General features: G+C 71.6%; 46 protein-coding genes and 3 pseudogenes (2 of these 49 only partly in view). 22 read left to right on the forward strand and 27 right to left on the reverse strand.

Going from position 1 to position 57671, the window contains the following annotated elements; all coding sequences use genetic code 11:
- The 6 genes and pseudogenes from DMA15_RS02770 to DMA15_RS02795 form a co-directional block, all read left to right on the forward strand.
- On the forward strand, nt 1-847 hold the 3' portion of the coding sequence (locus DMA15_RS02770) for a cytochrome ubiquinol oxidase subunit I (RefSeq protein ID WP_125511064.1). The gene continues 431 nt to the left of window position 1, outside the view; the window shows 847 of its 1278 coding nt (coding positions 432-1278); its start codon lies beyond the left edge, outside the window; it ends in the stop codon at nt 845-847.
- A gap of 53 nt (nt 848-900) precedes the next feature.
- Nucleotides 901-1914: a cytochrome d ubiquinol oxidase subunit II gene (gene cydB, locus DMA15_RS02775; protein WP_125517223.1), complete on the forward strand. Its 1014-nt coding sequence runs from the start codon at nt 901-903 to the stop codon at nt 1912-1914.
- 42 nt (nt 1915-1956) lie between these two features.
- Nucleotides 1957-3675 (forward strand): thiol reductant ABC exporter subunit CydD, encoded by a 1719-nt coding sequence (gene cydD, locus DMA15_RS02780; protein WP_125511065.1) that lies wholly within the window; start codon nt 1957-1959, stop codon nt 3673-3675.
- Nucleotides 3672-5390 (forward strand): thiol reductant ABC exporter subunit CydC, encoded by a 1719-nt coding sequence (cydC, locus tag DMA15_RS02785; protein ID WP_125511066.1) that lies wholly within the window; start codon nt 3672-3674, stop codon nt 5388-5390. Before cydD ends, cydC begins: the two co-directional genes overlap by 4 nt.
- A 121-nt stretch (nt 5391-5511) precedes the next feature.
- A complete protein-coding gene (locus tag DMA15_RS02790; protein WP_125511067.1) occupies nt 5512-6750 on the forward strand; it encodes an aromatic ring-hydroxylating dioxygenase subunit alpha in 1239 nt (412 codons plus the stop codon).
- Nucleotides 6751-6859: 109 nt separating this feature from the next.
- Nucleotides 6860-7333 (forward strand): annotated as a pseudogene (locus DMA15_RS02795) (5-amino-6-(5-phosphoribosylamino)uracil reductase); the annotation flags it as partial.
- 44 nt (nt 7334-7377) lie between these two features.
- Here DMA15_RS02795 and DMA15_RS02800 read toward each other — a convergent pair.
- On the reverse strand, nt 7378-7911 hold the full coding sequence (locus tag DMA15_RS02800; RefSeq protein WP_125511069.1) for a GNAT family N-acetyltransferase: 534 nt from the start codon (nt 7909-7911) through the stop codon (nt 7378-7380).
- Nucleotides 7912-8052: 141 nt separating this feature from the next.
- On the opposite strand from DMA15_RS02800, the gene DMA15_RS02805 reads away from it, so the two are divergent.
- On the forward strand, nt 8053-8262 hold the full coding sequence (locus tag DMA15_RS02805) for a hypothetical protein (RefSeq protein ID WP_346428902.1): 210 nt from the start codon (nt 8053-8055) through the stop codon (nt 8260-8262).
- On the opposite strand, the gene DMA15_RS02810 is transcribed toward DMA15_RS02805, so the two are convergent.
- The 3 genes from DMA15_RS02810 to DMA15_RS02820 form a co-directional block, all read right to left on the reverse strand.
- The gene (locus DMA15_RS02810; protein ID WP_125511070.1) at nt 8228-10621 is read right to left on the reverse strand and encodes an excinuclease ABC subunit UvrA; all 2394 of its coding nucleotides are present in this window, start codon (nt 10619-10621) and stop codon (nt 8228-8230) included. The two genes, DMA15_RS02805 and DMA15_RS02810, sit on opposite strands and share 35 nt — an antisense overlap.
- Before the next feature lie 119 nt (nt 10622-10740).
- Nucleotides 10741-11271 carry a pyridoxamine 5'-phosphate oxidase family protein gene (locus DMA15_RS02815; protein WP_125511071.1) on the reverse strand — a complete coding sequence of 177 codons (531 nt, stop codon included), beginning with the start codon at nt 11269-11271 and terminating at the stop codon, nt 10741-10743.
- A 126-nt stretch (nt 11272-11397) separates the two neighbouring features.
- Nucleotides 11398-11871, reverse strand: a complete 474-nt coding sequence (locus DMA15_RS02820) for a carboxymuconolactone decarboxylase family protein (RefSeq protein WP_125511072.1) — start codon at nt 11869-11871, stop codon at nt 11398-11400.
- A 232-nt stretch (nt 11872-12103) separates the two neighbouring features.
- Here DMA15_RS02820 and DMA15_RS02825 point away from each other — a divergent pair, with 232 nt between their 5' ends.
- From DMA15_RS02825 to DMA15_RS02835, 3 genes are all read left to right on the forward strand, one after another.
- A complete protein-coding gene (locus DMA15_RS02825) occupies nt 12104-12886 on the forward strand; it encodes an inositol monophosphatase family protein (RefSeq protein ID WP_125511073.1) in 783 nt (260 codons plus the stop codon).
- Nucleotides 12887-12938: 52 nt separating this feature from the next.
- Nucleotides 12939-13493: a GNAT family N-acetyltransferase gene (locus DMA15_RS02830; RefSeq protein ID WP_240659658.1), complete on the forward strand. Its 555-nt coding sequence runs from the start codon at nt 12939-12941 to the stop codon at nt 13491-13493.
- 94 nt (nt 13494-13587) lie between these two features.
- Nucleotides 13588-14151 carry a hypothetical protein gene (locus tag DMA15_RS02835; RefSeq protein ID WP_240659659.1) on the forward strand — a complete coding sequence of 188 codons (564 nt, stop codon included), beginning with the start codon at nt 13588-13590 and terminating at the stop codon, nt 14149-14151.
- A gap of 26 nt (nt 14152-14177) precedes the next feature.
- On the opposite strand, the gene DMA15_RS02840 is transcribed toward DMA15_RS02835, so the two are convergent.
- The gene (locus DMA15_RS02840) at nt 14178-15065 is read right to left on the reverse strand and encodes a SigB/SigF/SigG family RNA polymerase sigma factor (RefSeq protein ID WP_125511074.1); all 888 of its coding nucleotides are present in this window, start codon (nt 15063-15065) and stop codon (nt 14178-14180) included.
- A gap of 32 nt (nt 15066-15097) precedes the next feature.
- Complete coding sequence (locus tag DMA15_RS02845; RefSeq protein WP_240659660.1) at nt 15098-16276, reverse strand: VOC family protein; 1179 nt, start codon at nt 16274-16276, stop codon at nt 15098-15100.
- Between the two features lie 199 nt (nt 16277-16475).
- On the opposite strand from DMA15_RS02845, the gene DMA15_RS02850 reads away from it, so the two are divergent.
- The 3 genes from DMA15_RS02850 to DMA15_RS02860 all read left to right on the forward strand — a co-directional run bounded on the left by DMA15_RS02850 (nt 16476) and on the right by DMA15_RS02860 (nt 18899).
- Nucleotides 16476-17675 carry a PP2C family protein-serine/threonine phosphatase gene (locus DMA15_RS02850; protein WP_125511075.1) on the forward strand — a complete coding sequence of 400 codons (1200 nt, stop codon included), beginning with the start codon at nt 16476-16478 and terminating at the stop codon, nt 17673-17675.
- 123 nt (nt 17676-17798) lie between these two features.
- Nucleotides 17799-18350 (forward strand): DUF5709 domain-containing protein, encoded by a 552-nt coding sequence (locus DMA15_RS02855; RefSeq protein ID WP_125511076.1) that lies wholly within the window; start codon nt 17799-17801, stop codon nt 18348-18350.
- Between the two features lie 141 nt (nt 18351-18491).
- Nucleotides 18492-18899, forward strand: coding sequence for a hypothetical protein (locus tag DMA15_RS02860; RefSeq protein ID WP_125511077.1), 408 nt, complete (start codon nt 18492-18494; stop codon nt 18897-18899).
- Nucleotides 18900-18947: 48 nt separating this feature from the next.
- On the opposite strand, the gene glgB is transcribed toward DMA15_RS02860, so the two are convergent.
- From glgB to DMA15_RS02875, 4 genes and pseudogenes are all read right to left on the reverse strand, one after another.
- A complete protein-coding gene (gene glgB, locus DMA15_RS02865) occupies nt 18948-21371 on the reverse strand; it encodes a 1,4-alpha-glucan branching enzyme (RefSeq protein WP_125511078.1) in 2424 nt (807 codons plus the stop codon).
- Between the two features lie 856 nt (nt 21372-22227).
- A pseudogene (locus tag DMA15_RS37270) lies at nt 22228-22551 on the reverse strand (maltokinase); the annotation flags it as partial.
- A gap of 13 nt (nt 22552-22564) precedes the next feature.
- Nucleotides 22565-24292: a maltose alpha-D-glucosyltransferase gene (treS, locus tag DMA15_RS02870; protein WP_125511079.1), complete on the reverse strand. Its 1728-nt coding sequence runs from the start codon at nt 24290-24292 to the stop codon at nt 22565-22567.
- Entirely contained in the window at nt 24289-26646 is a 2358-nt protein-coding gene (locus DMA15_RS02875; RefSeq protein ID WP_164551672.1) for a maltotransferase domain-containing protein, read from the reverse strand. Before DMA15_RS02875 ends, treS begins: the two co-directional genes overlap by 4 nt.
- 250 nt (nt 26647-26896) lie before the next feature.
- Between DMA15_RS02875 and DMA15_RS02880 the strand changes: the two genes are divergently transcribed.
- From DMA15_RS02880 to DMA15_RS02895, 3 genes are all read left to right on the forward strand, one after another.
- Nucleotides 26897-27502 carry a pep a2 gene (locus DMA15_RS02880; protein ID WP_240659661.1) on the forward strand — a complete coding sequence of 202 codons (606 nt, stop codon included), beginning with the start codon at nt 26897-26899 and terminating at the stop codon, nt 27500-27502.
- A 140-nt stretch (nt 27503-27642) separates the two neighbouring features.
- On the forward strand, nt 27643-29790 hold the full coding sequence (glgX, locus tag DMA15_RS02885; RefSeq protein WP_164551673.1) for a glycogen debranching protein GlgX: 2148 nt from the start codon (nt 27643-27645) through the stop codon (nt 29788-29790).
- 138 nt (nt 29791-29928) lie between these two features.
- Complete coding sequence (locus tag DMA15_RS02895; RefSeq protein WP_240659662.1) at nt 29929-30888, forward strand: VOC family protein; 960 nt, start codon at nt 29929-29931, stop codon at nt 30886-30888.
- 82 nt (nt 30889-30970) lie between these two features.
- Here the strand turns inward: DMA15_RS02895 and DMA15_RS02900 are convergent, their stop codons facing one another.
- The 5 genes from DMA15_RS02900 to DMA15_RS02920 form a co-directional block, all read right to left on the reverse strand.
- Entirely contained in the window at nt 30971-32602 is a 1632-nt protein-coding gene (locus tag DMA15_RS02900) for an NAD(P)/FAD-dependent oxidoreductase (protein WP_125511082.1), read from the reverse strand.
- A 67-nt stretch (nt 32603-32669) separates the two neighbouring features.
- On the reverse strand, nt 32670-33143 hold the full coding sequence (locus DMA15_RS02905; RefSeq protein WP_125511083.1) for an SRPBCC family protein: 474 nt from the start codon (nt 33141-33143) through the stop codon (nt 32670-32672).
- Nucleotides 33144-33265: 122 nt separating this feature from the next.
- Nucleotides 33266-34459: an aromatic acid exporter family protein gene (locus DMA15_RS02910; RefSeq protein WP_125511084.1), complete on the reverse strand. Its 1194-nt coding sequence runs from the start codon at nt 34457-34459 to the stop codon at nt 33266-33268.
- Nucleotides 34460-34516: 57 nt separating this feature from the next.
- Nucleotides 34517-35413, reverse strand: coding sequence for an SDR family oxidoreductase (locus DMA15_RS02915; RefSeq protein ID WP_125511085.1), 897 nt, complete (start codon nt 35411-35413; stop codon nt 34517-34519).
- A gap of 159 nt (nt 35414-35572) precedes the next feature.
- Complete coding sequence (locus DMA15_RS02920) at nt 35573-37078, reverse strand: SulP family inorganic anion transporter (protein ID WP_125511086.1); 1506 nt, start codon at nt 37076-37078, stop codon at nt 35573-35575.
- Nucleotides 37079-37490: 412 nt separating this feature from the next.
- Between DMA15_RS02920 and DMA15_RS02925 the strand changes: the two genes are divergently transcribed.
- The 5 genes and pseudogenes from DMA15_RS02925 to DMA15_RS36975 all read left to right on the forward strand — a co-directional run bounded on the left by DMA15_RS02925 (nt 37491) and on the right by DMA15_RS36975 (nt 41812).
- Entirely contained in the window at nt 37491-38132 is a 642-nt protein-coding gene (locus tag DMA15_RS02925; RefSeq protein WP_125511087.1) for a carbonic anhydrase, read from the forward strand.
- 54 nt (nt 38133-38186) lie between these two features.
- Nucleotides 38187-39767, forward strand: coding sequence for a SulP family inorganic anion transporter (locus DMA15_RS02930; protein ID WP_125511088.1), 1581 nt, complete (start codon nt 38187-38189; stop codon nt 39765-39767).
- 63 nt (nt 39768-39830) lie between these two features.
- Nucleotides 39831-39998 carry a hypothetical protein gene (locus DMA15_RS36495; RefSeq protein ID WP_164551674.1) on the forward strand — a complete coding sequence of 56 codons (168 nt, stop codon included), beginning with the start codon at nt 39831-39833 and terminating at the stop codon, nt 39996-39998.
- Between the two features lie 95 nt (nt 39999-40093).
- Nucleotides 40094-41305, forward strand: a pseudogene (locus tag DMA15_RS02935) (hypothetical protein); the annotation flags it as partial.
- A complete protein-coding gene (locus tag DMA15_RS36975; RefSeq protein ID WP_206302910.1) occupies nt 41297-41812 on the forward strand; it encodes a hypothetical protein in 516 nt (171 codons plus the stop codon). The pseudogene DMA15_RS02935 and the gene DMA15_RS36975, both read left to right, overlap by 9 nt.
- On the opposite strand, the gene DMA15_RS02940 is transcribed toward DMA15_RS36975, so the two are convergent.
- Together DMA15_RS02940 and DMA15_RS36980 are read right to left on the reverse strand one after the other, a co-directional pair.
- Nucleotides 41806-42939 carry a hypothetical protein gene (locus DMA15_RS02940; RefSeq protein WP_125511089.1) on the reverse strand — a complete coding sequence of 378 codons (1134 nt, stop codon included), beginning with the start codon at nt 42937-42939 and terminating at the stop codon, nt 41806-41808. The two genes, DMA15_RS36975 and DMA15_RS02940, sit on opposite strands and share 7 nt — an antisense overlap.
- A gap of 10 nt (nt 42940-42949) precedes the next feature.
- Nucleotides 42950-45595: a type II secretion system protein GspG gene (locus tag DMA15_RS36980; protein ID WP_206302641.1), complete on the reverse strand. Its 2646-nt coding sequence runs from the start codon at nt 45593-45595 to the stop codon at nt 42950-42952.
- A gap of 477 nt (nt 45596-46072) precedes the next feature.
- Between DMA15_RS36980 and DMA15_RS02950 the strand changes: the two genes are divergently transcribed.
- On the forward strand, nt 46073-47398 hold the full coding sequence (locus DMA15_RS02950; RefSeq protein WP_240659663.1) for a phytase: 1326 nt from the start codon (nt 46073-46075) through the stop codon (nt 47396-47398).
- Here the strand turns inward: DMA15_RS02950 and DMA15_RS02955 are convergent.
- The 10 genes from DMA15_RS02955 to DMA15_RS03000 all read right to left on the reverse strand — a co-directional run.
- Nucleotides 47392-47715: a hypothetical protein gene (locus tag DMA15_RS02955; RefSeq protein WP_125511091.1), complete on the reverse strand. Its 324-nt coding sequence runs from the start codon at nt 47713-47715 to the stop codon at nt 47392-47394. The genes DMA15_RS02950 and DMA15_RS02955 overlap by 7 nt on opposite strands.
- A gap of 40 nt (nt 47716-47755) precedes the next feature.
- A complete protein-coding gene (locus DMA15_RS02960) occupies nt 47756-49318 on the reverse strand; it encodes an FAD-dependent oxidoreductase (protein ID WP_125511092.1) in 1563 nt (520 codons plus the stop codon).
- An 11-nt stretch (nt 49319-49329) separates the two neighbouring features.
- Nucleotides 49330-50244 carry a diiron oxygenase gene (locus DMA15_RS02965; protein WP_125511093.1) on the reverse strand — a complete coding sequence of 305 codons (915 nt, stop codon included), beginning with the start codon at nt 50242-50244 and terminating at the stop codon, nt 49330-49332.
- A gap of 146 nt (nt 50245-50390) precedes the next feature.
- A complete protein-coding gene (locus DMA15_RS02970; RefSeq protein WP_164551675.1) occupies nt 50391-51602 on the reverse strand; it encodes an MFS transporter in 1212 nt (403 codons plus the stop codon).
- Entirely contained in the window at nt 51580-52140 is a 561-nt protein-coding gene (locus DMA15_RS02975) for a GNAT family N-acetyltransferase (protein ID WP_125511094.1), read from the reverse strand. The genes DMA15_RS02970 and DMA15_RS02975 overlap by 23 nt, the downstream gene beginning before the upstream one ends.
- A gap of 25 nt (nt 52141-52165) precedes the next feature.
- On the reverse strand, nt 52166-53344 hold the full coding sequence (locus DMA15_RS02980; RefSeq protein ID WP_125517236.1) for a type III PLP-dependent enzyme: 1179 nt from the start codon (nt 53342-53344) through the stop codon (nt 52166-52168).
- A gap of 8 nt (nt 53345-53352) precedes the next feature.
- Nucleotides 53353-54684, reverse strand: a complete 1332-nt coding sequence (locus tag DMA15_RS02985; RefSeq protein ID WP_125511095.1) for a DUF6271 family protein — start codon at nt 54682-54684, stop codon at nt 53353-53355.
- Complete coding sequence (locus DMA15_RS02990) at nt 54666-55715, reverse strand: phytanoyl-CoA dioxygenase family protein (RefSeq protein WP_125511096.1); 1050 nt, start codon at nt 55713-55715, stop codon at nt 54666-54668. The genes DMA15_RS02985 and DMA15_RS02990 overlap by 19 nt, the downstream gene beginning before the upstream one ends.
- Before the next feature lie 345 nt (nt 55716-56060).
- Entirely contained in the window at nt 56061-56870 is an 810-nt protein-coding gene (locus tag DMA15_RS02995) for an SDR family oxidoreductase (RefSeq protein ID WP_125511097.1), read from the reverse strand.
- Nucleotides 56871-57021: 151 nt separating this feature from the next.
- Nucleotides 57022-57671: the final stretch of an FG-GAP-like repeat-containing protein gene (locus tag DMA15_RS03000; RefSeq protein WP_125511098.1), read on the reverse strand. 829 nt of this gene lie beyond the right edge of the window; only the last 650 of its 1479 coding nucleotides appear in the window; its start codon lies off the right edge, out of view; it ends in the stop codon at nt 57022-57024.

The following is a 57671-nucleotide window of genomic DNA, read 5'->3' on the forward strand; positions in this document are numbered from 1 at the left end:
GTACTGGATCCTGGTCGCCAACGGCTTCATGCAGCACCCCGTCGGTTACGAAGTGCGGTATGGCGAGGCCTACTTGACCGACTTCGGGGCGCTGCTCGCGAACCCCAGCGCCCTGGTCGCTCTCGGCCATGTCGCGCTCGCCGCGCTGACGACGGGCGGTGTCTTCGTCGCCGGGATCAGCGCGTGGCACTTCCTCCGGGGCACCAAGGAGGCCGAGCTGTTCCGCGGTTCCCTGCGACTGGGGGTGTGGGTGAGCATGCTCGCCTCCTTCTTCGTGGTCGTCGTCGGGGAGATGCAGCGGCCCGTGATCGAGCGGACCCAGCCGATGAAGGACGCGGTCCTGGAGAACAGCGGCGTCGCCGAGGCGCAGGCGCGGCTCGTCGAGGAGCACGGGCCCGGTGACTACGTGCCCTGGCAGGACGCGATCCGGATCTCGATGGACGTGATGACGATCATCGGCAACACGGTGTCCACCCTCACGCTCATCGCCGTCGTCCTGCTGTGGAAGGACTGGCTCATCCGTCGGCGCGTCTTCAGCTACGTCCTGGTGGCGATGGTCCCCTTCCCCTTCATCGCAGGGGCGGGCGGCTGGGTCGTCCGCGAGGTGGGGCGCCAACCCTGGCTCGTGCACGGGGAGTTGAAGGTCGAGGACGCGGTCTCCTCGGTCGGCACCGCCTCGCTGGCCGTGTCCTGCACGGTGTTCATCGCGCTCTTCCTCGCGTTGGCGGTGACGAACTGGACCCTGATCACGCGCTTCGCCCTGCGCGGTCCCGAAGCCACTCAGCTCGGGGCCACCGAGCCGCTCCCCGAAAGACATACGGAGGCACCGGCCGAACTCACGTACTGACCGGGCTCACGCACCGAAATGAACTCCCCCACTCCCATGGAAAGTTGAGCGAGATGAGTCTGGAGACCCTCTGGCTGGCCCTCCTCGGCCTGCTCCTCGCCGGGTACTTCGTGCTCGGCGGTTACGACTACGGCGCACAGATGCTGCACCCCTTCCTCGGCGGCCGGACCAAGAGGACGAGCCGGAACGCCGCTCTCGACGCCATCGCGCCGTTCTTCCTGGGCAACGAGGTCTGGCTGGTCGCCTTCACCGGTGTCCTCTTCGGGGCCTTTCCGCACCTGGAGGGGAGCCTCCTGTCCGGGCTCTATCCGCTGGTCGTGGCGATCCTCGTCGGGCTTGTCCTCGGCAACGCGGCGATCCAGCTGCGCGGCCGAGCCGACAGCGCCCTCGGCCGCCGGTGGTGGGACGCCCTGATCGTGTTCGGCGGCGCGCTCCCCGCCGTGTGCTGGGGGCTCGTCCTGGGGCTGCTGCTCCATGGCGTCCCACGCCGGGCCGACGGGAGCTTCCACATCGGGGTCGGCGATGTGCTCACGCCGTTCGTGCTGGCCTGCGGCCTGACCACCGCGCTGCTCTTCACGACGCACGGAGCGGCCTTCGTGACCCTGCGCTCCACTCCCGAAGTGGCCCTCAAGGCCCGGCACTTGGGAGTCGCCCTTCTGCGGGCCGCCGGAGCGGTGGGGTGCCTGCCGCTGCTGCTCACGCTCTTCGGCGCGGGCGCCGCGTTGACCAATCGCGCGACATCGGCGGTCCTTGCCGCCCTGCTCGCGGCGGCACTCGGCTGCGCCTGGTGGTCCCTCACGCGGGGGCACCACGTCCGGGCGTTCGCGGCCACGTGCTGTGCGACCGTGCTGCCCGTAGTGCTCGTGGGGGCCGGTCACTACCCGTACGTCCTGGTCGACGCGGCCGGGGGCGGGATGACGATCGGGCACGCGGTCACGGACGGCGTCACGCTGAAGATCCTCACCGCGTTCGGGGTCGTGCTGATTCCGGTGATCCTCGCGTACCAGTCGTGGAGCTGGTGGGCCTTCCGGGGGCGTACGGGCGACCGCCACCCCAGCTACTTCTGACCGGCCACCACTGAGGCCCACCCGCGACGAGAGGCATCCACGATGAAGCCGGTCGAACGACGACTGCTGCGTGAACTCCCGGTGCTGAGACGCCATATGACGTACTCCGCCGCCCTGGCCCTGTTCGGCGCCGGACTCGTCGTCGCCCAGGCGGTGCTCCTGGCGACGCTCCTCGCGGACGGCTTCGCCGGGCGCGGGTCCGGCATCGTGCTGCCGACCGCCCTGGGAGGCGTCATGGCCCTGCGCGCCCTGCTGGTCTGGGCACGCGGGGGGCTCGCGCGGCGCGCCGCCGCCGACGCCAAGCACGCACTGCGAGACCGGATCGCCCGTCGGCTGCGGCACACCGGCCCCCTGGATCTGGCGGCCCGCCGCCACGGCGAGACGGCCACGCTGCTCACCCGCGGCCTCGACGCCCTGGACCCGTACGTCGTCGGCTACCTGCCCACGATGACGGCCACCGCGGTGGTGCCCCTGACGGTCGTCGCCTGGCTGGGGTGGACCGACTGGGCCTCGGCCCTCATCGTCGTCGTGACGCTGCCGCTGATCCCGGTGTTCGGCGCGCTGGTCGGCATGCACACTGCCCGGCGCACCGCCCGGCAGTGGAGACTGCTCGCACGCCTCGGCGGGCACTTCCTGGACGTGGTGGCGGGGCTGCCGACGCTGCGCGCGTTCGGGCGCGAGCGGCATCAGACCCGGGTGGTCGGCGAGATGGCGGACGCCCATCGGCGTGCCACCATGCGGACGCTGCGCGTGGCGTTCCTCTCCTCCTTCGTCCTGGAGACGGTCGCCACCCTCTCCGTGGCGTTGGTCGCCGTCCCGGTCGGACTGCGGCTGCTCGGGGGCGAGTTGGACCTTCGTACGGCTCTGATCGTGCTGTTCCTCGCCCCCGAGGCGTATCTGCCGCTGCGTGCCGCGGGCGCCGCCTTTCACGACAGCGCCGAGGGCATCGCGGTGGCCGAGCGGGTCTTCGCGATCCTCGACGAGCCCGGTGACCGGAGCGCCGATTCCGGCGACGGCACTCGGAGCGCCGCCTCTCAGGACACGCGCCCGCCCCATCCATCCCGACGGGCGCTCCTGTCCCTCGACGAGGTCACCGTCCACTACGCCGATCGCGCCGCACCCGCACTCCACCAGGTCTCCCTCTCCGTCCGCCGCGGCGAACACGTGGCCCTGATCGGCCCGAGCGGGGCGGGGAAGTCCACCCTGCTGGCACTCTTCCTCGGCTTCGTGGCCCCCGGGGTGGGCCGGGTCGTGGTCGGTGGCACGGATCTCGCGGATCTCGACGCCGACGAGTGGCGCGCCCAGGTGGCGTGGGTTCCGCAGCGCCCCCGCCTCTTCGCGGCATCCGTCGCGGACAACATCCGTCTCGGGCGGCCCGACGCGAGCGACGCCGAGGTACGGGAGGCGGCGCGTGCGGCCTCGGCCGACCTCTTCGTCGAGGCATTGCCCGAGGCGTACGACACGGTGCTCGGGGAGCGTGGCGCGGGCCTCTCCGCCGGTCAGCGCCAACGGATCGCGCTGGCACGCGCGTTCCTCAAGGACTCCCCTGTGCTGCTGCTCGACGAACCGACCGCCCACCTCGACCCCGAGAGCGAGGCCGCCGTCACGCGCGCCACGGTCGCCCTGATGCGAGGCCGGACCTCGCTCGTGGTCGCCCACCGCACGAGTCTGCTGCCCCACGCCGACCGGATCATCACGGTACGCGCGGGCCGCCTCACCCCTGCCCAACCGCCGCTCGCAACACAGCTGGTGACCTCATGACACCCCTCACGGCTGGGGCCACCACCCCGCAGCCCCCACGCCATCCCACACGCCGGCTCCTTCGGCACCTCCTGCCGTACTGGCGCAGGCTGCTGCCCGCCGCGCTCGCCGCGGCGGGCAGCGAACTGGCCGCCGCCGCGCTGATGGCGACCGCCGCCTGGCTGATCACGCGCGCCGCGCAACAGCCGCCGCTCGCCTCCGTGAGCCTCGCGATCGTCGCCGTACGCGCGCTGGCCCTGGGCCGGGGAGCGCTGCGCTACGCCGACCGGCTCCTCGGCCACGACGGCGTCCTGCGGGCCGTCGCGGGCTTCCGCACCCGGGTGTACGAGGCGCTGGTGCCGCTCGCCCCGGCGGGCACGCCCGCCTTCCGGGACGGCGATCTGCTGACCCGCCTCGTCGACGACGTCGACGCCGCGCAGGATCTGCTGCTCCGGGTCCTCATCCCGGGCGCGGCCGCCTGCGCGGTGGCCGCGGCCGCCACCGGGACGGCGGCGGTACTGCTGCCGCAGGCGGGCGTCCTGCTCGGCCTGCTGCTGGCCGTGGCGGGACTCCTCGTACCCGCCCTGGTGCTCGCGCTCTCCCGCCGGGCGGGCCATACGGAGCAGGCGGCGCGCGGCGAACTGGCCGCGCTCACCCTGGACTTGATTGAGGGCGCGGCCGACCTCGCCGCGTACGGCGCGCAGGACCGGGCGCACGGCCGGGTCCGTCACGCCTCCGCGCGGATCGCCGCGCTGGAGCGCCGCAAGGCACTGACCACCTCGCTCGCCTCGGCCGTGGTGCTGCTGTGCCAGGGAGGGGCGGTGGTCGGCGTCACCTGGCTCGCGCTGCGCGCGCACGCGGACGGTGTGCTGTCCGCCGTGCACCTGACCGTCCTCGCGGTCCTCGCGCTGGTCTCCTTCGAAGCCCTCGCGCCGCTTCCCGCCGCCGCCCGGCGCCTCTCCGAAGTGCGGGCCTCCGCGGGCAGGCTGGCGGTTCTCTTCGACAGGCCGCCGCCCGTCGTCGATCCGCCCCGCCCCGCCAGGCTCCCCGTCGGCGGACCGGTCGGCGTCGACATCCGCGGCCTGCGGGTCCGCCACCGCCCCGACGGGCCCTGGGCCCTGGACGGGGTGAGCCTTCGGGTGCCGCCCGGCCACCGGGTCGTGCTCCTCGGCGCCAGCGGCTCGGGGAAGTCGACGCTGATCGCGGCGCTGATGCGGTTCGTCCCGTACGAAGCGGGGAGCATCCGCGTCGGCGGGCGGGAATTGCGCGAGGTCTCGGGCGCCGACGCCCGCCGGGCGATCACCGGGATGACCCAGGACGCGCACGTCTTCCACGCCTCGATCCGCGCCAACCTCCTGCTGGCCCGCCCCGATGCCACCGACGCCGACCTGAGCGAAGCGGCCCGCGCAGCCCGGCTCCTGGAGTGGATCGAGTCGCTGCCCGACCGCTGGGAGACGCATCTCGGCGGGGACGGCTCCGCGATGTCGGGCGGCCAGCGCAGCCGCCTGCTCCTGGCCCGCGCGCTGCTCGCCGACCCGCCCGTCCTGGTCCTCGACGAACCCACCGAGGGACTGGATCCGCGGACGGCGGCCGCCGTGCTCACCGACATCCTCGACGCCACGCGCGGCCGCACCACACTCCTGGTCACCCATGAGCGGTCAGGTCTCGCCGCCGCCGACCAGGTCGTGACCCTGACGGGCGGGCCCCACCCGGCGCCCGAGGTGATTTGCCAGTAATCCAAAGGATGTACCGGAATGTCGTTCCCGGCGGCGATTCGCCGCCGGAGGCCGCCGCTCAGCATGGAAGGAGATCCCGTAGGAATCCCCGTAGGAGATCCCGGACGAAGGCGGTGGCACCATGCTGCGCGACGGACTTCCCCCCAGGCCCAACCCCTCACTCTCCCCCGAGGGGCCGCAGGCCCTGCTCGCCGAGCTGGCGCGGATCTCCGCGCTGCCCCTGGAGCGCGGCGAGACCCTGCCCGCCCGCGCCTATACCGACGAGGCCTTCCACCGGCTCGAACGCGACCGCGTCTTCCGCGGTGACTGGCTGTGCGTGGGCCACGTCGGCCAGGTCGCCCGCCCCGGCGACTACCTGCGCACCGAAGCGGCCGGTGAGCCCTTGGTCATCACGCGCGACGAGGACGGCGGCCTGCACGCGCTGTCCCGGGTGTGCAGGCACCGATTCATGGACATCCTGCCGCCCGAGACGGCTCCCGAGCAGGGTTCCCTGCAGCGCCTGATGTGTCCGTACCACACCTGGACGTACCGGCTGAACGGCGAGTACGCCGGACAGCTGGCCGGCGCCCCGATGATGAACAAGGTCGACTTCGACCGCGCGGCATGCCGGCTGCCCCGGTACCGCCTGGAGGTGTGGAACGGACTGCTCATGGTCTGCGCCGACCCCGAAGTGCCGCCGCTTGCCCCGCAGTTGACGGAGCTGGCCGACAGGCTCGCGCCGTACGGCCTCGCGGATCTCGCGGTCGCGTACACCGAGCGGTGGGAGGGCGTGCCCGCGAACTGGAAGGTGGCCTTCGAGAACGGCTCGGAGAACTACCACCACATGGGCACGCACGCCGGCACGCTCGACACCCTCGTCCCCGGCAAGGACACCGTCGTCGACGAGAGCGAAGGGCGCTGGTTCAGCATGTACACCCCGTTCGCGGCGGACGCGGACGCGGTGCGAGGAGAAGAGGGCGCGCCTCTGGTCGGCACGCTCATTCCCGGGCTCGGCACCCGGCAGCTGTCCGGCATGACGGTCGCGGGCGTCTTCCCGAACCTGGTGATGGCCCTGCTGCCCGACAGCGTCACGTTCGTGCGCTGGGTGCCGACCGGGCCGGTCACGCACGACGCGCTCGTGACGGTGCTGGTCCCCGAGGGGGCCAGGCGGGAGCCGGACTTCGAGGCGTACGTGGAGGCCTCGCGGCGGCAGTTCGAGGTGATCCAGAACGAGGACCTGATCGCCGTGCGGGGCGTGCAGCGCGGCCTGGCCACCGATCCCGCCCCGTCGGGCGGGCGCTTCTCCCATCTGGAGCGTCCGCTGTGGCAGTTCCAGCGGTATCTGGCGGAGCGCCTGACGGGGGCGGGGCGGGCCGCCTGACGGGAGCGTACACCGCTGACAGTGCTACCGAGGCTACGAACGGCGGCTGCGTGGTACTCCTCCCGTACGCCATCAAGGAGGCCAGCACCGCATGAACGAAGACCGCACCCCCTCAGCCTGTGGCCGGCCCGGCCCCGGTGACCAGCCCACCGTCGCCGACCGGGCCTGGCTGGCCATCGCCTGTCGGCTCGCCACGCACTGCCCGCCCTCGGACAGCGCGTTCAGCGTGGGCGCGGTCATCGTCGCCGACGACGGCACCGAGCTGGCCCGCGCGCACTCGCGCGAGAAGGACACGGACACCCACGCCGAGGAGAGCGTCCTCGCGAAGGTCGACGCCGGCGATCCGCGGCTGCCGGACGCGACGCTCTACAGCTCCCTGGAACCCTTCGCGGAGCCTGCCTCGCGCCCCCGTCCCCGCACCCGCGCACGGCTGGTCGGCGAATCCGGGGTCCGCCGCGTGGTCACCGCCTGCCGGGAGCCCGGCACGCAGAGCACCGAGTCCCTGGAGGCGGCGGGTGTCACCGTCCTCGAACTGCCCGAGTACGCCGACGCGGCGAAGTCACCCAACGCCCATCTGCTGTAGCCCGAGCGGAACCGCCCCCGCTCACCCTCGCGAGGGCCGCCGCCTCAGGCCTGGAACTGGGTGAGATCGATGGCGTGAACGCGCAGCGCGTGGCCGGAGACCGGATGCGTCGTCTCGCGCTCCAGCACCATGTCGAGCTTGCGGGCGACGTTCTCGGAGGCCTGGTCCTGCGCCCGGTGGACGCAGACGACGCGGTCGATCCCGCGGTCCTGGAGGGCGAACTCCAAGGTGGCCTGGGCCGCTTCGGACGCGTACCCCTGACCCCAGAACTGCGAGGCGAACCGCCAGCCGATGGCGATCTCGGACGACGCCTCCGGCAGGAAGTCGGGGACGAAGAGGCCCGTGAAGCCGGCCAGCTCACCCGAGGCGAGGAGCTCGACTGCGAAGAGCCCGAAGCCCTCGTCGTCCCACTCCTCCTCCCACCGCTCGATGTCCTCCGCCGTCTGCTCCAGGTCGCGTGGGCGGCCGTCGTCGATCCACTGCATGACCCGCGGGTCCGCATTGATCTCCGCCATCGGCGCGAGGTCGCCGTCGTGCCAGCGGCGGAGGAGGAGGCGGGGCGTGCGGATCTCTGTCATGGCCCCATCCTGCCCAAGGGGAGAGCCGCACCGGTAATCGGCGCCGCGCAGGAAAAGCCACGTGCGGGGGCCGGGCGCATGACTTCCGGGCCGCGCCGCGCCACTTTGTGAAGCGGATCACACTCGTGCGTACGTCGGAACGTGGCTTCCCGCTGGTTCCGGGAACGCGTCACCCGTTACGGCCCGCCGTACGCCACCGAGTACGTCGTCGACCGGAGCCTGCCGCCGTCGAGGCACGAGGGCGGCCGGATGACGTTCCCCGAGGCCGACGGCGGTACGTTCGGCGACATCCTCGCGGCCGCCGACGCCTCGCTGACTACCCGACGTACGCCGCGAGGTGCTCCCCGGTGAGGGTGGAGCGGGCGGCGACCAGGTCCTGGGGGGTGCCCTCGAAGACGATCCTGCCGCCGTCGTGGCCCGCTCCGGGACCGAGGTCGATGATCCAGTCGGCGTGCGCCATGACCGCCTGGTGGTGTTCGACGACGATGACCGACTTGCCGGAGTCGACGAGCCGGTCAAGGAGGCCGAGCAGCTGCTCGACGTCGGCGAGGTGGAGGCCGGTGGTCGGCTCGTCGAGGATGTAGACGCCGCCCTTGTCGCCCATGTGCGTCGCCAGCTTCAGGCGCTGCCGCTCGCCGCCGGACAGCGTGGTCAGCGGCTGGCCGAGGGTGAGGTAGCCGAGCCCGACGTCGGCGAGCCTGTCCAGGATCTTGTGGGCGGCGGGGGTGCGCGCCTCGCCGTCGGCGAAGAACTGCTCGGCCTCGGCCACCGACATGGCGAGCACCTCGCTGATGTCGCGGCCGCCGAGGCGGTATTCGAGCACCGACGCGTCGAACCGCTTGCCCTCGCAGTCCTCACAGGTCGTGGAGACCCCGGCCATCATCCCGAGGTCGGTGTAGATGACGCCCGCGCCGTTGCACGTGGGACACGCGCCCTCCGAGTTGGCGCTGAACAGCGCCGGCTTGACGCCGTTGGCCTTCGCGAACGCCTTGCGGATGGGGTCGAGCAGTCCGGTGTACGTCGCCGGGTTGCTGCGCCGCGAGCCCTTGATCGGGCTCTGGTCGACCGAGACGACCCCCGCGTCGGCGGGGACCGATCCGTGCACGAGGGAGCTCTTGCCGGACCCGGCGACACCGGTGATGACGGTGAGCACCCCGAGCGGGATGTCGACGTCGACCTTGCGCAGGTTGTTCGCCGTCGCGCCGCGGATCTCCAGCGCGCCCGAGGGCTCGCGTACGGTCTCCTTGACCGTGGCCCGGTCGTCGAGGTGGCGGCCGGTGATCGTGCCGGAGGTCCGCAGCCCCTCCAGGGTCCCCTCGAAGCAGACGGTGCCGCCCGCCCGGCCCGCGCCGGGGCCGAGGTCCACGACGTGGTCGGCGATCGCGATCATCTCCGGCTTGTGCTCCACGACGAGCACCGTGTTGCCCTTGTCCCGCAGGCGCAGCAGCAGGTCGTTCATGCGCTGGATGTCGTGGGGGTGCAGGCCCGCGGTGGGCTCGTCGAAGACGTAGGTGACGTCGGTGAGCGAGGAGCCGAGGTGGCGGATCATCTTGACGCGCTGCGCCTCGCCGCCCGACAGCGTGCCGGCCGGCCGGTCGAGGGCGAGATAGCCGAGGCCGATCTCCACGAACGAGTCGAGGGTCTGCCGCAGCGAGGTGAGCAGCGGGGCCACCGACGGCTCTTCGAGCTCCCGCACCCACTCGGCGAGGTCCCTGATCTCCATCGCGCAGAGGTCCGCGATGCTCTTCCGCCTGATCTTCGACGATCTGGCGCCCTCGCTGAGGCGGGTGCCGTCGCACTCGGGGCAGGTGGTGAAGGTGACCGCGCGCTCCACGAATGCCCGGATGTGCGGTTGCAGCGCCTCCTTGTCCTTGGAGAGGAACGACTTCTGGATCTTGGGGATCAGGCCCTCGTAGGTGAGGTTGATGCCGTTGACCTTGACCTTGACGGGCTCTCCGTAGAGGAAGTCCCGCAGCTCCTTCTTGGTGTACCGCCGGATCGGCTTGTCCGGGTCGACGAAGCCGGACTGGGCGTAGACCTGCACGGTCCACTGGCTGTCCGACTTCCAGCCGGGGATGGTGAACGCGCCCTCGGCGAGCGACTTGGAGTCGTCGTAGAGCTGGGTGAGGTCGATGTCGGAGACCGTCCCCCGGCCCTCGCAGCGCGTGCACATGCCGCCGGTGCGGTGGAAGGTCGCCTTGACGGTCTTGGTCTTGGCCTCGCCCCGTTCGACGGTGATCCCGCCGCTCGCCCGGACCGATGCGGTGTTGAAGGAGTACGCGCTCGGCGGGCCGATGTGCGGCTCGGCGAGCCTGCTGAAGAGGATGCGCAGCATCGCGTGGGCGTCGGTGGCGGTGCCGACCGTGGAGCGCGGGTCGGCGCCCATGCGGCTCTGGTCGACGCTGATGACGGTCGTCAGTCCGGCGAGTACGTCGACGTCGGGGCGGGCCATGGTCGGCATGAAGCCCTGCACGAAGGCGCTGTACGTCTCGTTGATCAGCCGCTGCGACTCGGCGGCGATCGTGTTGAACACCAGCGAGCTCTTGCCCGATCCGGAGACTCCGGTGAACACCGTCAGACGGCGTTTGGGGATCTCGATGCTGATGTCCTTGAGGTTGTTCTCCCGCGCGCCGTGCACGCGGATCAGGTCGTGGCTGTCGGCGGCGTGCGACGCGGGCGACCGCGGGTCCGTCCTCTTGGCCTTGCTCATCGTGTCTCCATACGTAGGGCGGCGCCGCCTGCGCGGCGTCCGTCGTCGTCGCCTGGCGCGATCCGGCCGGTGCGGGGCTGCTGGGGTGCTGGGGGGCTGAGGTGGTGACGGCCGGGGCGTCAGACCAGCCAGCGGCCGTCGCGCATCAGTTCGCGGCCGGACATCTCGTTCACCTCGCGCCAGGCCTGGACGCGGCGCGGGGTGACACGGAACCAGCGGTACTGCGGGCCCGACTCGCGCGGGTCGAATCCGCTGCGGGCGGCGAACCGGTCGCCGAGCTGCCGCGGCAGGGCGTCCATCGCCAGGACTTCCACGTCGCCCTCGATCATCGCCACGTCGCGGGTGCGGCCCAGCGCCAGCCGGGCGGTGCGGGTGGCGGCGAGGTTCTTCCCGGTGGGGCTGTCCGCGGGGGTGGCCAGGAGCAGGGCCTCGCCGTCCCAGTCGAAGGAGAGCGGCACGAGGTGGGGCACGCCGTCGGCCGAGGCGCTTGCCACCCATACGTCGACGTCGTGGGCGAGCCGGCGCTCGGTGTCGTGCCGGCGCTGGACGCGGGGGCGCGGCTCGGCGGGCTCGGCGCTCCCGGCCCGCTTCGGCTCCTGGAGCAGCGCGTGGGCGTTGCCGTCGGGGCCGACTGCTTCGTGGTTCTCCATGGCGGTCACGCTAGCCGTGGCCCGGCGGCCACGCTTCTCCATTACTGATCTCCGCATGAAAACGCCGCAGGGACCGGGCGAAAGCACCCGACCCCTGCGGCATACCCCCCTTTATCGCCTGCCGACCTATCCGAACTGGCCGACCTGGTAGTCACCGGCGGGCTGCTGGACCATGACGTTCAGCCGGTTGAAGGCGTTGATGAGGGCGATCAGGGAGACCAGCGCGGTGAGCTGCTCCTCGTCGTAGTGCTTGGCGGCGTCCGCCCAGACCTCGTCGCTGACACCACCGGCCGCGTCCGCGATGCGGGTGCCCTGTTCCGTCAGCTCCAGGGCGGCCCGCTCAGCGTCGGTGAAGACCTTGGCCTCCCGCCAAGCGGCGATCATGTTGAGGCGCAACGAGGTCTCCCCCGCGGCGGCCGCTTCCTTGGTGTGCATGTCGAGGCAGAATCCGCAGCCGTTGATCTGACTGGCGCGGATCTTCACGAGCTCCTGCGTGGCGGCCGGCAGCGTCGAGTCGGCGAGCACCTTGTTCGCCGAGGTGAAGTGCTTGAGGGCCTTGCCCGCGATCGGGCTGGTGAAGAAGTTCAGGCGTGCGTCCATGGCGGGTGCTCCTCTGCCGTTGTGATGGCTACACCCCTTTGACGAACCGACCGGCAGCGGATGTGACATCCCGCGGGGCCGTATCCGCGACAGTCATCGCCCAGCCCGGATCGACACCCGGTAGCCCGCAGTTGACGGCACGGCGGCCGGGGTGGCTGTGGGGCCGCTGGTCCGTTCTGCCGGGCGGTCAATTCTGCGGCGGTCCGCTTCGTACGCCGTTAACCTGCACACCGTGATCACACCAACCAGCACCCTCAGCGACTCCGATGTGGCCATCACCGCCGCCCGCGCCGGCGCGGATGTGGTGCGGGATCTCTATGGGCGGCGCCTGACCCGTATCGACAAGGGCGCGGGGGACTTCGCCACCGCCGCCGATGTGGCGGCCGAGAAGGCGATCCTCGATATCATTCGCGCCGCCCGCCCCGACGACGGGGTGCTCGGCGAGGAGGGCGGGCAGCAGGGTGCGGCCGGTGCCGCGCGGCAGTGGCGGGTGGACCCTCTGTGCGGCACGCTGAACTACGCCGTCGGCACCATGCTGGTGGCCGTCAATGTAGCGCTGCGGGACGGCGCGGCGGCGGTCGCCGACCCCTTCAGCGGCGAGGTCTTCTGCACCGACGGCGAGTCCGCCTGGGTGCGGGGCGAAGGCGGCGACGCGCGGCTGACGCCCACGTCCGCCACGCGGTTGGTGGACGTCAATCTGGACCCGCCGTTCCCGAGCGCCCCCGGGTTCCGGGCGGTCGGTCTGCTGGCCCACCCCCTGTTCGTCGAGCGTTTCCGCCCCCGGGTCGCCTCCTCGACGCTGGCGCTCGCCTGGGTCGCGGCCGGCAAGCGTGCCGCGTACGTCACCGACGGCGAAGGCCTGTCGGAGAGCGTCCACTTCGCCGCCGGGATCGCCGTGTGCCGGGCCGCCGGCTGCGTGGTCACCGGGATCGACGGCACTCCGATCGGCCCCGGGACGCGGGGACTTGTGGCCGCCGCGGACGCCGAGACGCATGAGCTGTTGATGTCGATGTGACCGAGCAACACGACCCCCCAACCGTTCCCCACCACACCATCGAGGTGACACCGTGAACGACGGATCCGCGCGGGCCTCGGCGCCCACCCAGAAGATCGTCACCTACCTGGAGATGAAGGACCCGGGTGACCTCTGCCCGGCGCCGGTCGTCCCCGGCCTCGGCCTGCGCCCTCTGGAGCGTGACTCGCCGCTGGTCCGGAGCGTGCAGGCACAGGTCGGCGAGCCCCACGGCTGGCGTGCGGCCTCCCGGACGGAGGAGGAGTGGGACGAGCACCAGGTGGCCCGGCCGCTGCGCCGGTACTGGCTGATCACCTTCGAGGACGAACCCGCCGGTGTCGCCTACGTCGAACCGCAGCCCGGCGGAGACGTGGAGATCACCGCGTTCGGGCTGCTGCCCCGGTACGTGGGCAGGGGGCTCGGCGGTTACGCGCTGACCCTCGCCCTGCGGCAAGCGTGGGCGACCGAGCCGGTCGGGGCGCCCGCCGTGCGCCGGGTGTGGCTCCACACGTGCACCGACGACCACCCCCACGCGCTCGGCAACTACCAAAAGCGCGGCCTGTGCCCCTACCGGACCGAAACTCAGCCCGCCCCCACAACTCCGGCCTGAGGCTGACCTTTACGGCAGCGCCTCCACCCCACGGCGGAAGCTGATCATGCGTCGGCCTGATCCCCGCGCGCCGGGGATCGAGAACCGTGGACGCATGGCAACCAGCGAAACGATTCACACCACGGATGCGGCCGAGGCGAGCGGGACGACCAAGGCGACCGAGCGGCCTGTGCCGCTCTGGGCGGAGCGCGTCGTCCGGCTCATCCCCCTCATCGGTCTGCCGGTATGTCTGTGGCGGTTGCCCATCGGGTTCGACTTCATGATGGGCATCGACGGCTCCCCCATGACGTGGGGGCGCTGGGCCAACGTGTCCTACGTGCTCGCACTCAGCCTGCTCTCCGAGACGTTCGCGCTGCTCTGCCGCGGTTTCGTGCGTCCGTGGGGCGAGGTCGTGCCGGGTTGGGTACCGATGTTCGGCGGCAAGCGCGTACCGCCCTTCATGGTGATCGTCCCCGGCACGCTCGGCGGGCTGCTCTTCACCGCGCTGCTGGTCGACTGGACGCTCTGCACCTTCCACCTCGCCGGCTTCTCGGACGGGCCCTACACCAACGTGTGGTGGCAGATCCTGGCGTCCACGGTCAGCGGCCTGATCGCTCTGTGGGGTCCGCTGGTGCTCGCCCTGACGTACGCCTACTACCAGCGCCGTTGCCGGAGTTGAGTTCCGCGACCGACCCGCCGGGCCCGTCACTCGTGGATGAGCAGGCCCGCCCGCAGTTCGGCCAGGGTCCGCGAGAGGAGCCGGGAGACATGCATCTGGGAGATGCCGAGGGCGGCGCCGATCTCGGCCTGGGTCATCTCCTGGCCGAACCGCATCTCGATGATGCGCCGCTCCCGCTCGTCGAGCTCCGCGAGCAGCGGCGCGAGGGCGTGGACGTGCTCGAAGACCTCGATGGCGGGGTCCGGCGCCCCCATGACGTCGGCGAGCGAACGGCCGCTCCTGTACGTCTCGCTCTCGTCGGCCGAACCGTGCGGGGCGTCCAGGGAGCCGGCCATGTAGCCGTTGGCGGCCACGATCGCCTCCAGCGCCTGCTCCTCGGTCACCTCCAGGTCGGCCGCCAGCTCCTTGACCGTGGGCTCGCGGCCGAGCGCGCAGGACAACCGCTCCTGGGACCTGGTCAGCCGGGTGCGCAGCTCCTGGAGTCTGCGGGGGACGTGCACGGCCCAGCTGGTGTCCCGGAAGTGGCGCTTGATCTCGCCGAGGATGCAGGGCACCGCGAACGACACGAACTCGAAGCCGCGGCTCACGTCGAACCGGTCGATCGCCTTGATCAGACCCACGGTGCCGACCTGGACGATGTCCTCCAGCTGGCCGTTGCCGCGGTTGCGGAACCGGCCCGCCACGTAGTGCACCAGGGAGAGGTTCATCTCGATGAGGGTGGTGCGGGTGTACGTGTGGTCGGGCGAGCCGTCCTCCAGCGTCCTGAGCCGGTCGAAGAAGAGCTTGGACAGCTCCCTGGCGTCCTTCGGCGCCACTTGGTGGGCTTCCTCGATCCACGGCAGAGGGGCGGCCTCGCCCTGTGTCCCCTCGGTCGGATCAGCGGCCAGTTCCGCGTCGATGGTGCGTACGAACATCCTCTGTTTCCCCAAGTCGTGACGTGCGCGGTTCAGCCGGCGAGGACCGTGAAGGGGACTCCCTCGCGGTCCCCCAGCACTGCCTCCCGTCGGGCACCGGCCCCGCACGGAGGCGCGATGACCCGGCCGCCCCAGCGCACGGCGGCGGCGGCCGCCGCGTCCACGTCGGCCACCCGGAACGACGTGTGCCAGCGGTAGCGGCCCTCGGTGCCCGGCGCCGCCCCCTCCGCGAGCGCGGCGACCGCGCGCGTCCCGTCCCGCACCACGATCTGGTCGTCGACGTACTCGACGGCGCAGCTCTCGCCGTTCTCGCCCGCCCAGCCCAGTACGCCGCCGTAGAAGAGGGCCGCGGCGAAGATGTCCCGGGTGTGCAGCTCAAGGCGGCCGACCGGGCCCTCCCCGACCGTCCACCGGCTGTCGGGGGCGTGGTGGCGCAGCCCGAACACCGCGCCCTCCGGGCCCGCGGCCACGGCGGCCCGCCCGGTGCGGGTGGCGAGCGGTCCGACCGCCACGGTGGCGCCGCGGTCGCGCAGCCGCCCGACGGCCGCGTCCACGTCGTCGACGGCGAAGTACGGCATCCAGCCCGCGTGGACACCCGATTCGCAGGTGGTCCGGCCGATCGTGCCCACGGGCGCCCCGGCCTTCAGCATCAGGGAGCGCGCCTTGCCGGGCTGGCCGAGCAGCGGCACGTGGCACCAGCCGAGGACCCGGCCGTAGAACTCCTCGGCGGCCCGGACGTCCCGCGCGGCCAGGCTCAGCCAGCAGGGCACACCGCGCGTCTCCCGCGTCGCCCCCGGCGGCGGGCTCCCGGCGGGCACGGAGGGGCGCCGCGAATCCGGCTCGGGCACGGAGGGGCGCCGTCCGTCCGGGTCGGGGAGGGAGGCGCGGCGCCCGTCCGAAGGTCCAGAGGCGGGGCCGGGCGCCGGCTGCCGCTCGTCCGACCGGGCGCTGGTGGCGGGCCATTGCCCGCCGGGCGAGACGAGGCGCAGCCTCCCGCGCTCCCGAACGGGCTCCCGGGCCGGCTCCCTGGCCGACTCCCGGGCGGGCTCCCTGGCGGGCTCCCGAACAGGCTCCCTGGCGGTCGCCGACTGCCGTGACAGCCTCCCGCCCGCCCACGCGGGCCGCCACGCCGCCCCCGCCCGGGCCGCCGTGTGCCGGGCGGGCCCCTCCCCGTCGGCTCCCCCCGCCCTGCGCCCGCTTCCGCTGCTCACACCGATGTCCCTTGGCACAGTCTTCTCCTCAGCCCGTTCCTGCCGTCCGTCGTGTGGTTCCGCAAACGGAAGGGCGCATACCGGGACCTTCTTCACTCGCCCGCGGGACCAAGGGCACCTCCCGGCCGGTCCCGAAGGCCCGGAACTCGGGCAGGATGCGGGCCCCGGTGTGAAACTGCCTGTGAGGCGGTGATCACAGATGTCGAGCGAACCGAGGGTCCTCGGTCCCGGGGAGCAGCTACTCGAACAGCTGCTCGCCTCGGCACATGCGGCGACCCCGATGGAGCTGCCCGCCCTGGTGCAGCGCTTCGCCGACGCCGCGGGGCTCGACCGGATCGACGTATACCTGGTGGATCTGCAACAGCGGCAGCTGGTGCCGCTGGCCGAGGGGCCGCCGACGCTCGGGGTGGACACCTCCGTAGCCGGTTCGGCCTACCGGGCCCACACGCTGCGCGTCGAGGAGTTGGCCCACGGCCGGATCACCACCTGGCTGCCGCTGATCGACGGGGTCGAGCGGCTCGGCGTCATCGGGGCCACGGCGTCGGTCATCGACGGGGTGCTGCTGCGGCGCTGCCGCACCCTCGCCTCCATCCTGGCCATGGTGATCACCTCGAAGCGCACCGCGAGCGACACCTTCGCGCGCCGGACGCGCTCCGAGACCATGAAGCTGCCCGCCGAGATGCTCCGGGCCTTTCTGCCGCCCCGCACGATCGGCAACTCCGACGTCATCTCGACCGCCGTCCTCGAACCGGCGTACGACATCGGCGGCGACGTCTTCGACCACTCCCTGACGCGTTCCACGCTGTACGTGACGATCCTCGACGCGATGGGCCACAACCTCATGTCGGGGCTGACGACCGCCGTGGCGATGGCCGGGTGCCGCAACGCCCGGCGGGCGGAGGCCGAGCTGACCGAGCTGGTCGACACCGTCCAGGAGGCGCTCGCCCGGTGGCTGCCCGAGCAGTTCTGCACGGGGATCCTCGCCGAGCTGGATCTGGCGGGCGGGGTCCTGCGGTGGTGCAACTGCGGCCATCCGCCGCCCCTGCTGATCCGGGACCACCGCGTGCTCGACCGTGCGCTCGAACGGCCCGCCCAGCCTCCCCTGGGGACGCCCGCGCTGCTCGCCGGCGTCGAGTGGCAGGTGCACGAGGAAGCGCTCCAGCCGGGCGACCGCGTCCTCATGTACACCGACGGCGTCACGGAGCTGCGGACCGGGGGCGGCGCCGAGTTCGGTCTGGAGCGGTTCACCGACAGCATCATCCGGGCCACGGCCGCGGGCGAGTCGGCCCCGGAGGCGCTGCGCCAGCTCATCCACTCCATCCTCGACCGGCAGGACAACCAGCTGCGGGACGACGCGACGCTGCTCCTGCTCGAATGGCGCCCGTCCGGCGCCCGGTGATGCCCGGCACGCCTCCACGCCGGGCCGGGCGGCCTCCCCACATGCCTGAACGTGTGTTCTGGATCAGGGTGGATACACGACATGACATCGGCACCACGCCGCGCATGAAGGAGTACGAACACCATGAACAACGGCGACAACGGTGACAACGGCGACAACGGCGGCGTCATGGGCGACGAGGTCTACCAGCCCGACGCGGCGGAGGTCCGCGAGGACGAGGGCATCCTCGACCCCGAGGACACGCTCAACGACCGCGCGTCGGACCCCTATGACGAGGGCTGGTCGCCTCCGGAGCGCCCTCTCGGGGTGAACCACACCGGGACCACCGCCGAGGAGCAGCAGGCGGGCGAGAGCCTGGAGGAACGCCTCTCCGAGGAGCTGCCCGACCCCGCGCTCGCGGTCCCCGACCCCGCCGAGGACGACGACGGCATCGGCGACACGACCGACACCGACGGCGAACCGATCGACGAGGCGGAGGTGGGAGACGCCCGCGCCGGACGCCTGTTCGCCCCGGACGAGGGCGCCATCGAGGACCCGGAGGACGTCGCCGAGCAGGACATGGTCGGCGAGGACATGGGGGTCGACGGCGGGGCGGCCTCCGCCGAGGAGGCGGCGGTGCACATCATCCCCGGGGAGGGCGAGGATCCCGCGGACTCCGGGGGCAGCGGCCGCTAACCCCTTCGGGCGAGCAAGCGTCGGCGCAGGTCCAGGTCAGGCGGGCGTTAGCGCGTACCCGCGCATGTCATTACCCATAAATTGGGATGAATCGTCTTAAATTACTGCGGTCCCCTCCTCACTGGCTCTCCTGGAGATCGCATGAACCCTGCCCTGACGCGAGCCGTCACTTTCAGCGCCGGTCTGCTGCTGTGCGCCGCCCCCCTCACGGTGGCGCACGCGCTCGACACCCCCTCCGACAACACCGGCAAGGGGGCGGCGCTCCAGACGGCGCCGCGGCCCACGCTCACCGCGAAGGCTTCGGTGAAGTCCATCAAGGCGTGGCACCAGTTCCGCGTCCACGGAAACTCCACGCGCATGCGCGCGGGCACCCGTGTGACGCTCCAGCAGCTCCAGGGCAAGAAGTGGGTCTCCCTGCCGATCCACATGAACACCGCCCGCAACCACACGTACAACCTGCGTGTGAAGCTCGGCATCAAGGGCCCCAACAAGATCCGCGTCGTCGGTGGCGGCGCCGTCTCGAACGTCGTCCAGGTCACCATCCGCTGACGCGCGCGGACCGGCACCGGCCCGCGCCGGCCGCCACCCCGCCTGCCGTCACTCCGGGCGCAGCCACACCGTGGCCAGCGGCGGCAGCGTGACGCGCAGGCGGGCCGGGCGGCCGTGGGCGCCCTCGGGCTCGGGCTTCAGCGGGTCCGGGTTGCGCACGTCCCCGCCGCCGTAGCGGGCCGCGTCGGTGTTGAGCACCTCCCGCCAGGCGTGCGGCTCCTCGGGGACGCCGAGCGGGTAGTCCTCGCGGATCACGGGCGCGAAGTTGCAGACCGCGAGCAGCGGGGTCCCGTCCGCGGCGTGGCGCAGGAACGCCAGGACGTTGTCCTGGGCCGCGTCCGTCACGATCCACGAGAATCCGGCCGGTTCGCTGTCCCGCTCCCACAGGGCGGGCGTCGCGCGGTACTGGTGGTTGAGGTCCCGCACCAGTTCCAGTACGCCGAAGTGGTCCGGCCGCGCCGGATACGAGGGGTCGAGCAGCCCCCAGTCCAGGCCGCCTTCCGCCGACCATTCGGCGCCCTGCGCGAACTCCTGGCCCATGAAGAGGAGTTGCTTGCCGGGGTGGGCCCACATGAAGCCCAGGTAGGCGCGGTGGTTGGCGCGCCGCTGCCACCAGTCGCCGGGCATCTTGGAGACCAACGACTGCTTCCCGTGGACCACTTCGTCGTGCGAGAGGGGCAGGACGTAGTTCTCGCTGTACGCGTACACCATCGAGAACGTCATCTCTTTGTGGTGGTACTCGCGGTACACCGGGTCGCGGCTGATGTACTCCAGCGAATCGTGCGACCAGCCCATGTTCCACTTCAGGCCGAAGCCGAGGCCGCCGAAACCGTCCCGCCCGTTCTCGTGCGTGGCGCGCGTGACCCCGTCCCACGCCGTGGACTCCTCGGCGATGGTGACCACTCCGGGAGAGCGGCGGTAGACCGTGGCGTTCATCTCCTGGAGGAACGTGACCGCGTCCAGGTTCTCCCGGCCGCCCGACTCGTTGGGCGCCCACTGCCCCTCGTCGCGTGAGTAGTCGAGGTAGAGCATCGAGGCCACGGCGTCCACCCGGAGCCCGTCGACGTGGAACTCCTCGCACCAGTAACTCGCGTTGGCGACGAGGAAGTTGCGTACTTCCTTGCGGCCGTAGTCGAAGGTGAGGGTGCCCCAGTCGGGGTGTTCGGCGCGCCGCGGGTCCTGCGGCTCGTACAGGTGCTCCCCGTCGAAGGCCGCGAGCGCCCAGTCGTCCTTGGGGAAGTGGGCGGGCACCCAGTCCAGGATCACGCCGATACCCGCCTGGTGCAGCGTGTCGACCAGGTGGCGGAAGTCGTCGGGCGTGCCCATGCGGGAGGTCGGGGCGTAGAAGCCGGTGACCTGGTAGCCCCAGGAGCCGCTGAAGGGGTGCTCGGCCACCGGCATCAGCTCCACGTGGGTGAAGCCCGCTTCGGTGACGTAGGCCGTGAGTTCATCGGCCAGCTGACGGTAGGTCAGTCCGGGGCGCCAGGAGGCGAGATGGACCTCGTAGACGGAGAAGGGCGCCTGGCAGACGGGCCGGTCGGCGCGGTGTGTCATCCACGCCTCGTCCCCCCATTCGTACGTCGATCGCGTGATGACGGAGGCGGTGGCCGGGGGCACCTCGGCGCGCCGTGCCATCGGGTCGGCGCGCAGGGTGTGCGAGCCGTCGGCGCGGACGATGTCGAACTTGTACAGCGTGCCCTCCTCCATCCCGGGGACGAAGAGCTCCCATACGCCGGTCGAGCCGAGCGAACGCATCGGGTAGGCGGAGGCGGTCCCGTCCCAGTGGCAGAAGTCCCCGCAGACCCGCACGCCTCGCGCATTCGGCGCCCACACCGTGAAACGGGTGCCGGAGACGCCCTGGTGGGTCATCGGGTGCGCGCCCAGCGCCTTCCACAGCTCCTCGTGCCGGCCCTCACCGATCAGGTGCAGGTCGAGTTCGCCGAGTGCGGGCAGGAAGCGGTAGGGGTCCTCGTACTCCGACGCGGAGGTCTGACCCTCGTACGTCACACGCAGCCGGTACTCGGGGATCGCGGTGAGGGGCAGCACCCCGGAGAAGAGGCCGTCGCCCATCGCGGTCAGCTCCACCGTCCGTTCGCCGGTGACGAGCGTGACCGCCCGGGCGTAGGGGCGCAGCACCCTGAAGGCGGTGCCGCCGGGCACCGGGTGGGCGCCGAGCAGCGCGTGCGGGTCGTGGTGCGTGCCCGCAAGGAGGCGCTGGCGGTCCTGGGCGTCGAGCGGGGCGGCGGGCAGGCCCGGGTCCGCGGCGCGGGCGGAACCCCGCGTTTCGGTGGTGGCTGTCGCTTTCATGGGGTCAGCTCTCCTCTGCGAGGCGGGCGATCGCCGCCATGGGGACGGGCAGCCAGTCGGGGCGGTGCCTGGCCTCGTAGAGCGCCTCGTACACCGCTCGGTCCGTCTCGTAGGCCCGCAGCAGCTCGGCCTCCGCACGCGGGTCCCACGTCGACTCCGCGGCATACCCCGCGCAGTAGGCCTCACGGCAGCGCTCCACCCACCGGGGGCGCCACGGGCGGCGGCTGTGGGCGGCGTAGTCGAAGGAGCGGAGCATGCCCGCGATGTCGCGTATGGGCGCCTGGGCCCGTCGGCGTTCGTCGAGCGGCCGGGCGGGCTCACCCTCGAAGTCGATGATGAACCACTCGTGCCCGGCCTTGAGCACCTGGCCGAGGTGGAGGTCGCCGTGGACACGCTGCGCCTCGCGGCCCGGGCCGCGGCCCGCGACGGCGCCGTAGGCGGTCCTCAGACGGGATACGTAGGGAACGAGCGCCGCCATCTGGCGGGCCGCGGTCTCCAGGCGTCCGGTCATGGCGGCGGCCAGCGGGCTGCCGCCGTAGGGGTCCGCGGGCTCGGAGCCGAAGGCCTGGGCCAGCGCGAGGTGCACCTCGGCGGTGGCGCGCCCCAGTTCGTAGGACTCGTCGGTGAAGTCCTCGCCGGTGGAGAGGGAGCGCAGCGCCAGGGTCCAGCCGTCCGTCGCCTCGGGCAGGAAGGGCTGGAGCACGCCGAGGGTCGCCGTGTGCGGCTCGGTGGTCCAGAACCAGGCCACGGGGGCGGGTACCCGGGCGCAGCCCCCGCGGGCCAGCGCCCAGGGGACCTCCAGGTCGGGGTTGATGCCGTACTGGATGCGGCGGAACAGCTTCAGGATGAACGCGTCCCCGTACACCAGCGAGGTGTTGGACTGCTCCCCGTCGAGGAGGCGCGGCGGTAGCCCCTCGGGTACGGCGGTGCGCGCGTCGCGTTCGAAGCGCAGGGGGCCCATCACGCCGGGGACCCGCAGGCGTTCGAGGAGCAACCCCGCCGACCAGGGGTCGAGGAGGGCGTCGTAGACGGTGAGTCCGGCGAGCGGGCCCGCGTCGGGGCGGCCGACGACCGCGTGGTGGAGGCGGGGCGGCAGGTGTTCGCGGACGCCGAGGATCAGTTGGTAGCAGTCTTCGGGCGGCCCGGCGGGTCCCGTGCGGATCAGCAGGTGCAGGCAGCCCGGGTGCAGCTCGGTCATGGACAGTACGGCGAGGTCCGTGACGGGCCTGCCCTTGCCCGCGAACCAGCGCTGCTCGGGCAGCCATGCGCGAAGTATCCCGGCCAACGAGGTCAGCAGCCGCGGCGGGCTGAGGCTGCCGGGCGACTGCGATGCGGTCTTCAGCATGCGACACGTCCCTTCAAAAGCGCACGGTGCGTGCGGCCGGACGTCGTGGCTGTTCGGTGAGGCGGAACCAGTAGAAGCCGTGGCCCGCCAGGGTGAGGAGGTAGGGCAGTTCGCCGATGGCCGGGAAGCGCACCCCGCCGATCAGCTCCACCGGGTGGCGTCCGTCGTAGGCCCGCAGGTTCAGCTCGGTCGGCTGGGCGAAGCGGGAGAAGTTGTGCACGCACAGTGCCAGGTCGTTCTCGTACTCGCGGAGGAAGGCGAGGACGGCGGGGTTGGAGGAGGGGAGTTCGGTGTAGGTGCCGAGGCCGAAGGCGGGGTTCTGTTTGCGGATCTCGATCATCCTGCGCGTCCAGTGCAGGAGGGAGGAGGGGGAGGACATGGAGGCTTCTACGTTGGTGACCTGGTAGCCGTAGACGGGGTCCATGATCGTGGGCAGGGAGAGTCGGCCCGGGTCGCAGGAGGAGAAGCCTGCGTTGCGGTCGGGTGTCCACTGCATGGGGGTGCGTACGGCGTCGCGGTCGCCGAGCCAGATGTTGTCGCCCATGCCGATCTCGTCGCCGTAGTAGAGGATCGGCGATCCTGGCAGGGAGAGCAGGAGTGCGGTGAACAGTTCGATCTGGTTGCGGTCGTTGTCCAGGAGGGGGGCGAGGCGGCGGCGGATGCCGATGTTGGCGCGCATGCGGGGGTCTTTGGCGTATTCGGCGTACATGTAGTCGCGTTCTTCGTCGGTGACCATCTCCAGGGTGAGTTCGTCGTGGTTGCGCAGGAAGATGCCCCATTGGCAGTTCTTGGGGATGGCGGGGGTCTTCGCGAGGATTTCGGAGACGGGGTAGCGGGATTCGCGGCGGACGGCCATGAAGATGCGGGGCATGACGGGGAAGTGGAACGCCATGTGGCATTCGTCGCCGCCGTTTTCGAAGGAGCCGAAGTAGTCGACGACGTCCTCGGGCCATTGGTTGGCCTCGGCGAGCAGGACGGTGTCGGGATAGAGGGCGTCGATCTCGGAGCGGACCCGCCTCAGGAACTCGTGTGTCTGGGGAAGGTTCTCGCAGTTGGTGCCCTCTTCGGCGTAGAGGTAGGGCACGGCGTCCAGACGGTATCCGTCGATGCCCAGGTCGAGCCAGAAGCGGAGGGCGGCGATGATCTCTTCCTGGACTGCCGGGTTCTCATAGTTGAGGTCGGGCTGGTGGGAGAAGAAGCGGTGCCAGTAGTACTGCTTGCGGACGGGGTCGAAGGTCCAGTTGGAGGCTTCGGTGTCGACGAAGATGATGCGGGCGTCGGCGTAGGCCTTGTCGTCGTCCGCCCAGACGTAGTAGTCGCCGTAGGGGCCGTCGGGGTCGGTGCGGGAGGCCTGGAACCACGGGTGCTGGTCGCTGGTGTGGTTCATGACGAAGTCGATGATGACCCGCATGCCGCGCTGGTGGGCGGAGTCGACGAATTCCACGAAGTCGGCGAGGTCGCCGAATTCGGGCAGGACCGCGGTGTAGTCGGAGACGTCGTAGCCCCCGTCGCGCAGGGGTGACTTGAAGAAGGGGGGCAGCCACAGGCAGTCCACGCCGAGCCATTGGAGGTAGTCGAGCTTGGCGGTGATGCCTTTCAGGTCGCCGACGCCGTCGCCGTTGCTGTCCTGGAAGGAGCGCACGAGTACTTCGTAGAACACGGCACGTTTGAACCAGTCGGGATGCCGGTCCTTGGTGGGCGTGTCCTCGAAAGTGTCCTGGACGGGCTCATTGACGATCATGATGTGGGTGACCCTCCGTTCTCCCCCGGCTCCGGCCGGACGAGCACATGGGCGCCGCCCGGGCCGAGACGCACGTAGTTGGAACTGCCCCACTGGTAGGTCTCACCGCTCAACTCGTCGTACACCGGCACCGTTTCGTGCCGGTCGAGGCCGAGGTGCGGCATGTCCAGACGGACCGTGCCCTCCTGGGTGTGGTGAGGGTCGAGGTTGGCGACCACCACGACCAGGTCGTGGCCCTCGCGCTTGCTGTAGACGATGAGCGCGTCGTTGTCGGCGTGGTGGAAACGGAGGTTCCGCAGCTGGTGCAGGGCGCGGTGGCGTCGCCGGAGGGTGTTGAGGGTGGTGATGAGAGGGGCGATGGTGCGGCCCTCGCGCTCGGCCGCCGCCCAGTCGCGCGGGCGCAGTTCGTACTTCTCCGAGTGCAGGTACTCCTCGCTGCCCGGGCCGGCCGGGGTGTTCTCGCACAGTTCGTAGCCCGCGTAGACGCCCCAGCTCGGGGAGAGCGTGGCGGCGAGCACCGCGCGCACCTCGAAGGCGGGGCGGCCGCCGTCCTGGAGGTATCCGGGAAGGATGTCGGGGGTGTTCACGAAGAGGTTGGGGCGCAGATAGTCGGCCGTCCCGACGGAGAGTTCGGTCAGGCATTCCGTCAGTTCCGGCTTGGTGTTGCGCCAGGTGAAGTACGTGTACGACTGCTGGAATCCAGCCTGCGCCAGCGCCCGCACGACGGCGGGGCGGGTGAAGGCCTCGGCGAGGAAGATGACGTCCGGGTCGGTGCCGTTGATCCGGGCGATCACCTCCTCCCAGAACACGACCGGCTTGGTGTGCGGATTGTCGACGCGGAAGATCCGCACCCCGTGCCCCATCCAGAACCGCAGCAGCCGCACCGTCTCCTCGATCAGCCCCGGCAAGTCCTGTTCGAAGGCGAGCGGATAGATGTCCTGGTACTTCTTCGGCGGGTTCTCCGCGTACGCGATGGAACCGTCGGCCCGGTGCCGGAACCACTCCGGATGCTTGTCCACCCACGGATGGTCAGGCGAACACTGCAACGCGAAGTCCAGCGCCACCTCAAGATTCAACTCCCCCGCCCGCCGCACGAAAGCGCGGAAATCCTCCAGGGTCCCGAGGTCGGCGTGGATGGCGTCATGGCCGCCCTCAGGCGAGCCGATCGCCCAGGGCACGCCGACATCCTGCGGTCCCGAGGAGAGCGAGTTGTCGGGGCCTTTGCGGAAGGTGGAGCCGATCGGGTGGATCGGGGGCAGGTACACCACGTCGAAGCCCATGTCCGCGATCGCGGGCAGCCGCTCGGCCGCCGTGCGGAACGTCCCCGACACCGGCGGCTCCCCCTCCCGCACGACAGCGCCCTCCGAGCGCGGGAAGAACTCGTACCAGGAGCCGAACAGAGCCCGGCGCCGCTCCACGAGCAGCGGCAAGGGGTGTGAGCGGGTGACCCGTTCGCGCAGCGGGTGGCGCGCGAGCACGGCGGCCACCTGCGGGGTGAGGGCCGCCGCGAGACGTCCGGCCGGCGGGCGCAGTTCGTCGCGCAGCGCGTCCGCGGCCGCCCGCAACGTCCGGCGTCCGGCGTCGTCCGGTACGCCGTCGGCGGCACGCTCGTACAGCAGCGCCCCTTCCTCAAGCGTCACTTCAGTGTCGAGACCGGCCGGGATCTTGACCTCGGCCGTGCGGCGCCACCCGATCACCGGGTCCGCCCACGCCTCCACGGCGTACGTCCAGCGGCCCTCCGTGTCCGGCGTCACCCGCGCGCCCCAGCGGTCGCTGCCCGGGGACAGCTCGCGCATCGGGGTCCAGGGGCCGGTTCGGCCGTCGGGTCCGAGCAGGACGACGTTGGCGCCGACCGACTCGTGGCCCTCGCCGAAGACCGTGGCCGTGACCTGGAAGGTCTCCCCGGGGACCGCCTTCACCGGGCGGCGGCCGCAGTCGAGCACGGGACGGACATCGAGGACGGGCACGGTGAGGGAGGCCGGGCCCCGCTGCTCCCGTGACGTCGTCGGATCCGACGACGTCACCGACGCGGCCGGGCCCGACTGCGACGCTCGGGTCATCGATATCTCCTCTGCCACGCTCGGGCGCACGGGGCGCGCACCACAGCCGCGCCGCGCGGACGCCCGGGTGCCGGGCGCCTGCTGACGGCGGACCGGCCGCAGATCCAGGTAGTGCTCGGCCGCGTCGGCGGCGACCCGAGCCGTGCACTCACCCATCAGTACGCACAGCGTGTACGCGGTGTTCTCGAAGTGCATCCGCACGGTGCGGTCGGCCGGGTCCGCGAGCAACAAGCGCTCCCACGCCCGGTATTGGTCCAGATGCCGTGCGACCTCAGCCTTCGTAGGCAACAGCATCACGCCGGTCACCTTCTCGTTCTCCGGAGGTGCGCACGGCACACCTGACTTCCCACCCATGGTGCACGCGTGACCACGCAGCGTCCTGTTGGATCTTCAACGACCGGCTCTGACCTGCTCGTGTTGCACGAATGGAGCAGTGCTCTCACCCTGAGACTGACTCAGAAGCGATCAGTGTTCACGCTTCGTGCTCGGGGCTCGGCTCACAGAGCCGATGAAACCGGGGCTTCGCTGAGAGGAGCCAAGCGCGATGAAGACTGCAATCCCCTGTTACTACCACCTTGAGGTGGAGATCAGCCCGGAGAGGATCGATCAGGTCAGGCGCATTCTGGCCGCACATCTCCGGCACTGGGGTCTGGGGATTCTCGTCGAACCCGTGTGCCACTGCGCCGGTGTGCTGCTCCGGGCGGTCGAGGAACACGGAACGGACAAGAACGCCGTGGTGGAGATGTGGTGGAGCGGACAGCACCTCATCACCGCCGTGTCGGACAACGAGCGCGACCTGCCGGACCCGCACTACGGACCGCAGGGCTACCTCGCGCAGATCGCCGCGCTGAGCGACGGCTGGGGCAACTACCCGGGAACCAATGGCAAGATCATCTGGTTCTCGCACCGCGCGCGGTGCCCCGAACGCGCCCCGCTGGCCCCGACCACGCCCGCGCCCGCGCTGCGGGTCGCGCGCCCGCTGCCCCGGGAGGTGCCGGTCGCCGCGCTGGCGACCCCCGCGGAGGAGGAACCGGTCGTCGTCGGGGCCGCCCCGGGCGCCCACGCCCAGCGCGCCGACGCGTCTTGGCCGAGGATGGTGGAGCATCCCACAGCGTCGTCCCCCGAGCCGCACACGGCGGCCGCCATGTGAGCGTCGTGCTCACACGGCAGCGCGCCACAGCCGGCCGCGGCGACCCCGCCGGGGAAGCCGCGGCCCGCGTGCGTCCTCGGACACGTGTCGGGCGCCGCGGGACAGACCGAGACCACGCTCACCCTTATGGAGGCAGCAGCGTGCGCACCTGGACCGGACGCCCTTTCCCCCTGGGCTCCACCTACGACGGCGAAGGCACCAACTTCGCCCTGTTCAGCGAGGCCGCCGACCGGGTCGACCTCGTCCTCTTCGCCGAGGACGGCACTCACCGGAGCGTCACGCTTCCCGAGGTCGACGGCTTCATCTGGCACTGCTATCTGCCCGGTGTCGGCCCGGGCCAGCGCTACGGCTACCGCGTGCACGGCCCCTGGGACCCGGCGGCGGGCCACCGGTGCAATCCGGCGAAGCTGCTCCTGGACCCGTACGCCAAGGCGTTCGAGGGGCAGGTGGACAACGACGCCGCCCTCTACGAACGGGCGGCCGACGGGCCCGAGCCGGCCGACAGCGCCGGCCACACCCTGCTCTCGGTGGTGACCGATCCGTCCTTCCCCTGGGAGGGCGACCGCCCGCTGCGGCGGCCCTACGCCGAGACCGTGATCTACGAGACGCACGTACGCGGCCTGACCCGCACGCACCCCGGAGTCCCCGAGGAGCTGCGGGGCACCTACGCGGGCCTCGCGACGGAGGCGGTCATCGACCATCTCGTCGCGCTGGGGGTGACCGCCGTCGAGCTGATGCCGGTGCACCAGTACGTGCAGGACGGCTTCCTGCTCGACCGCGGCCTGTCCAACTACTGGGGGTACACCTCCATCGGCTTCTTCGCCCCGCACAACGCCTACGCGGCGCGCGGCTCCCGCGGCCAGCAGGTCACCGAGTTCAAGTCGATGGTCAAAAAGCTCCACGCGGCCGGGCTCGAAGTGATCCTGGACGTGGTCTACAACCACACCGCGGAGGGCAACGAGAACGGCCCGACCCTAGCCTTCCGCGGCATCGACAACGCCTCGTACTACCGCCTGGCGGAGGACGATCCCGCGCACTACTTCGACACCACCGGTACCGGCAACAGCCTGCTGATGCGGCACCCCAACGTCCTGCAGCTGGTCATGGACTCGCTGCGGTACTGGGTCACCGAGATGCACGTCGACGGCTTCCGTTTCGACCTGGCCGCCACGCTCGCCCGCCAGTTCCACGACGTGGACCGCCTCTCGGCGTTCTTCGACATGGTCCAGCAGGATCCGGTGGTGGGCCGCGTCAAACTCATCGCCGAGCCGTGGGACGTCGGCGAGGGGGGCTATCAGGTCGGCAACTTCCCGCCCCTGTGGTCGGAGTGGAACGGCAAGTACCGGGATTCGGTACGTGACTTCTGGCGCGGCGAGGACCATTCGCTCGCGGAGTTCGCCTCGCGCCTGACCGGGTCCTCCGACCTCTACCAGCGCGATCGCCGGCGCCCCCGCGCCAGCGTCAACTTCGTGACCGCGCACGACGGGTTCACCCTGCGCGACCTGGTCTCGTACAACGACAAGCACAACGAGGACAACGGCGAGGACAACCGCGACGGCGAGAGCGCAAACCGCTCGTGGAACTGCGGCGTCGAGGGCCCCACCAGCGACGAGGGGGTCCTGGAGCTGCGCGCGCGCCAGCAGCGCAACTTCCTGGCCACCCTCATGCTCTCGCAGGGCATCCCGATGCTCGCCCACGGCGATGAGCTGGGCCGCACCCAGCACGGCAACAACAACGCCTACTGCCAGGACAACGAGATCTCCTGGATCGACTGGGACCTCGACGACGAGCAGCGTGACCTGGTCGACTTCACCCGGCGGGCCATCGCGCTGCGCGCCGCGCACCCGGTCCTGCGGCGGCGCAGGTTCTTCCGCGGGGAGACCGCGACGCACGAGGGCCAGCCGCTGCCGGACCTGGTGTGGCTGCGGCCCGACGCGAGGGAGATGACGGAGGGCGACTGGCAGCGGCCCGACGCGCACGCCGTCACCGTCTTCCTCAACGGTGACGCGATCGCGGAGCCGGACGCCCGCGGCAGACCCGTGGTGGACGACTCCTTCCTGCTCCTGCTGAACAGTTACCGGGAACCGGTCACCTTCCGGCTGCCGGACGCCTCGTACGGGGAACGCTGGGCGGCGCGCATCGACACCTCGGACCCGTTGGGCCTTTCGGACGAGATCGAGCACAAGGCGGACGGCGTGGTCGGCCTCCAGGCGCACAGCCTGCTGCTGCTCTCCCGGCCCTCCCTGGCCGGGAGCCGCGCGAAGAGGGCGGCGCGCCCGAAGCGGTGAGCCGGCGGCCGAGTGGCGCGGCGCCCGCCCTCTTGCCCACACTGGAGGGCGGCAGGGCGCCGAGCCTCCCGCTGAACCCGAAAGCACAGGTGCCAGACTGGTTTTTCAGGGCGCCTCGATTTCCAGGACGGGTTGCACATGCACCACGACAACAGGATGCCTCCGGACCCCGACGCGACGACGGCCGCGGGCGGGGCGACGGCCGCGGGCGGGGCGACGGCCGCGGGCGGGGCGACGGCCGCGGGCGGGGCGACGGCCGCGGGCGGGGCGACGGCCGCGGGCGGGAGGACCCGGGGTACCAGGACCGGGTCGGCGCTGAGCGAGTCGGCGGTCGGGGCCCCGTGCTGGGTCAGCCTGACGGCACGCGACCTCACCACCGCACAGAGTTTCTACGGTGCCGTGATGGGCTGGGAGTTCCGCCCGGCCAAGCTCGGCGAGCAGTTCTCCGTCGCCACGGCCCACGGCAACCCGGTCGCCGGGGTCGGCGCCATCGCGTCGTCCCTCCAGATCGCGGCGGCCTGGACCCCCTACTTCGCGGTGCTGAGCGCGGACGAGACGGTGAGCCGCGTCCGGGAGCGCGGGGGCACCACCGCGGTGGGGCCGATCCCCTTCCCCAACGGGCGCGCGGCCCTGCTCTCCGACCGCGACGGCGCCGTCTTCGGCATCTGGGAGGGCGAGATCCTCACCAGCTGGCGCAGCGAACTGCACTCGGCGCCCGCCTGGCTGCGGCTGCGCACCCGCGACGCGTTCGACGCCGCCATCTTCTACGGCGAGGTCCTGGACTGGGCGTGCGGGCGGCCCGAGTGCTGCGAGGTGCAGTACCAGCAGGAAGAGGTGGTGGTCTACAGCGCGGGCCGCGCGACGGCGCGGCTCAGTTCGGGTGCCGTAGAGGCGGACCCCGATCCCGGCGTCCGCCCGCACTGGCAGGTCCACTTCACCGTCGCGGACGTGGAGGCGTGTGTGCGGGCCACGGCCGAGTACGGCGGGCACGTGGTCGACCAGGACCTCTCCGCTCAGCCCCCCTGGGCGACGCTGCGGGACGCCGACGGCGCGCAGTTCAGGGTGGTCGCGGGGGATACGGGGCATCCGGGGGCCTGACCGGGGGGCGGGAGGAGCGGGGGCAGGGCAGGATCCCCGCCGGGCCACGCGTTACGCGTCCCCCTGCTCCCGCCCGCTTGCGTTACATGTCCTCCGGCTCCCGCCCGCTTCGGTCGCGGCGGCCCAGCGCGCGTTGGGCCGCGAAGAAGACACCCGCGCCGTAGCGGGCGCGCAGGGCGGCCCGCGCGGCGTTGGCGCCCGGGGCACCGTGCACTCCGCCGCCCGGATGCGCCGAGGCCGAGGCGAGGTAGAGGCCCGGCACCGGCGTCTCCGGGCGCCCGGCGCCGGGGGTCGGCCGGAAGACGAGCTGCTGGTGCAGGTTGGTCGTACCGGCGTTGATGGCACCGCCCCGCAGATTGGCGTTCAGCGCCTCCAGCGCGGTCGGTGCCAGGACGCGCCGACCGATGATCCGCTCGCGGAAGCCGGGCGCGAGCCGTTCGATCTGCGCCTCCACCCGGTCCGCCATCGCCTCGCTCTCCCGCTCGTCCCAGCTGCCCGTCAGCGAGTCGTTGCCCGCGTCGCCCTTGATGTGCTGCGGTACGTGCGTGTAGGCCCACGCCGACTCGGTCCCCGCGGGCGAGCGGGTGGCGTCCGTCGTGGTCATCTGCCCGACCAGGGTGAACGGCCGGTCCGGCACGAGCCCCCGCGCGATCTGGGCGGCGAACCGCGTCAACTCGTCCACGCCGTCGGCCACATGGACCGTCCCGGCCCGCCGGGCGGCCTCCGCGGTCCACGGGACGGGCCGGGCCAGGGCCCAGTCGACCTTGAACGTGGCGAAGTCCCAGTGGAAGCGGCGTACGTCCTGCATGAGACGGGACGGCAGATGCCCGGCGTCGACAAGGCGGCCGTACAGATCGGGAGCGGCCACATCGGCCAGTACCGCCTTGCGTGCCACCACCCCCTCCCCCGCCGCGGTGCGCACCCCGACCGCGCGCCCGCCCCGCACCACCACCTCGGTGACGCGCTCACCGCAGCGCACGCTCCCGCCCCGGCGCTCCAGCCTCCGCACGAGAACGTCCGTCAGGGCGCCCGCCCCGCCCACCGGCACCGGGAAGCCGTGCGTCTGCCCCAGCATGGACATCAGCCAGCCGAAGCCGCCGCTCCCCGCCGCCTCGGGCGCCAGATCCGCGTGCAGGGCGTTGCCCGCGAGCAGCAGCCGTCCGCCCTCGCCCGCGAACTCCTCCTCGCCCAGCCGGCGCACCGGCAGCATGAGCGAGCGGGCAAGCCGCAGACCGCCGCCCGCCCTGACCCGCGCGGCCAGACCCAGCGCGGGGCGCACCGGCGGGAACGGCGTGAACATCGCCTGGATCAACGGCTCCCGCAGGCGGTCCCATATGTCGCACAGCCGATCCCAGCCACGGCCGTCTCCCGCAGCGAACGCGTCCAGCGAGTCGCGGGTCAGGGCGCGGTCGCGGTCCAGCACGGCGCAGCGTCCGTCCGCCAGCGGGTGGGCGAGGACGTGCTCGGCGTGCGACCAGCGCAGTCCCTCGCGCTCCAGGTCCAGGGCGGCGAGGACCGGCGAGGCGGCCGCCAGCGGATAGAAGGCGCTGAACATGTCGCTGATGTAGTCCGGGTGCACCCCGCGGTCGCTGCGTACCGCGCCTCCTGGCTGGTCCTGGGCCTCCAGGACCTCGACGCTCCAGCCCGCGTCGGCCAGTACGTTCGCCGCCACGAGGCCGTTGGGCCCCGCGCCGATCACCACTGCGTCCGGCATTCCACTCCCCTTTGCCCGAAGGCGCTCTGAGATTGCCCGAAGGCGTCTGAGACTGCCCGAAGGCGCTCTAGGACTCGGTGGCCGGTTCGCCCTGCGCGCGAGCCGGGGAGCCGCCCTGTTCGACCAGCTCCGCCAGGCGGCTCAGCATGCTGCGGTGCCGGATCTGGATGAGGGCGTCGACCGCGGCGTTGTGCAGCACGCCGCCCGGCCCCTGGAGCGGATGCTCGTCGACGATCACCAGCGTGTGGGCGCCCCACTGCCGCACCTCGATGGCGATGCGGGCGGTGCCGAGCACCCCGCTGTAGGCCTCCAGCTCAAGCCGGTTCGGCCTGTCCAGGTGGCGCACCACGGTGTGGCCCGAGACCGTCCAGGGGCCGAGCCGGACGGTGTACTCAAGGCGCGAGCCGACCGCCGGCCACCGTGTGTCGAGCGGTCGGGAGTCGTGCGTGCCGACCACCCAGTCGGCGTACCGGTGCCCGTCCTCCAGCACCTCCCATACCTCAGAGGGCGGCCTCTTGACCAACTGATGGCGTACGGCCACGTCATGCCTCCTCGTCCCGTGCCGGCCTGCGGTAGCCGGCGCCTCCGCGTATGCGGACTCCTACCTCCTCAGCCCACAGCAATCTCGCACCGTGCGCCACAGGAGTCGTACGTACGCGCTTGTCATCGGCCCGCGGTGTCCGCTCTGTCCGTGTCCGAGCCTTCCGCGTCCCCCGCGAGGGCCGTCAGGTCGCTCAGCAGGCGTTGCGTGTCGGCGGTCAGGCCGCCGAGGGCGGGGGTGGCCCGGGAGTGGCTGTCCGTGAGCAGGCGGGTCAGCCGCTGGTGGGCCTCCTTCGCCGTGCGCAGCGCGCTGCGGCGGTCCCGTGCCGTTTCCGGGCGGTCACTCTCCTCGGATCCGGGGGCGTCGCTCTTGTCGAGCGCGCACACGTCCCCGGCCGCCCGCAGCAGCTCGGAGAGGATGCCCGGGGCGTCCTCCGGCAGGTCGGCGAGGGAGGGCCTGTCCTCGCCGGTCTCGGCGAGGGTGCGCACGGTCGTCTTGATGTGCTCCGTGATCCTGTCCCAGGTGAAGTCCCAGTCGGACGCGGGCGCACGGGGCACGGAACGGCGCAGCTTGCGGCCGGGGTTGAAGCGGTAGCTCTCGTCGGACCAGCGCCGCGCGGTGCGCAGGTCCGTCACGAGGTCGGTCAGCCGCTGCGCCCGGTCGTACCAGCCCTGGGCCTTCTTCGGGTCGAAGGGCTTCTCCTGGATGCCGTCCGCGACGGTGTGCAGCAGGTCGCCGCTCTCCTGGGGCAGGCGGCTCCGCAGATGCAGCACGTCACGCTCGTGCACCGGGGGCAGGATCAGGGCGTTCACCGCGATGCCGATGACGGCGCCGACCAGCGTCTCGAAGAGGCGGTGCAGGATGTCGAAGCTCGAGTACGTGCCGTACGCGAGGACGAAGAGCGCCGCCGTCGGCGCGTACATGCCCTGGGTGCCGAAGCGGGCGTAGGTGCTCAGCAGCACGGTGACGGGCAGGACGAGGGCCATGGCCGCCAGCGTGTTGTTCCCCGTGAGGACCGCGGCGCCCGCCGCGAGCAGTGTGCCGACCATGACCACCGCGAACTGCTGCATCGCCGAGCGCAGCGAGCGGTAGACGGTGCTCTGCACGAGGAAGAGCGCCGTCCAGGGGGCGAGGAGCGCCATCGGCGCGCTCCACCACCACCCGGCGACCGCCCAGGCGAGCACCGCGGCGCCCGCCGCCTTGAGCGACTGGACCGTCGTGTCACGTTCCGGCCCCGAGGTCGTCACGGCCCTGCGCGCGGACTGCCACAGGGCCGACACCTCCCAGCGCAGCGCGTTCCACCGAATACCGGCCACCTCTTTCCGTCCTCTTTTCCGTCCTCTGCCTGGGGCAGCGGTGTTTCCGTGCTCCGGCTAGGGCAGCGGCGTGCCGCCCGTGGCGTTCATGATCTCGGCGGTGATGAAGCTCGCGTGCTCGGACGCGAGGAAGACGTAGGCGGGCGCCATCTCCGCGGGCTGCGCGGGGCGCCCGATCGGCGCCTGCTTGCCGAACTCCTTGGTGTCCGGCAGCGTCGCGGGGATCAGCGGCGTCCACACCGGGCCCGGGGCGACCGCGTTGACGCGGATTCCGTCGTCGATCAGCATCTGGGCGAGGCCCTGGGTGAAGGTGACGATGGCGCCCTTGGTCATGGCGTAGTCGAGGAGGTGCGGGCTCGGCTTGTAGGCCTGCACGGACGTGGTGTTGATGATCGATCCGCCGCGCGGGATGTGCGGCACGGCCATCTTGCAGAGCCAGAACATCCCGTACAGATTCGTCCGTACGACCTGGTCGAACTGTTCGGTGGAGATGTCACCGATGCCTTCGGGCTGGGACATCTGGTAGGCCGCGTTGTTGACCAGGATGTCGATCCGTCCGAACTCCGTCACCGCGCGCTCCACGAGCCTGCGGCACTGCTCCTCCTCGCGGATGTCGCACGGCACGGCGAACACCTGCCGCCCGGCGTCCTCGACGAGGCGCGCCGTCTCCCTGGCGTCGCCCGCCTCCGAGGGCAGATGGGTGAAGACGATGTCCGCGCCCTCGCGGGCGAAGGCGAGGGCGACCGCCCGGCCGATGCCGGAGTCGCCGCCGGTCAGCAGCACCTTGCGGTCCTTCAGCAGGCCGCTGCCGCGGTACGACTCCTCGCCGTGGTCGGGCGGCGGGTCCATGGCGCCCGTCCAGCCGGGCGGCTCCTGGTCCTGCTGCGGGAACTCGGGCCGGGGATGACGTGTGGTCGGGTCCTGCCGGTCCTGTGCGCCGGGGGTGTCGTTCATCGGCTGCGCCTTCCTGCTCGTTCCTTCCCACCCTCCGCTCCGGGGGCGGCTCCCACCACTTGGGGGTGGCGGGGCCGCGCACGGCCGGCTAGTGCGGCCGCCCGTGCGGGGGTCCGTCGGGTGCCCGGGCGCGCGGGGGTGAAACGACGAGAGGGCAGGTCAGTCGCTGCCGGTCAGTTCGCCGCTGAGCTTGTCGTGGAGGTGGGCGCTCGGCTGGTTCAGGCCGATGATCTCGACGGTCTTGCCACGCTGCTCGTACTTGGTCCGAATCGCGTCGAGAGCGGCGACGGACGAGGCGTCCCAGATGTGGGCGGCGGTGAGGTCGATGACGACCCTGGCGCGGTCGGTGGTGTAGTCGAACTGGCCTACGAGGTCGTTGGAGGAGGCGAAGAACAGCTCGCCGGTGACGGAGTAGACCACACTGTCGCCGTCGGGGGCGGTGAGCGAGGTGACATGGACGAGGTGGGCGACGCGCCTGGCGAAGATCACCATCGCGGTGAGGGAGCCGACGACCACGCCGACGGCGAGGTTGTGGGTGGCGACCACGCACACGACCGTGACCGCCATGACCGTGATCTCACCGGCGGGCATCCGCTTCAGCGTGGCCGGGGCGACGGAGTGCCAGTCGAAGGTCGCGAAGCAGACCATGATCATGACGGCGACCAGGGCGGCCATGGGGATGTCGGAGACGACGGGGCCGAAGGCGATGCAGAGCACCAGCAGGAACGTACCGGCCAGGAAGGTGGAGAGGCGGGTGCGGGCGCCCGACACCTTTACGTTGATCATCGTCTGACCGATCACGGCACAGCCGCCCATGCCGCCGAGGAAGCCGGTGACGATGTTGGCGATGCCCTGGCCGATCGACTCGCGGGTCTTGGAGGAGTGCGTGTCGGTGAGCTCGTCGACCAGCTTGGCGGTCATCAGGGACTCCATCAGGCCGACCAGCGCCATGGCGAGCGCGTAGGGGGCGATGGTCGTCAGCGTGTCCATGGTGAACGGCACATCGGGCACCCCCGGCACCGGCAGGGAGGACGGCAGCTCGCCCCGGTCGCCCACGGTCGGCACGGCGATCCCGGCGCCGACCGTGAGGGCGGTGAGGATCACGATGGAGACGAGGGGCGCCGGGACCGCCTTGGTGACCTTCGGCAGGAACACCATGAGCGCGAGGCCGCCGATGATCAGCGGGTAGACGGCCCAGGGCACGTCGTGCATCTCGGGGACCTGCGCCATGAAGACCAGGATGGCCAGCGCGTTGACGAAGCCGACCATCACGCTGCGCGGCACGAACCGCATCAGCCTGGCGACGCCGAGCGCGCCGAGGGCGATCTGGAAGACGCCGGCCAGGATGACGCAGGCGATCAGGTGACCGAGGCCGTGTTCGCGGTTGAGCGGGGCGATGACCAGGGCGACGGCGCCGGTCGCGGCGGAGATCATGGCGCGGCGCCCGCCGACGACCGAGAGGGTCACGGCCATGGTGAAGGACGCGAAGAGACCGATCGCCGGATCGACTCCGGCGATGATCGAGAACGAGATCGCCTCGGGGATCAGCGCGAGGGCGACGACGAGACCCGCCAGGATTTCGGTGCGCCACACCTTCGGGTCGGACAGCCAGTCGGGGCGAAGACCCCGCAGCCGGTCGGCCGGGGAGAGTGGGGAGGAGGACAAAAGCGCGGGAACCTGTCGTGCTCGGGCACACCCGGCGTCGTGAAGGGGTATGCGGGGGGCCTGAACGGCAGCCTTACTCTACCCATCCCTCGCCCACCGGGCCCGAAGGGCCATGTGAACGGAATCGCCCCGCGTGCTCCACATGATCTACACGTGAAGCTCTGCCCAATAGTTAAGGTCTGCACCAACTCGCAGGTCAGCGACGGTTATTACTCATTCTTTGGCAAGAATTTGCTCTGTCATCAGAGGTTAATGCGATGGCAAAGTGGGAGACACAGCAGCCGTCAAGGCTGTGCCCGGGGCCACGTGGACCCCGCTGTCCCAGCGGGCACCCGCGGCGCCCCACCGTCACCATCGACCCGACCACACCGCGTCCCGGCACACGCCGGAGAGACGCAGGAGGCAGGCCACCATGAAGTCCCTGATCGACAACGCCCGCTCATTCGCCGCGACGCACGTCGCGGACCCCCGGAACACCGCGGCCTTCGAGGCCCTCGGGGCAGGGCAGTCCCCCGAAGCACTCTTCGTCACGTGCTCCGACTCGCGCGTCGTCCCGACCCTCATCACCGGAGCGCGCCCCGGCGAACTCTTCGAACTCCGTACGGCGGGCAACGTCGTCCCGCCCTACCCCTCCGCCGGACACCCGGACAGCCCGGGCCACCCCATGAGCGAGGCGGCCACCATCGAGTACGCGGTCCGTGTGCTCGGCGTCCGCGACATCGTCGTCTGCGGACACTCGCACTGCGGCGCGGTCGGCGCCCTGGTGCGCGGCGAAGACCTGTCGGCGGTCCCGGCCGTCCGCGACTGGCTGGAGCACTCCGTCGCCCCCGACGCCGCCCTGCGCACCCTCACCCCGGCCACTGAGGACGTGGCGGAGGCCGTACAGACGCATGTGCTCGCCCAGTTGGAGAGGCTGCGCGCATACCCCTGCGTCCGTGAGCGGATAGCCGACGGCTCGCTCACCCTCCACGCCTGGTACTACGAGGTGCACACCGGCGTCGTCTCCGCCCACCGTCCGTCGTCCGACGGCCGCGCGGCGTTCGGTCCGCTGTGAGGACCGCAGCGCCCCTCCGCCCGGCCCGCTCCCACGACAGGACCCCCCACCCTCATGTCCTCTTTCCTCTCCCCCTACCGCGCGCTGCGTGAGCCCGGCGTCCTGCGCCAGGACATCCTCGCCTCGCTCGTCGTCTTCCTCGTGGCCGTGCCGCTGTGCGTCGGCGTGGCCGTGGCATCCGGCGTCCCCGCCGAACTGGGCCTGGTCACCGGCATCGTCGGCGGCCTCGTCGTCGGCTTCCTGCCGGGCAGCGCCATCCAGGTGAGCGGGCCCGCCGCCGGCCTGACCGTGCTCGTCTTCGAGGCGGTGCGGGAGTTCGGGCTCGCCATGCTCGGCGCGATCGTGCTGCTCACCGGCGTGCTCCAGATCACCCTCGGCCTGCTGCGCTGCGGCCGGTGGTTCCGCGCGATCTCCGTCTCCGTCGTCCAGGGCATGCTGGCGGGCATCGGACTCGTGCTGATCCTCGGTCAGCTCTACACCATGGCCGAGGTGGAGCAGCCCCGCTCCGGGGTCGACAAGCTCGCCGGACTGCCCGGGCTCTTCGCCGACATCGCGAGCGACACCACCTCACTGACCGCCGCCGCCGTCGGCTTCGGCACCATCGCCGTCCTCGTCCTCTGGCCGAAGCTGCCCGCGGCGGCGCGCGTGGTGCCCGCCCCGCTCGCTGCGGTCGCGCTGGCCACCGCCGCCGTCGCCGGGCTGAGCCTGGACGTGGCGAAGGTGACGGTGCGCGGCCTCGTCGGCGCCATCCAGCCGCCGGGCCTCGGGGACCTGGCGGAGCTCGGCAGTGTCGCCGTGCTCGGCACCGTCCTCGCGTTCACCCTGATCGCCTCCGCCGAGTCGCTCTTCAGCGCGGCGGCCGTGGACCGCATGCACGACGGGCCGCGCACCCACTACGACAAGGAACTCGTCGCCCAGGGCGTCGGCAACACGGTGTGCGGCGTGCTCGGCGCGCTGCCGATGACCGCGGTCATCGTCCGCAGCTCCGCCAACGTCCAGGCCGGGGCCCGCACCCCGCTCTCGCGCATCCTGCACGGCGCGTGGCTGCTGCTGTTCGCCGTGCTGCTGCCCGCCGCGCTCGGCATCATCCCGCTGGCGGCACTCGCCGGCGTCCTGGTGCACGCGGGCTGCAAGCTGATCCCCGTCAAGGAGATCGTCCCGCTCGCCCGCGCCCATCGGGGCGAGGCGTTCGTCCTGGCCGCCACGGCGATCGCCATCCTGGTGACCAACATGTTCGAGGGCGTGGTGCTCGGCCTGGTGCTCGCGGTGGTCAAGTCCGCCTGGGACACCTCCCATGTCCACGTGGACGTACGGGAACTGCCCGGCGGCCGCCAGATCGTGACCCTCACCGGCAACGCCACCTTCCTGCGGCTCCCCCGCATCCTGGAGACGCTGGAGGCCCTGCCCAAGGACCGGCCCATAGAGCTGGACCTGACCGTGGTGCGCCACCTGGACCACGCCTGCCGTACGACGCTGGAGAACTGGGCGCTGCGGCACAACGACAGCGGCACGGAAGCGGTCCGGATGAGGACACTGCCGGTTGCCGTCACCACCGCCGCTGGGCCGGCCGGCTCCCCCAAGGAGCCCGGATACGCCGAGGAGCCCGAGCCCGCCGAGGCGCGGGCCCGCGGCTGACCCCGGCCGGTCAACGGCACCACCCCGAGCACCACTTCACCCAACCCCCCCAGGAGGTTCGCGATGGAACAGCTCATCAAGCGCATGACGGAAGAGTCCGTCTGGCAGAAGTGGGTCGCCGCCAACTCGGCTCCCGGCGGCGCCGCGCAGGCAGCGAAGAACGGCTGCATCAGCGCGGCGCCGAAGAGCGGATGCATCAGCGCCACCGGCAAGACCGGCTGCATCTCCTGAGCGAGTGAGCCCGCGGGGCCGCCGCCACGGCCGTTCACGCCGCGGCGGCGGCCCCGCCCCTTTTCCGCCGCCCCCGAGTCCGCACCGGAGCCCCCTTGAACCCCGTGCCGAGCGCCGACGTCCTGGACCGGATCCGGGACATCCCCCTCTACCGCGCCTCCGTCGAGCGCGGCGACTTCCCGATCCTCGAGAAGCCGGAGATCGCCCGGGACTTCCCCGACAATTGGATGACCCCCGAGCTGTCCCGCGCCCTGGAGACGGGCGAGGCCGAGTTCGTGCTGTCCACCGGGACCAACCACGCCCGGATGCAGCTGATCCGGCCGCCGTACTTCCTGCTCCGCTCCTACTACCGCCTGTGGAGCGAGCACCCCGACCTCGACGCCCTGTGGCACTCCGGTGCCCGGCGGATCTCGCTGACCACCGTCCTCGCCACCGAGCACGTCGCCCGCGTCAACTCCCGCAAGCCGGGCGCCACCCCGGGCGAGCGCTGGCTCGACGACCGGACGCTGTACCTCAACCGCCGCCTGGATCCGGCCGACTGGGATCGTACGGAGGTCGAGCGGATGCTCTCGGAGATCCGCGAGGTCAGCGCCGCGCACCCCGAGGGCTCCTACCTCCTGGACTGCTCCGGCTACCACCTGGCGCATCTGGTCCGCAAGGTCACCGAGTGGGGCCTCTGGGACGGCTTCCCCCGGCCCGCCGGCATCATCCACGCCTATGAGTACACGCCGCTGAACGTCCGGGCGTATCTGCGCGCCCACTTCGACTGCCCGGTGATCGACCTCTTCGGCAGTACGGAACTGGGCTACCTCTTCTACAGCGACGCGGACGGCGCCTACCGCCCCTACCTGCACGGGATGAGCGTGGAGCTGATCCCGGTGGAGCCCGGCAGCGGCATCCACAGCCTCATCGTCACCAGCGTCCGCAACCCGTACATGCCCCTGGTGCGCTACCGCTCGGGTGACTGCGTCCGCACCCGCGACGGCAGTGCCGACCCGGAGCGGATCGTCTCCTTCTGCGGCCGCGAGAAGGAACTCCTCGCGACGCCCGGCGGGCCCGTGGCCCAGGCCGACCTCGACGCCCGTATCGCCGCCGCCGGCCCCCGCGTCTTCCTGCACCAACTGCATCTGACCGGTGAGGGCCGGTGCCGCCTGTGGTACACGACGTTCGACGGCGAGCCGCTCACCGCCGACGAGGAGGCCGAACTGGCCGCGTCCGTCGGCGCGCTGACGGGCCGCGCATGCCGCGTGGAGCACCGCACCCACGTGCCGATAGGCCGGTCCGGCAAGTACGCGTGGCTGGCCACGCCGGACGCCGCGGCCCCCACCGCCGAGGCGCTGCTCGGCGAGGCCCTGCACGAGGAGGTGGTGCGGCACTTCGCCGAGAAGCCCGGCGCACCGGAAGCCGCCCACGTCAGACACCAGGTCCGTGAGTGCCTCCGCTACCTCTATCTGGTCTCCCGCCACCCCGACCGCCTCGGCGGCCTCTTCCTCCCCGTCGAGCAGGACATCGACGAGATCTGGCACTACCTCATCCTCCAGACCCGCGAGTACCGCGAGCTGTGCGAGGAGCGCCTTCCCGGCGGCCACTTCATCCACCACCGGAGCCTCTCCTACGACGCCTACCAAGAGGACCCGGGCCGCGAGACGGCCGCCGAGGAGGCGCTGCGGTGGATCCCCCTCTACACCGCGGCGTTCGGCCCCTTCGACGAGGACGCCCTGCCGCACTGGACGGTCGTACGGTTCCTCCACGAGGAACTGGGGTTGTCGCTGGCGGAGATCGCGGCCCTTGAGGGCGGCTCCGCGGCTCAGTGACTGCCGACGAGGCCTCGGCCGAGGCCGTCGGCCAGCAGCGGGCGCAGGGCCGCCTGGGCCCGCTCGAAGTAGCCGGGGACCTTCGCCGCGCTCTCGGCGTAGCGGACCGCGTTCGCCAGCTGGGCTGCCTCCGCCGCGACGGCCTCCGCGGTGCCTGCCGCGGCCGCCGCACCGGAGCCCTCCGCGACTCCCGCCGCGAGCGGCACCGCCGTGGGCCAGGCCAGCACCACGAGTGTGACGAGTAGGGCCGCGCCGAGGCCGATGGCGAGCCACTTCTTCAGCTCCCTGCTGTCGGCGGTGTTGTCGTCCCAGTACTGCTGCATCGCGGGCAGCAGCACGAGCTGGTGCTGGTTCTCCAGTTCGCGCAGCCGCCGGGCGACCCTTCGGAGCACTTCGACGGGGACGCCCTGCGGCAGGGCCGTGGTGTGGATCTCGTACAGCACCAGGCCGTCCTTGCCGATGCCGTCGGGGCGGAACGTCGGCTTGTAACAGATCCACTCGTACTTGACGTTGCCGCGCGCACGCGGGAGCGGGACGAGCGGGTAGTACAGCTCGTTCCAGGACGGCCGCCATGTCGAGCGGCGGATCTCGATCCGCGTCGGGGCCCCGATGCTCACCCGCCCGGCGCGCTGGAGGGCGAGCATTTCTTTGAGGGCCGGATCGATGACGAAGCGCGTGAGGACGTCCGTCTTGTGCTGGAGGTCTTCGATCTCGGTCCTCTTGGCCTGGCCGACCGTGGTCACCTCGACCAGTTCGAGGACCATGGTCGTCCCCTCGGCCCGGACGCCGAGCATGTCCGAACGCAGCTGACGGCCCGGCGTCTGTGTCCTGATGTTCTTCTTCAGGGCATCGCGGCCGAATTCGTTGCGGTACTCCGCGATGATCCATTTGGCGAGGATCTCCGTCGCACCGCGAAAGCGGTTGGCGTCCAGGAGGGTGAGCTGGCTGATCACGTCGGAGTCCGGGTAGCGCTGCCTGAAGTACTTGGTGAAGCACTCGGCCACGTAGAGCTCCGCGGTGAGCGACTCGATGTCCTGGCGCACACGGTCACGGTTTCCCTCGCCGTCATTCCCGACCGGCCGAGTCGGCAACGCGCAGTAGTGGTCCAGGAAGGGGATGTCGGCCATGGGGACCCCGCTATCCGTTCTCGGTGAAGTCGGAGCCGACCTCGATGTCGAGACCGCTGCACGGGGTGTACTCGAACCAGGTGCCGACGAGATTTCCCTCCGCGTCGGTGGAGATGTCCGTCGCTTCTTCCGTGCCGCCCGCCGATGCGTCCGCGCCATGGCTGACGACGACGAAGGGCGCGGTGCGGCCGGGGTTCTGGTACTGGTACGGCCGTCCCCAGGGGTCGGTGAGGACGAGGTTCGGGCGGGTGTCGAGCAGCACCCGCAGCCCCTGCCGGGTGGTGGGGTAGTACTCGGGTTCGATCGGCGCGCCGCGCCACGCCGGGTCGTGCTGTTGTTTGGCCTTCTCCGCGTACTTCTCCAGGGCCGTGACGATGGCTTCGATCTCGCGCCAGGCCCGCTGCTGGTTCACCGTGAGGAGCGGGCGGGCCCGGGCGGCGATGTCGGGGTTGGCGGGCGGGATGCCCGGATAGTTCGTGCGCGCGTACGCCTGGATCTCGTCGGCGATGGACATGTACGGCGGGTCCTGGGGGTCCGGTGAGCCGTCGCCGTCGATGCGGCCCGTGGACATCAGCCGGGAGAAGGCCCGCTCGAAGCCGGGGCGGATGGGCAGGACCACGCGCGCGGCGCCCGCCCGCAGGAACTCGCGGCGCAGCGGGTCGGGGTGCCACAGCAGCCGCTTGGTCTCGGCCAGCTTCTCCGAGCCCCAGAAGTAGGGGTAGAAGACGTAGAGGACGTTCTCCCATTCGGCGGCCTGGTGCAGGAACTTCACGAACTCGCCGAACTTCCGGATCTTCAGCCACGTCTCGGCGCTGACGGGAAGCGTCGACGGATCGATGTCGTCGGTCCAGGTCGGGGTTCCGCCGGTGCCCAGGTGGGCGAGGACGGCGTCGACGTGGTCGGGCGCGGTGTCGAAGTCGCTGCCGAAGAGCCACTGCAGGGACCGCTTCATCAGCTCCTCGCGCTCGGCGCGGCGCAGTGTGAGGGTGTCGTCCCGGTTCAGCTCCGCGAGGAGCTGCTCGCGGCGGTCCCGCACCCGCTGCTGGAGGGTGTAGTACTGCTGCTCGGCGGCCTCGCGCAGCTTCTGCCAGGTGGCGACCTGCCAGGCCAGATACGCGGCGTCCGAGAGCCGCAGCGTCGTGGCGAGCCGGAAGCCGGCCCAGCTGATGTTGCGGTGGGTGTACTGGATGGAGAGGTGGCCGGTCTTGCCGTTCAGGTGCAGGAGCTGGGACTGGTAGCGGCCCTTCAGCTCGGCGCCGACGGGGGTCGCCGTCACCTCAAGGGCCTCGTCGCCGATCACGTCGAAGCGGGCCAGCTCGGCGGGCCGCCAGCCGTAGTAGTTGACCTCGAAGAGGATCGGCACGAGTTCATAGCCCTCGGGCAGGTCGATCTGCCAGGACTGGTACCGGGTGACCGTCGCCTCGTCCTCACCGATGATGGCGGGGAACTCGTAGGTGTAGTCCGGGGGGCTCAGATACTCCTCCGGGGGTGCGGTCACCAACGCGCCGTAACGGGCCGCGAGGGTCATCCAGTTCTCCCGGTTGATCTGGTCGATGCCGAAGGCGAACTCGTACGGCGTGGCGAGGGTCCTGTCGATCTCGGCGAGTTCCATCAGCTGGCGCCGCAGCGCGCCGCCCGGGTCGGGTACGACCAGGTCGTACGTCATGCGCAGGCCGTAACGCATGAGGTCCACGCGCCACTTGCGCATGATGCGGTAGTAGTCGATGCGCATCACTCGCGGGGTGGGGTTGGTGATCACGCGCGCGGCCTCGTCCTCCTCACCGCGGCGGGTCTCGGTGCGGAAGGAGACCTTGTGCTCCTTGCGCGAGCGCGATGAGGCCTTGGAGGTGATCTCCGTGGCGTGCTTGGTGCTGGCCTGGCGCGACTCGTGGTCGGAGGTCGCGACGCCGTAGTTGAGGGTGCTGGTGACCGACACCGTGCCGTAGCTGCCGCTGGCCGTGACCCCGAAGTTGAGGTTGGTGTCGCGTGTGGACTCGTTGGTGGTCGACATGGCCACGTCCGTCTTCTCGGCCACGCCCTTCTCGGCGTACGTCTCCAGTTCGTCCGTGACGATCCGGGAGAGTTCCTCGCTCTGCGTCGACCATTCCTTGTGGCTCACGCGGGCGGTCTCGCCGGGGGCCATGGGGAGGGTCGAGACGAGTTCGCCGCGCTCCAGGCCGACCGGCTGCATCTCGATCCGTTCCAGATGCAGCCAGCCGACGGGCTGGATGCGGGCCTCCTCGACGAAGCGGTCGACGAGCAGGTCGACGTCGGTCGCGCCCGGCACACCGCCGTCCGGGGTGCGCACCGCGGCGACCACGCGTCCGATGGCGGCCAGGTCGCCGGGGCCGACGTGCGCGTAGAGCCGCGCGGTGCTCGCGGCTGCCGCCGGACCGCTCTCGGCGAGGGACGGCGCGATGGTCTCGAACACCGGGTACAGGTCGGCGTGTTCGTCCCGCAGCCGCTCCCCCAGGGCCTCGGCCTCGGTTCGGCTCAGCCCCAGGGACCGCATGAAGTTCAGCTTCGCGAAGACGGACATCGACGAGCCGGTCCCGGAGGCGATGCCGGGCTCGGGCTCGGCGGGCACGGCCGCCGGGACGGGTTGGGTGTAGGTCGCCTTGAGGATCGCCCGGGTCGAGTTGGTCAGTCCGGTCATGTGCGTCGTCCCCTCCGGCCGGTGCGGCTCGGCCGCTCCACGGGCGCGGCTGGGCCGCGACGGACCAACACGCTAGCAGCGAGGACGTGTTGCCTTCGTCACACTCAGGAGTGAAGCCGGGCAGAACGGCCGGGGGTGGCGACGGCCCCCGGAAACGTACGCTAGGGTTGATCTTGTGCTCGTCGCCGAAGTTCCGGTGACAGGCCTGGCGTTGGTGGTCCAAGGAAAGGCGCCCCACTTCCTGTGGGGAGATGCAGGTGCAAGGCCTGCCCAGCGCTCGCGAAAGGCCCCGGTCTCCGTCATGGAGACCGGGGCCTTCTTGTCGTGGCCCCCCGGTGTGGTTCAACTGGCCTGCCGTCACTGTTTGTTCATGCCCCGCATCGGTCGATGACGTGTTACCTGGCGGTAAGTCTTCACCCGGAGATCACACACTCTCCCCGTCCCCGCCCCCGGCCTTCCGACATGAAGGAGCCTTACGTGGTCACGTCCCGCAATGCCCGGTCGACGACGCTCGCCCTCGCCACGGCGGCCGCGGCGCTCGCCGCGGCCGCCCTTCCCCTCCCGGCGCTCGCCGCCCCCGCCGGCCCGCGCGCGTCGCTGCCCGCCGTCGCCCCCCACGCCGAGACCCCCGCGCTCCACGACGACGAGGCGGGCGGCGACGCCGACGCGGACGACCCGGCGATCTGGCGCAACGCCGCGAACCCGGACCGCAGCCTGGTGATCGCCACCGCCAAACAAGGCGGTCTGCGCGTCTACGACCTGGACGCCCGCGAGGTGCAGTCCGTGCCCGCCCCCGCCGCACCGGGCCCGGACCACGCGCCCGGCCGCTTCAACAACGTCGACCTGGTGCACGGGCTGCGCCTCTCCTCCGGCCGCGCAGACCTCGCCGTGACCAGCGACAGGGGCGGCGACCGCCTCCGCTTCCACCGCATCGACCGCGACCGCCCGGGCGGCCCGCTCACCGATGTCACGGACCCCGCCGCCCCGCCCGTGTTCTCCTCCTCCCAGGAGGAGATCGACGAACAGCGCACCGCGTACGGGCTCGCCACCTGGACGGACAAGTCCACGGGCCGCTCCTACGCCCTGGTCAGCCGCCGGGAGCGGACCAGTGTCGCGCTGCTGGAGATCACGCCCGGCACCGGCGGCAAGGTCGGCTACCGCAAGCTCCGCACCCTCGACCTGCCCGCGAAGTTCCGCCTCCCCAACGGCACTTCGTGGACCCCGTGCGGTGAGCCCGGCGAACTCCCCCAGGTGGAGGGAATGGTGGTCGACCCGGCGAACGGCACGCTGTACGCGGGTCAGGAGGACGTCGGCATCTGGCGGATGCGCGCCGACCTGACCGGGAAGCCGGAACTCGTCGACAAGGTGCGCGAGTTCGGCGTCCCCGGCACCTATGACGAAGAGACCGAGGAGTGCGTCGCCGGCGCCGACCCCGGATACGGCGGCAGCCGCCTCAGCGCCGATGTCGAAGGGCTGACGCTGCTCACCGAGCCGGACGGCGACGGCCACCTCCTGGCGTCCAGCCAGGGGGACAACACCTTCGCCGCCTACGACCGCGAGCTGTCCGACGCCAACGAGTACGAGGGCGGCTTCCGCGTCACCGCGGCCTCCTCGGAGCTGGACGGCTCGGAGGAGTGCGACGGTGCCGCCGCGCTCGCCGCGCCGCTCGGCCGCACGTACCCGAACGGACTGCTCGTCGTCCAGGACGGCCACGACTCCCCCGGCGACGGCGACCGCCCCTCCACCAACTTCAAGTTCGTGGACCTCGGTGACGTCAGGGACGCCCTTGAGGAGGGTCAGTAGATGTTGACGAAGCCCCACCAGGTGCTGCCGGCCCGTTGGCAGTAACCCCGGGTCGCGGGCGTCGCGTTGATGTGTTGCAGGACTCCGGCGTCGCACCGCGACTCGGTCGAGTACGGCGACAGGCACCGGAAGCCCGCGCGTGGCCTCGGCGCACCGGGCGGACAGGACAGGACCACCGCGTCGGGGCCCGACACCCTCGTCGGCACGGACTGCCCCGGCACGGACTGCGCCGGGGCGGCCTGCGCCGGGACCGCCGCCGCGCCGAGGGCCAGCACGGCCCCCACCCCCACGCTCGTGAGCAACGTACGAACAGCCATGGTGTTTCCCCTCCAAGGACGACGGCCCGTTTCGACACCCCTACCGTGCGCCGCGGGCTTGCAGGAGACCTTGGGGAAACCTTGAATCGGCAGGTCGGCGGCGGCGACGGCGGGCCAGGCGGTGGAAGGCGCGGGTCGTGTGGCGCGGCGCGGGGAGGGTTCCGGCGATCGCGTCGGCGAGGAGGGTGGAGACCGTCTCGGCGGCGCAGGTGCGGTTGGTTCCGATGCCGCCGGTGGGCCCGCGTTTGATCCAGCCCACGACGTACGTTCCCGGCTGCCCGGTCACCCGGCCGGCTTCGTGCGGGACGGTGCCGCTGATCTCGTCGAAGGGCAGTCCCGGCACCGGCAGGCCGCGGTAGCCGATCGCGCGCAGCATCATGCCCGCCCCGAGGGTCCGCTCGCCCGCGTCCGAGGTGACGCGCACGGCTTCCATCCGGTTCTCGCCGAGGACTTCGGCGGGTCGGCAGTGGAAGCGCAGGACGATGCGCCGGCCGGGCGCGGGTGGCGCGGCCCACTCCATCGGCCGGCGCGTGACGTCGCGCAGGGCGGCCGCCTTGTCCCGCGGTGCCGCCTCGTCGAGGGCGCGGGTTATCCGCGGGTCGTGGTCGTCGACGACAAGCTCCACGCCGGGCATGTGGGTGAGGGCGAGCAGTTCGGAGGTGGTGTACGCGGCGTGTTCGGGTCCGCGCCGCGCGAGCAGGACCACCTCGCGGACCTTGCTGTCGCGCAGTGCCGCCAGGGCGTGGGCGGCGATGTCGGTGCGGGCCAGGGTGTCCGGGTCGGCGAGCAGGATGCGGGCCACGTCGAGGGCCACGTTGCCGCTGCCGACCACGACGACGCGCTCCGCCGACAGGTCGATGCCGTCCGGGGTCGCGTCCGGGTGGTCGTTGTACCAGGCGACGAACGCGCTCGCGGGGACGCTTCCGGGCAGGTCCTCGCCGGGGACGGAGAGGCGGCGGTCGGCGGAGGCCCCCACGGCGTAGATCACGGCGTGGTGGTGCGCGGCCAGCTCTTGCGCGGTGATGTCGGCGCCCACGTCGAGCCCCAGATGCATCCGCACCCGCGGGTGCGTGTGGAAGCGGGCGAAGGTGTCGCCGACCTTCTTGGTCGCGGGGTGGTCGGGCGCGACGCCGTGGCGCACGAGTCCGCCGGCCACCGGTAGCCGGTCGATGAGTGTCACTTCGGCGCTGGTGTGCAGCAGGAGGTCCCGGGCGGCGTACATACCGGCCGGGCCGGTGCCGACGACGGCGACCTTCAGCGGAGCGAAGTCCGCGGGCAGGACGCGGGGGAAGGCCGGCTCGCCCCAGGGGTGGAAGTTCGGCCCCTCGGGATCGGGCTCGGGTGCCTCGCTCTCCTCGAAGTACGCGGCGTTGATCGCGACGTACTGCTTCTGCGCCGCGGGCAGCCGGTCCACCGGGAAGACCGCGTCGACCGGGCAGGCGTCGGCGCAGGCGCCGCAGCCTATGCAGGTCCTGGGGTCGATGTGCAGCATCTCCGTGCTGCCGAACGCCCGTTCTTCCGGCGTGGGGTGGATGCAGTTGACCGGGCAGACGGCCACGCAGGTGGCGTCGGCGCAGCAGGTCTGGGTGATGGCGTAGGTCATGTCGGCCGGATTCAGACGAGGTGGGCACGCTTGTAGAAGACCAGCGCGGGCCTGGTGAGCAGGCCGCACGAGGCGAGGAACTCCATGAGGCCCGAACAGCTGGAGCGCATCATGGACTTGTGGTGTTCGTTGGCCTTCGCCTCGGCGAGGGCGCGCTCCGCGTCGAGTCCCGCGTGCGCGTAGACCTCGCGGTTCACCATGCTGGTGACGATGACGTACGACGCGACGGCGATCACGAGGGCGTTGATTTGGCGGCGCACCCGGCCCGCGCCCGCGAGGCGCTTGCGCGTCTGGTCGCGGGCGAACTTCATGTGCCGGGACTCCTCGACGACATGGATGTTGTTGATGGTGCGGACGAACGGCACGACCCGCTCGTCCCGCATCCAGTCGCGCTGCATGACGTCGAGCACCTCTTCGGCGACGAGGATCGCGGCGTACGCGGCCTCCCCGAAGGCGACCGTCTTGAAGACCCTGCCCAGTTCGACGGCGAACCGGTGCGGCCGGTAAGGGGGCGCGCCCAGCTTCTCGGCGCCGCGCGCGAACATGATCGAGTGGCGGCACTCCTCGGCGATCTCGGTGAGCGCCCACTGGACCTCGGCGCTGGTCGGGTCCTTCGCGTAGACGTCGCGCAGCACCATCTGCTGGAGGATCATCTCGAACCATATGCCGGTGCTCGCCACCGAAGCGGCTTCCTGCCGGGTCAGCTCCTTGCGCTGCTCCTCGGTCAGCTCCTGCCAGTACGCGGTGCCGTAGAGCGTGCTCCACTCCGGGCTGGCGCCGTGGAAGTCGCGGTCCAGCGGGGTCTCCCAGTCGACGTCGGTGGCCGGGTCGTACGCGAGGACGGCGGCCGAGTCGAGCAGCCGCCGGGCGATGTCGCCCTCCGGGGAATCGTGCGGTGCGCTCGGCCGAACAGTGCTGCCTGCCATGCTGCGGCTCCTTGACTCGGACGTCAGGGCGGGGGCCGCGACGCCCGCGCAACGGCACGACCCGACCCCCTTGTTAGACAGACCGTATAACAAGGGGGTCGGGTAGGCCTACCCTCAAGTAGCCTCAGATGCGGGGCCAACCGGCGTCAGGTGCGGGTCAGCTGCTCGGCGGCCGTCCACCTGATCCGCGTACCGCACGCGGAGACCACGAGCGCCGACGCGGCGACCGCGGCGAACCCCCACACGAGGCTGCTCGCGTGGGCGATGAACCCGATGAGCGGCGGCCCGGCCAGCAGCCCCGTCGTCCCCATGGCGGCGACGAGCGTGAGCGCGTCCGAGCCCTGTCCCGCCGCGGCCACGTAGACGCACGGGGTGACGGCCGCGATGCCGAGGCCCACACAGGCGAAGCCGAGCAGGGCGGGGACCAGGCCGCCGCTGAGCAGGGCGAGGAGCAGGCCCGCGCCCGCCAGCGCACTGCCGGCCACGACGACGCGGCCGTCGCCCCAGCGGCCGCGCCAGCCGTCGGCGAAGAGGCGGGCCACGACCATCATCCCGGAGACGACGGCGATGCCCAGGGGCGCCAACTCGGCGGAGGCGTCGGCGACATCCTCCAGGTAGAGCGCCGACCAGTCGTTCATCGCGCCCTCGGTCACGGTGCCGAACGCCATCGCGACGCACATCCACAGCGTCATCCGGGACGGCATGGCCCACTTCCCGGCGCGCTTCTCCTTCCCCTTCTCCCCCGCCCCCTCCTGGGTCTTCTCCCCTGCCTGCTCGGCGAGTTGATCCTCCGTCAGCAGTCCGGTACGCGCGTACGCCGCCAGGAGGAGCAGGAGCGCGGCGGCCGCGGTGAAGTGGACGGCGACCGCCGAGGTCACCGCGTTCATCCCGGAGGCGAGCAGCGCCGCGAGCAGGGAGCCGCCGCTGAACGTCGCGTGCAGCCGGGCCATGGCATTGCGCGCGAACCTGGTCTCGAGGGCGGCCCCTTGGGCGTTCATGGCGACGTTGAGGCAGCCCACGAGGACGCCGTCGACGCACATCACGAGGAGCGCGACGGGGTAGTTCGGCGCCGCGGCGAGGGCCGGGAGCAGCAGGGCCAGGCAGAGCGCCGAGAGGAGGGCGAGGCGCTGCGAGCCGAGGCGCCGCATCAGCGCCGCGACCACGGGGAACGACACGGCGGCGCCGACGCCCGCCGCCATCAGCAGCACGCCGACCTCCGCTGCGCTCAGCCCCAGGTCGCTCTTGAGGGCGGGGATGCGGGAGGCCCAGGTGGCGTACTGGAAGCCGAGCGAGCAGAACAGGGCCGCGATCGCCAGCTGCCCCCGATGGAAAGGATCACGTACGCGGAGCACCCGCATCAGCCCACTTCTCTGTTTCTGTGCGCGGTACCGGCCCGGCCGGCACCGCCCTGGACATATACACGGCGGTCGGGCCGTATCCGGCCGGGGGCGCGGCCCCTTGACCGGCGGTGAAGCCACGGGCCGACCAGAACGTCTCGCTGCCGCCGACGGCGACCAGGGAGATCTGCTCGTAGCCGTGCGAACGGGCCGTCATGGTCAGGTGGTTCAGCAGGAGTCGTGCGAGCCCCCGGTGCCGCAGTTCCTCCGCGACGACGATGTCGTGCAGATGCAGGTTGCGCGACGCGAGCGCGGGCGTCTCGTCGGTCCCGCGCAGCCGCGGGTAGGCGGACTCCGGGTAGGGCAGGGCCAGCAGATAGCCCGCGAGGCTTCCGTCCACGTCCAGCGCGAAGCAGGTGCCGGGCGACGCCCGCGCCTTGGACTCCAGCGCGGCCCGCCCCTCCGACAGGCCGAGGCGGTCGTAGGCGCGGTGTTCGAGGGCGTTGACGCCGTCCCAGTCGTCCGCGGTGATGCGGCGTATCCGTATCTCGTGGTTCACGCGCCCCGCCTCCGTATCTCGTGGCTCACGCGTCCCCGCCGTCTATCCAGGTGTACGGGAGCGGGCTGAAGCCGTTGAAGCCCCGTGTCATGTAGCTGGTCGCGTACGCGCCGCAGGACAGCACCCACACAGGGTCGCCGGAGGCCAGCGCCTTGGGCACCGGCACCAGGCCGTGTTCGTGCGAGAAGGCGTCGTCGCTGTCGCAGGTGGGGCCCGCCACCACGGCGGGCACCGACTCGGCCCCGCGGTGCGAGGGGAAGACGAGGCGGTACTGCACCTGGTCCATCTCGTAGAGGCCGTTGAACTTGCCGCAGCTCAGATAGAGCCAGTACTGACGCTCGCCGTCGGGGCCGCGCCGGGCGGCGAGCCGGGAGACGTGCGCGCGGATGGCGCCCTGGTCGGCGACGAGATAGCGGCCGGGCTCGATGACGAAGCCGAGCCGGTGGCCCCGGATCACCCGCAGGCGTGCCATGCCCTCGCGGATCACCGCGAAGATCTTGTCCATCGGGGGGTCGAGGGATCTGCCGCGCTGGTCGCGGTAGCCGAGGGCGGGCAGGCCGCCGCCGAGGTTGACGTGGTCGAGGGTGATGCCGCGCCGGGCGAGGGCGGCGAGGACGTCCGCGATGCGGTCGAAGGCGTCGCGCCAGGCGTCGGCCGTCATCTGCTGGGAGCCGACGTGCACGGACAGGCCCGCGGGGATAAGCCCCAGCTCGCGGGCTCTGTCCAGCACGGCGACGGCGTCGTCGGGCGTACATCCGTACTTGTGGCTGAGTCCCCAGAGCGCTCCCTCGCCGCTGGTCGCCAGACGGCAGAACACCCGGGCGCCCGGGGCGTGTTCGGCGAGGGCGGTGACGTCCTCCAGGCTGTCGGTCGCGAAGTCCCTGAGGCCGAGGCGGTACGCGTCGGCGATGTGGGCGTCGGACTTGACGGTGTTGCCGTAGTGCATCCTGGCGAGCGGCACCCCGGCGCGCAGCGCCTGCTCCACCTCGTGGGGGCTCGCCGCGTCGACGCCGCAGCCCCGCTCTGCCAGGCGGGCGAGGACCTCGTCGACCGGGCAGGCCTTCATGGCGAAGCGGACGGCGACGCCGGGCAGTTCGCGGCGCAGCGTCTCGTAGCGCTCCTCGATGCCGGGGAGGTCGAAGACGATCTGGTCCTCGGCGGCGTTCGCCAGGGCGTCGAACAGCGGTGCGGTCTCGTGCGTCATCGTGGCGCTCAAGTGGGCCGTCCCGCCTCGGCGGCCGCGGGCAGGTGCGGGCCGGACTCCTTGCCCGCCCGCACCAGGGGCTCCCAGGCCTCGGTGAGCAGCGCGAAGTCCTCGATGTCGCGGCGCGCCTCGTCCAGGAGGCGTTCGCGGCGGGTGGCGAGGAAGTCGGCGAAGCGCGCGTATCGGCCGCCGAGTCCGCGGTAGGCGGCGTCGACGCGGTCCAGGCGCCGGACGTTCTCGGTGCGGTCGAGCGTGGCGCTCCGCCGGGCGAGGGCGCTGATGACGGAGCCGCGGACCTGGCCGCTCTCGTCGAGGAGGGCGTCACCGGCCTCGGCCATCCGGTCGTAGACCTCGTTGAAGTAGAGCATCGAGAGGAAGAACTTGACGAAGCGCGTCTGGTACGCGGTGAAACCCGCGTCCGTTCTGCGTTCGGGGGTGTAGAAGTTGACGATGTGGCGGTTGTGCAGGACGCCGGGCAGGGCGGCGTCGTGGACCAGGTGGATGAGGAAGTAGTCGCTGCCGATGGTGTCGGTGGCGGGCGGCAGCGGTACGCGTTCGTGCACGCCGTGGAAGCTGATGTTGCACATGTCCACGCGCATCGGGTCGACCAGGGTCAGCGTCGCGTGGTCGCCCGTGAACGGCTCCGTGCCCGCTCCGCGGAAGGAGTCGTCGACGAGTTCCCGCTTCTGCGCGTCGGACCAGTGGCCGGGCGCCCAGAGGCTGACCACGTCGTAGTAGGCCTCGGGATCGAGGTCGCGTATCTCGCCGATGTCCACGGACAGCTCCCCCACGAAGGAGCCGGCGACCATCGCGACGCGCTTGTCGGCGTGCCGCTGGTCGAGGGCGGTCTCGACGGGTCCGTGCGCGGCGTCGGCCGCCCGCTTGCCGAGCGACGTCAGTTCGTGGTGGACGGGGAAGACCGGCTGTCCGTCGGCGAGTTGGTAGCGGCTGTCGGAGTCCCTGCGGTGGACGGACTCGCAGCCGAGCGCTGCGGCGATGAGGAAGGCGCGGTTGGTGCAGGCGCCGTAGGAGAGCTTGGCCGGGAGCATCAGCTCCAGCACCAGCTCGGGCTTGGCGACCTCGGCCCGGGCGATCACCCGGCGCAGGAAGTCGCGCTGCCGTGCCTCGTCGAGGTGGTGGGTGATCACGCCCGGGATCTCGCCGAGCGCGCGCACGGCCCCGGCATGGGCGGTGAAGGTGTCCGGGTCGGAGGAGTCGAGGATCAGCAGGCGCACCTCGACGTCGAAGTGCGCGGCGGCGTAGGCCGCTTCCCCGCCGATCGCCGCGATCGTCTCGGGGCAGGCCCGGTTGGTGGGGAGGGTCAGGCAGATGCGGCGCATGCGGCGTCGGCGTCCTCTCCGGTCCAGGACTTGAGGCCGAGGAGCTTCTCGCCGAGGTCGTTGAGCGTGGCGGTGCCGTAGCGGAGCGACTCGTGCTTGTCGGCGTCCCCGAGGAGCGTGGCGTTCCAGTCAGGGGTGGAGAGATGGCGCCAGGAGTCGACGCGGGAGCGGCGCAGCTCCTCGTGGGTCTCGAGGGCGGGCATCATCGACAGGTACTGGACGGCGCGCACGCCGTCCGCGGAGGTGTTGGGTGCCACGCCGTGCGCGAGCAGGCCGTTCCAGATCAGCAGGTCACCGGCTTGCAGTTCGGGCCGGATGACGGGCATGTCGTCCTGGTCGATCGCGGGGCGGATCGGGTCGCGGTCGTCCGGCTGGAGGGCCTTCCACCGGTCGAAGCGGCGGAACAGCTCGGGGCAGCACTGGAAGCCGCCGTGCTCGTGCCGGGTGTCGTCCAGGGCGATGATGCCCTGCACGCGCTGGGGCAGCACGCCGAGGGTGGTGTCGACGTCCCAGTGGAGGTTGATGTCGAACCCGCGCTCGGTGGGGGCGATCAGGGAACGGGAGCGGTTCTTGACGTTGGGCGGGTTGAGGTTGAGCCGGTCCAGGGTCACCCACAGCTCGTCGCAGTCCCATACGTCGGTGAAGGCGTCGTACACCCGCTGGGTCTGCCGGCTGTCCCATATGAGCTGGTGGTGGTAGGCCTCGACGAAGCCGTAGACGTGCAGTTCGCGGTCGAGGTCGGAGCGGAACTCCCGCTCCTCGTACCAGGTCTCGGGGCGGCCCCGGTCGAGCCCCTGGAACTCCCAGGCGAAGTCCAGCAGGTTCTTGGCCGACTCGGCGGGGATCGCCTGCTTCACGACGACGTAGCCGTACGTCTGCCAGAAGGCGAAGTCCTCCTCGGACAGCACCTTGAGCGGCTGCCTCTTGGTCAGGTCCCGCAGCTGTGTCTGTGCCAGGTAGGTCTCGCCGTCGGCGCTGAAGTACGGGACGGCGGAGGGGGCTCGATGGAGGTAGCGGTCGGACGCTGCCATGGGGGCTCCAGGGTTCGGTCTCTGCTGAAGGCGGGCGCGGCGGCGCCTGTCACCTCCGCCCCTAGTCGAACTTGCGTACCACCAAAATGGACTAGACCAACTCGCGCTGTCAACAATTGATTTGGGTGCCTTGTGGACCAAAAGGACGATATTCGCCCCCGGTTCATGTGCCCTTCACATCGGGATCCGTCGAAAATTCAACAGGCAACTGCCCCTGACGCGGGCGCAGTTGGTCCGGGCTGAGCGTGGTGCCGCCCATGACCGGTGGGCACGGCCCCCTGCTCGCCGTGCCCACCGGTCAAGATCCGCGTCGGACGCCGCGGGCCCCAGCCGCCCGCGCGTCGGCTAGCCGCGCGGCGTGATGCTGAAGTCGAACGCGACCGTTCCGGGGTCGATCGCCGTCACCCCGCCGTCCACGGTCAGCGCCGCCCCGTTGACGAACGACGCGGCGGGCGAGAGCAGCCACGTGATCGCCTCGGCCACCTCCTCCGGCCGTCCCGGCCGGCCGGTGGGGATCAGCCGCGACGCCTCCTCGTACGCCGCGTCGCTCCCGCCGCCCCCGAGCCCGGCCTCCTCGGCGAACCGCGTCATCCGCCGGTCGGCCATCTCGGTCCGCACCCAGCTGGGACAGACCGTGTTGGCACGCAGCCCGTCCTTGCCGTAGTCGACGGCGACGGAGCGGCACAGCTGGAGGAGCGCCGCCTTCGACGTCGCGTACGCCGCGTTCGCCACGCCGTTGCGCAGCGCCGCGACCGAGGCGACCGCGACGACCGAGCCACGCGCCGCCAGCAGATGGGGCAGCGCGGCCCGCAGAAGCAGGAAGGGGCCGGTGAGGTTGGTGCGCATCACCAACTCCCAGTCCTCGTCGGAGATGTCACCGACCGCGCCGCTGCGCCCGACCCCGGCGTTGAGCACGAGGCCGTCGATCCGCCCGTACGCCGCCACGGCCGCCTCGACCAGACCGCCGACGGCCGCCGGGTCACCCGCGTCGGCGGGGTGGGCCAGCGCGCCGGTCTCCTCGGCGACGCGGCGCAGCGGTTCGGGGCGGCGGCCCGAGACCACCACCTGGTGGCCGTCCGCCCGCAGTTGACGGGCGGTGGCGGCCCCGATACCGGTTCCGCCGCCCGTGACGATGACAACTCGGCTCTCTGTCATGCCTGTTCAGCCTCCGAACGCAGTCGTGAGCGCGGGGTGCGATCACCGTTCCATCTCACTGTGATGTCACCGTGATCATACGGAGACACCCGCTCACGACCGCGTCCGGAGGGTCTTTCAGGCCGCGCTCAGACGGCCCGGCAGACCCGGCTCACTCGTCGATCGCCGCGCCGAAGGCCGCCCCCGTGCCCGGCGCGCCCAGCGACGCCCCGCCGTAGGTCCAGGACCCCGACGCGGTGACGCCGCCCGTGCCGGCCGAGAGGACCCACACGGTCCCGTCCCCGGCGTTCTCACCCGGCGCTGCCGCCAGGAGACCGAAGCGGCCGTCGTTGTTCGGGTCGGAGAGCCGCACCTGGGCGCCCCACTTGTCGCCCTTCTCGGGCACGCCCGGGATGTCCGCGGAGTCCTGGTCGAACGACTTGGCGCCGGTCGCCGTCACGCCGTTCTCCGAGCCGCGCAGCACCCAGACCGCGCCCGCGTCGGCGACGGTGCCGATGTCCTCGCCGGGCGCGCCGATCGCCACGTCCGCGTAGCCGTCGCCGTTGGTGTCGGCGACGGACAGGTCGGCGCCCCAGCCGTCACCGCGCTCGGGGTTGCCGGGGACGCCCGCGGAGCCCTGCGTCCACCACTTGGCCTCCTCGCCGAGGCCGTCCGCGGTGCCGTAGCGCACACCGACCAGGCCGCCGGTCATGGTCTCGCCGCCGTCGTCCGGGGAGGCGGGCTCGCCGGTCACCAGGTCGTCGTAGCCGTCGTTGTTGATGTCGCCGGACGCGGCGGCGGGGCCGCCGCGCAGGTCGCCCT

Origin of the sequence: Streptomyces sp. WAC 01529, from assembly GCF_003945545.1 — a bacterium.
Taxonomy (GTDB): Bacteria; Actinomycetota; Actinomycetes; order Streptomycetales; family Streptomycetaceae; genus Streptomyces; species Streptomyces anatolicus.

Excerpts from the sequence above, each read along its gene's own strand:
- cydB (WP_125517223.1), top strand. The coding sequence starts at position 901 with ATGAGTCTGGAGACCCTCTGGCTGGCCCTCCTCGGCCTGCTCCTCGCC.
- cydD (WP_125511065.1), top strand. The coding sequence starts at position 1,957 with ATGAAGCCGGTCGAACGACGACTGCTGCGTGAACTCCCGGTGCTGAGA.
- cydC (WP_125511066.1), top strand. The coding sequence starts at position 3,672 with ATGACACCCCTCACGGCTGGGGCCACCACCCCGCAGCCCCCACGCCAT.
- DMA15_RS02790 (WP_125511067.1), top strand. The coding sequence starts at position 5,512 with ATGCTGCGCGACGGACTTCCCCCCAGGCCCAACCCCTCACTCTCCCCC.
- DMA15_RS02800 (WP_125511069.1), bottom strand. The coding sequence starts at position 7,911 with ATGACAGAGATCCGCACGCCCCGCCTCCTCCTCCGCCGCTGGCACGAC.
- DMA15_RS02810 (WP_125511070.1), bottom strand. The coding sequence starts at position 10,621 with ATGAGCAAGGCCAAGAGGACGGACCCGCGGTCGCCCGCGTCGCACGCC.
- DMA15_RS02815 (WP_125511071.1), bottom strand. The coding sequence starts at position 11,271 with ATGGAGAACCACGAAGCAGTCGGCCCCGACGGCAACGCCCACGCGCTG.
- DMA15_RS02820 (WP_125511072.1), bottom strand. The coding sequence starts at position 11,871 with ATGGACGCACGCCTGAACTTCTTCACCAGCCCGATCGCGGGCAAGGCC.
- DMA15_RS02835 (WP_240659659.1), top strand. The coding sequence starts at position 13,588 with ATGGCAACCAGCGAAACGATTCACACCACGGATGCGGCCGAGGCGAGC.
- DMA15_RS02840 (WP_125511074.1), bottom strand. The coding sequence starts at position 15,065 with ATGTTCGTACGCACCATCGACGCGGAACTGGCCGCTGATCCGACCGAG.
- DMA15_RS02850 (WP_125511075.1), top strand. The coding sequence starts at position 16,476 with ATGTCGAGCGAACCGAGGGTCCTCGGTCCCGGGGAGCAGCTACTCGAA.
- DMA15_RS02855 (WP_125511076.1), top strand. The coding sequence starts at position 17,799 with ATGAACAACGGCGACAACGGTGACAACGGCGACAACGGCGGCGTCATG.
- DMA15_RS02860 (WP_125511077.1), top strand. The coding sequence starts at position 18,492 with ATGAACCCTGCCCTGACGCGAGCCGTCACTTTCAGCGCCGGTCTGCTG.
- glgB (WP_125511078.1), bottom strand. The coding sequence starts at position 21,371 with ATGCCGCGGAGTCGACGTGGGACCCGCGTGCGGAGGCCGAGCTGCTGC.
- treS (WP_125511079.1), bottom strand. The coding sequence starts at position 24,292 with ATGATCGTCAATGAGCCCGTCCAGGACACTTTCGAGGACACGCCCACC.
- DMA15_RS02875 (WP_164551672.1), bottom strand. The coding sequence starts at position 26,646 with ATGCTGTTGCCTACGAAGGCTGAGGTCGCACGGCATCTGGACCAATAC.
- DMA15_RS02880 (WP_240659661.1), top strand. The coding sequence starts at position 26,897 with ATGAAGACTGCAATCCCCTGTTACTACCACCTTGAGGTGGAGATCAGC.
- DMA15_RS02895 (WP_240659662.1), top strand. The coding sequence starts at position 29,929 with ATGCACCACGACAACAGGATGCCTCCGGACCCCGACGCGACGACGGCC.
- DMA15_RS02900 (WP_125511082.1), bottom strand. The coding sequence starts at position 32,602 with ATGCCGGACGCAGTGGTGATCGGCGCGGGGCCCAACGGCCTCGTGGCG.
- DMA15_RS02915 (WP_125511085.1), bottom strand. The coding sequence starts at position 35,413 with ATGAACGACACCCCCGGCGCACAGGACCGGCAGGACCCGACCACACGT.
- DMA15_RS02925 (WP_125511087.1), top strand. The coding sequence starts at position 37,491 with ATGAAGTCCCTGATCGACAACGCCCGCTCATTCGCCGCGACGCACGTC.
- DMA15_RS02930 (WP_125511088.1), top strand. The coding sequence starts at position 38,187 with ATGTCCTCTTTCCTCTCCCCCTACCGCGCGCTGCGTGAGCCCGGCGTC.
- DMA15_RS36495 (WP_164551674.1), top strand. The coding sequence starts at position 39,831 with ATGGAACAGCTCATCAAGCGCATGACGGAAGAGTCCGTCTGGCAGAAG.
- DMA15_RS02940 (WP_125511089.1), bottom strand. The coding sequence starts at position 42,939 with ATGGCCGACATCCCCTTCCTGGACCACTACTGCGCGTTGCCGACTCGG.
- DMA15_RS36980 (WP_206302641.1), bottom strand. The coding sequence starts at position 45,595 with ATGACCGGACTGACCAACTCGACCCGGGCGATCCTCAAGGCGACCTAC.
- DMA15_RS02955 (WP_125511091.1), bottom strand. The coding sequence starts at position 47,715 with ATGGCTGTTCGTACGTTGCTCACGAGCGTGGGGGTGGGGGCCGTGCTG.
- DMA15_RS02960 (WP_125511092.1), bottom strand. The coding sequence starts at position 49,318 with ATGACCTACGCCATCACCCAGACCTGCTGCGCCGACGCCACCTGCGTG.
- DMA15_RS02965 (WP_125511093.1), bottom strand. The coding sequence starts at position 50,244 with ATGGCAGGCAGCACTGTTCGGCCGAGCGCACCGCACGATTCCCCGGAG.
- DMA15_RS02970 (WP_164551675.1), bottom strand. The coding sequence starts at position 51,602 with ATGCGGGTGCTCCGCGTACGTGATCCTTTCCATCGGGGGCAGCTGGCG.
- DMA15_RS02980 (WP_125517236.1), bottom strand. The coding sequence starts at position 53,344 with ATGACGCACGAGACCGCACCGCTGTTCGACGCCCTGGCGAACGCCGCC.
- DMA15_RS02985 (WP_125511095.1), bottom strand. The coding sequence starts at position 54,684 with ATGCGCCGCATCTGCCTGACCCTCCCCACCAACCGGGCCTGCCCCGAG.
- DMA15_RS02990 (WP_125511096.1), bottom strand. The coding sequence starts at position 55,715 with ATGGCAGCGTCCGACCGCTACCTCCATCGAGCCCCCTCCGCCGTCCCG.
- DMA15_RS02995 (WP_125511097.1), bottom strand. The coding sequence starts at position 56,870 with ATGACAGAGAGCCGAGTTGTCATCGTCACGGGCGGCGGAACCGGTATC.